Source organism: Streptomyces bicolor, assembly GCF_000719285.1.
GTDB lineage: Bacteria > Actinomycetota > Actinomycetes > Streptomycetales > Streptomycetaceae > Streptomyces > Streptomyces bicolor.
Genome location: NZ_JOFS01000019.1, coordinates 57672 through 115342, shown reverse-complemented (window position 1 = coordinate 115342; position 57671 = coordinate 57672). Strand labels below are relative to the sequence as shown.

The 57671-nt window shown below is 68.0% G+C and carries 50 protein-coding genes and 2 tRNA genes (2 of these 52 cut by a window edge); 33 read left to right on the top strand and 19 right to left on the bottom strand.

Going from position 1 to position 57671, the window contains the following annotated elements:
- On the top strand, positions 1-917 hold the 3' portion of the coding sequence (locus tag IF78_RS0124730; protein ID WP_031484681.1) for an alanine racemase. 115 nt of this gene lie to the left of the window's left edge; only the last 917 of its 1032 coding nucleotides appear in the window; its start codon lies off the left edge, out of view; it ends in the stop codon at positions 915-917.
- 93 nt (positions 918-1010) lie between these two features.
- Here the strand turns inward: IF78_RS0124730 and IF78_RS0124725 are convergent, their stop codons facing one another.
- Together IF78_RS0124725 and IF78_RS0124720 are read right to left on the bottom strand one after the other, a co-directional pair.
- Positions 1011-2510: a glycosyltransferase family 87 protein gene (locus IF78_RS0124725; RefSeq protein WP_199921424.1), complete on the bottom strand. Its 1500-nt coding sequence runs from the start codon at positions 2508-2510 to the stop codon at positions 1011-1013.
- Positions 2511-2753: 243 nt separating this feature from the next.
- Entirely contained in the window at positions 2754-5438 is a 2685-nt protein-coding gene (locus IF78_RS0124720; RefSeq protein ID WP_078662572.1) for a transglycosylase domain-containing protein, read from the bottom strand.
- A gap of 352 nt (positions 5439-5790) precedes the next feature.
- Here IF78_RS0124720 and IF78_RS0124715 point away from each other — a divergent pair, with 352 nt between their 5' ends.
- From IF78_RS0124715 to IF78_RS0124700, 4 genes are all read left to right on the top strand, one after another.
- A complete protein-coding gene (locus IF78_RS0124715) occupies positions 5791-6474 on the top strand; it encodes a PadR family transcriptional regulator (RefSeq protein ID WP_031484675.1) in 684 nt (227 codons plus the stop codon).
- A gap of 44 nt (positions 6475-6518) precedes the next feature.
- The gene (locus tag IF78_RS0124710) at positions 6519-7601 is read left to right on the top strand and encodes an inositol-3-phosphate synthase (RefSeq protein WP_031484673.1); all 1083 of its coding nucleotides are present in this window, start codon (positions 6519-6521) and stop codon (positions 7599-7601) included.
- A gap of 142 nt (positions 7602-7743) precedes the next feature.
- Positions 7744-9021, top strand: a complete 1278-nt coding sequence (locus IF78_RS0124705; RefSeq protein WP_031484670.1) for an MFS transporter — start codon at positions 7744-7746, stop codon at positions 9019-9021.
- Between the two features lie 109 nt (positions 9022-9130).
- Entirely contained in the window at positions 9131-9673 is a 543-nt protein-coding gene (locus IF78_RS0124700) for an LppU/SCO3897 family protein (protein ID WP_031484668.1), read from the top strand.
- Positions 9674-9764: 91 nt separating this feature from the next.
- Here the strand turns inward: IF78_RS0124700 and IF78_RS0124695 are convergent, their stop codons facing one another.
- Entirely contained in the window at positions 9765-11213 is a 1449-nt protein-coding gene (locus IF78_RS0124695; RefSeq protein ID WP_031484666.1) for a CCA tRNA nucleotidyltransferase, read from the bottom strand.
- A 270-nt stretch (positions 11214-11483) separates the two neighbouring features.
- On the opposite strand from IF78_RS0124695, the gene IF78_RS0124690 reads away from it, so the two are divergent.
- From IF78_RS0124690 to trxA, 7 genes are all read left to right on the top strand, one after another.
- Complete coding sequence (locus IF78_RS0124690) at positions 11484-13892, top strand: DUF6049 family protein (RefSeq protein ID WP_031484664.1); 2409 nt, start codon at positions 11484-11486, stop codon at positions 13890-13892.
- Positions 13893-13937: 45 nt separating this feature from the next.
- On the top strand, positions 13938-16193 hold the full coding sequence (gene murJ, locus IF78_RS0124685; RefSeq protein WP_031484661.1) for a murein biosynthesis integral membrane protein MurJ: 2256 nt from the start codon (positions 13938-13940) through the stop codon (positions 16191-16193).
- A 137-nt stretch (positions 16194-16330) separates the two neighbouring features.
- Complete coding sequence (locus IF78_RS0124680; RefSeq protein WP_031484659.1) at positions 16331-18028, top strand: protein kinase family protein; 1698 nt, start codon at positions 16331-16333, stop codon at positions 18026-18028.
- A gap of 21 nt (positions 18029-18049) precedes the next feature.
- Positions 18050-18790 carry an RNA polymerase sigma factor SigM gene (gene sigM / locus IF78_RS0124675; protein WP_031484657.1) on the top strand — a complete coding sequence of 247 codons (741 nt, stop codon included), beginning with the start codon at positions 18050-18052 and terminating at the stop codon, positions 18788-18790.
- Entirely contained in the window at positions 18787-19710 is a 924-nt protein-coding gene (locus IF78_RS0124670) for an anti-sigma factor family protein (RefSeq protein WP_031484655.1), read from the top strand. The genes sigM and IF78_RS0124670 overlap by 4 nt, the downstream gene beginning before the upstream one ends.
- A gap of 170 nt (positions 19711-19880) precedes the next feature.
- Positions 19881-20849 (top strand): thioredoxin-disulfide reductase, encoded by a 969-nt coding sequence (gene trxB / locus IF78_RS0124665; protein ID WP_031484654.1) that lies wholly within the window; start codon positions 19881-19883, stop codon positions 20847-20849.
- A gap of 41 nt (positions 20850-20890) precedes the next feature.
- Positions 20891-21223 carry a thioredoxin gene (gene trxA / locus IF78_RS0124660; RefSeq protein WP_031484651.1) on the top strand — a complete coding sequence of 111 codons (333 nt, stop codon included), beginning with the start codon at positions 20891-20893 and terminating at the stop codon, positions 21221-21223.
- A 71-nt stretch (positions 21224-21294) separates the two neighbouring features.
- Here trxA and IF78_RS0124655 read toward each other — a convergent pair whose 3' ends face one another.
- The 9 genes from IF78_RS0124655 to rpmH form a co-directional block, all read right to left on the bottom strand.
- Positions 21295-21912, bottom strand: a complete 618-nt coding sequence (locus IF78_RS0124655; RefSeq protein WP_031484649.1) for a GNAT family N-acetyltransferase — start codon at positions 21910-21912, stop codon at positions 21295-21297.
- Positions 21913-22233: 321 nt separating this feature from the next.
- A complete protein-coding gene (locus tag IF78_RS0124650; RefSeq protein WP_031484646.1) occupies positions 22234-23331 on the bottom strand; it encodes a ParB/RepB/Spo0J family partition protein in 1098 nt (365 codons plus the stop codon).
- Entirely contained in the window at positions 23328-24401 is a 1074-nt protein-coding gene (locus tag IF78_RS0124645; RefSeq protein ID WP_078662577.1) for a ParA family protein, read from the bottom strand. The genes IF78_RS0124650 and IF78_RS0124645 overlap by 4 nt, the downstream gene beginning before the upstream one ends.
- 298 nt (positions 24402-24699) lie before the next feature.
- Positions 24700-25416, bottom strand: a complete 717-nt coding sequence (rsmG, locus tag IF78_RS0124640) for a 16S rRNA (guanine(527)-N(7))-methyltransferase RsmG (protein WP_031484642.1) — start codon at positions 25414-25416, stop codon at positions 24700-24702.
- Between the two features lie 123 nt (positions 25417-25539).
- Positions 25540-26052: a Jag family protein gene (locus IF78_RS0124635; RefSeq protein ID WP_031484641.1), complete on the bottom strand. Its 513-nt coding sequence runs from the start codon at positions 26050-26052 to the stop codon at positions 25540-25542.
- A gap of 15 nt (positions 26053-26067) precedes the next feature.
- The gene (gene yidC / locus IF78_RS0124630; protein WP_031484639.1) at positions 26068-27330 is read right to left on the bottom strand and encodes a membrane protein insertase YidC; all 1263 of its coding nucleotides are present in this window, start codon (positions 27328-27330) and stop codon (positions 26068-26070) included.
- Between the two features lie 3 nt (positions 27331-27333).
- Entirely contained in the window at positions 27334-27687 is a 354-nt protein-coding gene (gene yidD / locus IF78_RS0124625; protein ID WP_031484638.1) for a membrane protein insertion efficiency factor YidD, read from the bottom strand.
- The gene (gene rnpA, locus IF78_RS46400) at positions 27684-28055 is read right to left on the bottom strand and encodes a ribonuclease P protein component (protein WP_078662570.1); all 372 of its coding nucleotides are present in this window, start codon (positions 28053-28055) and stop codon (positions 27684-27686) included. The genes yidD and rnpA overlap by 4 nt, the downstream gene beginning before the upstream one ends.
- A gap of 21 nt (positions 28056-28076) precedes the next feature.
- Positions 28077-28214 (bottom strand): 50S ribosomal protein L34, encoded by a 138-nt coding sequence (gene rpmH, locus IF78_RS0124615; RefSeq protein WP_003956500.1) that lies wholly within the window; start codon positions 28212-28214, stop codon positions 28077-28079.
- A 376-nt stretch (positions 28215-28590) separates the two neighbouring features.
- On the opposite strand from rpmH, the gene dnaA reads away from it, so the two are divergent.
- The 10 genes from dnaA to IF78_RS0124565 all read left to right on the top strand — a co-directional run bounded on the left by dnaA (position 28591) and on the right by IF78_RS0124565 (position 42466).
- Positions 28591-30465: a chromosomal replication initiator protein DnaA gene (gene dnaA, locus IF78_RS0124610; RefSeq protein WP_078662569.1), complete on the top strand. Its 1875-nt coding sequence runs from the start codon at positions 28591-28593 to the stop codon at positions 30463-30465.
- Between the two features lie 882 nt (positions 30466-31347).
- The gene (dnaN, locus tag IF78_RS0124605; RefSeq protein ID WP_031484630.1) at positions 31348-32478 is read left to right on the top strand and encodes a DNA polymerase III subunit beta; all 1131 of its coding nucleotides are present in this window, start codon (positions 31348-31350) and stop codon (positions 32476-32478) included.
- Between the two features lie 175 nt (positions 32479-32653).
- Positions 32654-33529, top strand: coding sequence for a phosphogluconate dehydrogenase (NAD(+)-dependent, decarboxylating) (gnd, locus tag IF78_RS0124600; RefSeq protein WP_031484629.1), 876 nt, complete (start codon positions 32654-32656; stop codon positions 33527-33529).
- 142 nt (positions 33530-33671) lie between these two features.
- Positions 33672-34793, top strand: coding sequence for a DNA replication/repair protein RecF (gene recF / locus IF78_RS0124595; protein ID WP_031484627.1), 1122 nt, complete (start codon positions 33672-33674; stop codon positions 34791-34793).
- Positions 34790-35341, top strand: coding sequence for a DciA family protein (locus IF78_RS0124590; protein ID WP_031484625.1), 552 nt, complete (start codon positions 34790-34792; stop codon positions 35339-35341). Before recF ends, IF78_RS0124590 begins: the two co-directional genes overlap by 4 nt.
- A 519-nt stretch (positions 35342-35860) precedes the next feature.
- Positions 35861-37921, top strand: a complete 2061-nt coding sequence (gene gyrB, locus IF78_RS0124585; protein WP_199921423.1) for a DNA topoisomerase (ATP-hydrolyzing) subunit B — start codon at positions 35861-35863, stop codon at positions 37919-37921.
- Between the two features lie 42 nt (positions 37922-37963).
- Positions 37964-40555 carry a DNA gyrase subunit A gene (gene gyrA, locus IF78_RS0124580; protein WP_031484622.1) on the top strand — a complete coding sequence of 864 codons (2592 nt, stop codon included), beginning with the start codon at positions 37964-37966 and terminating at the stop codon, positions 40553-40555.
- Positions 40556-40573: 18 nt separating this feature from the next.
- Positions 40574-41374 (top strand): DUF3566 domain-containing protein, encoded by an 801-nt coding sequence (locus IF78_RS0124575; RefSeq protein ID WP_031484619.1) that lies wholly within the window; start codon positions 40574-40576, stop codon positions 41372-41374.
- A gap of 146 nt (positions 41375-41520) precedes the next feature.
- Positions 41521-41597, top strand: a tRNA-Ile gene (locus IF78_RS0124570).
- Between the two features lie 125 nt (positions 41598-41722).
- Positions 41723-42466 (top strand): AAA family ATPase, encoded by a 744-nt coding sequence (locus IF78_RS0124565; protein WP_031484618.1) that lies wholly within the window; start codon positions 41723-41725, stop codon positions 42464-42466.
- A 204-nt stretch (positions 42467-42670) separates the two neighbouring features.
- Here the strand turns inward: IF78_RS0124565 and IF78_RS0124560 are convergent, their stop codons facing one another.
- The gene (locus IF78_RS0124560; protein ID WP_031484616.1) at positions 42671-43051 is read right to left on the bottom strand and encodes a DUF6344 domain-containing protein; all 381 of its coding nucleotides are present in this window, start codon (positions 43049-43051) and stop codon (positions 42671-42673) included.
- A gap of 347 nt (positions 43052-43398) precedes the next feature.
- On the opposite strand from IF78_RS0124560, the gene IF78_RS49180 reads away from it, so the two are divergent.
- Positions 43399-43527, top strand: coding sequence for a DLW-39 family protein (locus IF78_RS49180; RefSeq protein ID WP_003999697.1), 129 nt, complete (start codon positions 43399-43401; stop codon positions 43525-43527).
- Positions 43528-43757: 230 nt separating this feature from the next.
- Here the strand turns inward: IF78_RS49180 and IF78_RS47800 are convergent.
- A protein-coding gene (locus IF78_RS47800; RefSeq protein WP_167348329.1) for an IS5 family transposase occupies positions 43758-44572 on the bottom strand; the annotation gives its coding sequence in 2 pieces (ribosomal slippage) (positions 43758-44230 and positions 44230-44572; 816 coding nt in all).
- 147 nt (positions 44573-44719) lie between these two features.
- On the opposite strand from IF78_RS47800, the gene IF78_RS0124540 reads away from it, so the two are divergent.
- On the top strand, positions 44720-46054 hold the full coding sequence (locus tag IF78_RS0124540) for a hypothetical protein (RefSeq protein WP_031484609.1): 1335 nt from the start codon (positions 44720-44722) through the stop codon (positions 46052-46054).
- Positions 46055-46096: 42 nt separating this feature from the next.
- On the opposite strand, the gene IF78_RS0124535 is transcribed toward IF78_RS0124540, so the two are convergent.
- Positions 46097-47995, bottom strand: coding sequence for a serine/threonine-protein kinase (locus tag IF78_RS0124535; protein WP_031484607.1), 1899 nt, complete (start codon positions 47993-47995; stop codon positions 46097-46099).
- A gap of 331 nt (positions 47996-48326) precedes the next feature.
- Positions 48327-48875 (bottom strand): helix-turn-helix domain-containing protein, encoded by a 549-nt coding sequence (locus IF78_RS0124530; protein WP_031484606.1) that lies wholly within the window; start codon positions 48873-48875, stop codon positions 48327-48329.
- Between the two features lie 184 nt (positions 48876-49059).
- Here IF78_RS0124530 and IF78_RS0124525 point away from each other — a divergent pair.
- Positions 49060-49132, top strand: a tRNA-Ala gene (locus tag IF78_RS0124525).
- Positions 49133-49476: 344 nt separating this feature from the next.
- Here the strand turns inward: IF78_RS0124525 and IF78_RS0124520 are convergent.
- Positions 49477-50190, bottom strand: a complete 714-nt coding sequence (locus IF78_RS0124520) for a DUF5324 family protein (protein WP_031484604.1) — start codon at positions 50188-50190, stop codon at positions 49477-49479.
- A gap of 325 nt (positions 50191-50515) precedes the next feature.
- Here IF78_RS0124520 and IF78_RS0124515 point away from each other — a divergent pair, with 325 nt between their 5' ends.
- Entirely contained in the window at positions 50516-51049 is a 534-nt protein-coding gene (locus IF78_RS0124515) for a peptidylprolyl isomerase (protein ID WP_031484602.1), read from the top strand.
- 126 nt (positions 51050-51175) lie between these two features.
- Complete coding sequence (locus IF78_RS0124510) at positions 51176-52063, top strand: rhomboid family intramembrane serine protease (protein ID WP_031484600.1); 888 nt, start codon at positions 51176-51178, stop codon at positions 52061-52063.
- A 269-nt stretch (positions 52064-52332) separates the two neighbouring features.
- Here IF78_RS0124510 and crgA read toward each other — a convergent pair whose 3' ends face one another.
- Positions 52333-52587, bottom strand: coding sequence for a cell division protein CrgA (crgA, locus tag IF78_RS0124505; protein ID WP_030290322.1), 255 nt, complete (start codon positions 52585-52587; stop codon positions 52333-52335).
- Between the two features lie 142 nt (positions 52588-52729).
- Here crgA and IF78_RS0124500 point away from each other — a divergent pair, with 142 nt between their 5' ends.
- From IF78_RS0124500 to IF78_RS0124475, 6 genes are read left to right on the top strand one after another with little or no spacing between them, the layout of a single operon-like run.
- Entirely contained in the window at positions 52730-53506 is a 777-nt protein-coding gene (locus IF78_RS0124500; protein ID WP_078662566.1) for a DUF881 domain-containing protein, read from the top strand.
- Between the two features lie 19 nt (positions 53507-53525).
- The gene (locus tag IF78_RS0124495) at positions 53526-54233 is read left to right on the top strand and encodes a class E sortase (RefSeq protein ID WP_031484594.1); all 708 of its coding nucleotides are present in this window, start codon (positions 53526-53528) and stop codon (positions 54231-54233) included.
- Positions 54234-54250: 17 nt separating this feature from the next.
- Positions 54251-54448 carry a hypothetical protein gene (locus IF78_RS47795; RefSeq protein ID WP_167348327.1) on the top strand — a complete coding sequence of 66 codons (198 nt, stop codon included), beginning with the start codon at positions 54251-54253 and terminating at the stop codon, positions 54446-54448.
- Entirely contained in the window at positions 54445-55083 is a 639-nt protein-coding gene (locus IF78_RS0124485; RefSeq protein ID WP_031484591.1) for an aminodeoxychorismate/anthranilate synthase component II, read from the top strand. The genes IF78_RS47795 and IF78_RS0124485 overlap by 4 nt, the downstream gene beginning before the upstream one ends.
- Positions 55080-56345, top strand: coding sequence for a class E sortase (locus IF78_RS0124480; RefSeq protein ID WP_031484589.1), 1266 nt, complete (start codon positions 55080-55082; stop codon positions 56343-56345). The genes IF78_RS0124485 and IF78_RS0124480 overlap by 4 nt, the downstream gene beginning before the upstream one ends.
- A 6-nt stretch (positions 56346-56351) precedes the next feature.
- Positions 56352-57131 carry a class E sortase gene (locus IF78_RS0124475; protein WP_425314627.1) on the top strand — a complete coding sequence of 260 codons (780 nt, stop codon included), beginning with the start codon at positions 56352-56354 and terminating at the stop codon, positions 57129-57131.
- An 82-nt stretch (positions 57132-57213) separates the two neighbouring features.
- Here IF78_RS0124475 and IF78_RS0124470 read toward each other — a convergent pair whose 3' ends face one another.
- Positions 57214-57671: the 3' portion of a restriction endonuclease gene (locus tag IF78_RS0124470; protein ID WP_037641126.1), read on the bottom strand. 592 nt of this gene lie beyond the right edge of the window; 458 of the gene's 1050 nt are visible here — the last part of the coding sequence; its start codon lies beyond the right edge, outside the window; it ends in the stop codon at positions 57214-57216.

The following is a 57671-nucleotide window of genomic DNA, read 5'->3' as shown; positions in this document are numbered from 1 at the left end:
ACGAGCGGCTGGCGGAGGAGGCCACACGGCTGGGCTCGGACGTCCTCGCCGTCGGCACGACGTACGAGGCCGCGCGTATCAAGGACTGGTTCGGCGGTGATCTGCTGGTGCTGACGCCGTACCGGCGCGGCGAGGAGCCGGTGCCGCTGCCCGACCGGGTCATCCGCTCGGTGTCGTCCGTGGACGGCGTCTACGGCCTCGTGGGCGCCCGTGTCGTCATCGAGGTGATGTCCTCGATGAAGCGGCACGGCGTGAGCGAGCGCGACCTGCCGCAGCTGCACGCCGCCATCGAGAACGTCCGACTCGAGGGCTTCGCCATCCACCTGCCGCTGGACCGCACCGACGGCTCGGACGCCGTCGAGGAGGTCATCGGCTGGATGGACCGGCTGCGCGCGGCCCGGCTTCCGCTGCACACGATGTTCGTCAGCCACCTCAAGGCCGAGGAACTCGCCCGCCTGCAGCAGCAGTTCCCGCAGACCCGCTTCCGCGCCCGCATCGGCACCCGGCTCTGGCTGGGGGACCACGAGGCCACCGAGTACCGCGGCGCGGTCCTGGACGTCACGCGCGTCTCCAAGGGCGACCGCTTCGGCTACCGGCAGCAGAAGGCGGCCTCTGACGGCTTCCTGGTGGTCGTGGCGGGCGGTACGTCGCACGGGGTGGGCCTGGAGGCTCCCAAGGCCCTGCACGGCGTCATGCCGCGCGCCAAGGGCGTTGCCCGGGCCGGCCTCGCCACGGTCAACCGGAACCTTTCTCCGTTCGTCTGGGGCGGCAAGCAGCGCTGGTTCGCCGAGCCGCCGCACATGCAGGTCTCGATCCTGTTCGTCCCCGCGGACGCTCCTGAGCCGCAGGTGGGCGACGAACTGGTCGCCCATCTCCGGCACACCACCACCCAGTTCGACCGGCTCGTCGACCGCTGAACAACGGCCGCCCGGCAACGCCGTAACAGCAGAAGGCCGTACACGGACTCTCCCGTGTACGGCCTTTTGCGTGCCTTCCTGAACTCTGTTCGCTCAGAGCGAACCGCCGGTCGCCTCTCGGCTTCCCCACTCCACCTGCGGCCCGTCGAAGTGGGCCGCGTGCCGTGGTGGATGGGCCGCGGGACCGAGCACGAAGACGTCCTCCGCCCGGTCGAGCACCCCGCCCGAGGGGTCATCGTCGCCAGCCCTGCGCACCGGGTCCCGCTCAGGCATGAGAATGTCCCGTACGACGAGGGCGCACAGATACAGCGTCCCCAGCAGGTGCGCGCCGATCGCCCAGTGGTAGCCGTCGGGCGGCAGTCCCTTGTGAGCGTCCCCGCTGGTCGTGTACGCGAGGTACATCCAGATCCCCAGGAAGTACGCCACCTCGCACGCCTGCCAGATGAGGAAGTCACGCCACCTCGGCCGGGCCAGCACGGCCAGGGGCACCAGCCACAGGACGTACTGCGGCGAGTAGACCTTGTTGGTGACGATGAACGCCGCGACGATCAGGAAGGCAAGCTGGGCGAAGCGCGGACGGCGCGGCGCGGTGAGCGTGAGCGCGGCGACGCCGGCACAGCACAGGAGCATCAGCAGCGTGGCGAGCGTGTTGACGGTCTCGGTGCTCAGCGGGTCGGTGGAGTTCTGGGCCATGATCAGCCAGAAGGAGCCGAAGTCGACGCCCCGTTCCTGGCTGAACCGGTAGAACTGCGACCACCCGTCCCAGGCGAGGAGCATCACCGGAAGGTTCACGACCAACCAGGCGAAGGCGGTGCCGCCCAGCGCCTTTCCGAAGTCCCGCAACTTGCCGGCGCGCCAGCACAGCACGAACAGCGGGCCGAGCAGGAAGACGGGATAGAGCTTGGCGGCCGTGGCGAGCCCCAACAGGACACCGAAGGCGAGCGAGCGGCCCCGCGACCACATCAGCATCGCCGCGGCCGTCAGAGAGACGGCCAGCAGGTCCCAGTTGATGGTCGCGGTCAACGCGAAGGCAGGGGCCAGGGCGACCAGCAGGCCGTCCCAGGGGCGCCGGGTGTGAGTGCGCGTCACGCAGACGGCGATGACGGCCGCGCACACCATCAGCATCCCGGCGTTGACCATCCAGTACCACTGCTCCTGGTCCTGGATGCTGCCACTGCTCGGCGTGAGCCAGGAGGCGACCTCCATGAACACGCCGGTCAGCACCGGGTATTCGAGGTACTCCATGTCGCCGGGGAGCTTGTCGAAGTACGGCACGAGCCCGTCGGCGAATCCGCGCCCCTGGTAGAGATGCGGGATGTCCGAGTAGCAGGCATGCGTGTACTGCGAGCTGGCGCCGAAGAACCAGGCGCCGTTGTAGCAGGGTGCCTTCTGGACCAGACCGAGGGCGAACATGCCGATCGCCACGAGCGCGATGATCCGCACAGGCGTCCACCAGGACGTCCCGAGCAGGGCGCGCCGTCCGATGGGGCCACCGATCAGCTCACTCCCGCTTGCGGCGACCTCGTCCTCCTTGGTCGGCCGCACCGGGTCCGGCTTGTGCATGCTCGTGGGCGTCGTCTCTGCACTGGACATGAGGCACATCCTGCCGTACGTCCCTGAGACGTCCCCATGCCTCCAGCGAACAACGTTGTGTGCGCCTGCGCCTCGGAGACCGCTACCAAAGGAGTCCTGCGGCTGAGTGTTTCACGTGAAACCGACGTTTCACGTGAAACAGGCCGACGCCCGAGTGCCCCCCAAGAGGCGAAACGGCCGGTGGCCGGCACCCACCAAGCGGGGTGCCGGCCACCGGCCTTCATGCGACGGGTGAGCCATCGGTCAGCCTGACGGTCCGCCGAAGATGCCTCCGTTGCCGTTGGCATTGCCGTTGCCGTCGGTCTCCGTCTCCGTTGGCGTCGGTGTCGAGGTCACGCCTCCGTCAGTGCCGCCGTTGTCCGCACCTCCGACGTCATTGCACTGGAAGCCGAAGCAGGTCTCCGTCGGCGTGGGCGTCGGCGAGGTCAGCGACTCACTGGGCGTCGGACTCGGAGTCGGGCTGGCTTCCTCGGTCTGGCTGGGCGTGGGAGTAGGCGTCGGGGTCGGGATGTCGTTGATGACCTCACCGATGGCCTCCGGCGTCGGGAAGGGCTTCGGCTGCGTGCCCTTCAGCGCCTGCTCCATGTAGTCATGCCAGATCTCGGCCGGGAACGAGGCACCGTGGATCTTCTCCTGGCCACCCGTTCCGAACATCTTCAGGAACTCACGGTTCTGGTTCTTCTCGTTGTCGTCCATCCTGAACATCGAGATCGCCGTCGACAGCTGCGGGGTGTAGCCGACGAACCAGGCGGACCGGTTGCCGTCCGTGGTACCGGTCTTGCCCGCCACCTCACGGCCGGTCAGCTGGGCGTTGGTACCCGTGCCGTCCTCGACCACCGTCTTCAGGACGTCCGTGACGTTGTCAGCGACCGCCGAGGTGAAGGCATCCTTGGTTAGGGTTTCGTGGGTGAAGACATCGCCGTCCTTGCTCGTCACCTTCGTGACGGAGAAGGGAGCACGCTGCTTCCCGCTGGCCGCGAAGGTGGCGTACGCGCCCGCCATGCGGATGGCACTCGGCTGGGAGGTGCCGATGGAGAAGGACGGGTAGTTGGCACCGGCCAGGCTGCTCTCCAGGACGCCGGCGTCCACCGCCGCCTCCTTCACCTTGTCCAGCCCGACATCCATGCCGAGCTGCACGAAAGCGGAGTTCACCGACTCCCGCATCGCCTCACGAAGGTCGATCCGGTAGCTCGGCGGAGTGCCGTACGACTCATCGCCGTCGTTGACCTGGTTCCACTCTTCGCCCTTCTCGTTCCGCCAGATCTGACGGTCGTAGTCCTTGATCTTGAGCTTGTTCTTGCCGCTGTAGAAGCTCTTCGGAGAGACCTTTGTGCGTTCGTCCTGGGCCTGCTCCGCGGGGCCGTCAGGGTTCCGGACGCCCCACTTCATCGCGGCGGCGAGCACGAACGGCTTGAACGTCGAGCCGACCTGGGCACCGGTCACATCGCAGTTGTTGGTGAAGTGCTTGGTCGCGTCCGAGCCTCCGTAGCAGGCCCTGATCGCACCGGTGGACGGATCCACCGAGGCCCCGCCGAACTGGACGTGGGTGTCGGTCTTCGGCCGCTCCTCGGGCTTGATGTTGGCCTTGTAGACCTTCGTCACTGCCTTCTCGAGCTCCTTCACCTTTTTCTTGTCGAAGGTGGTGTAGATCGAGAGGCCGCCCTCCCGCAGCTTCTGTTCGGTGATCCCGGTCGTCTTGCTGTTGTTGACCAGGTAACTGTTGGCCAGATCGACGAGGTAGCCGATCTGGCCGCTCAGGGCGGTGTTGAAGCGCGGGTTCTGCACTTCGGGGAGCTTGGTGTACTTGGCTCGCTCCTCCGCGCTCAGATGCCCGTACTCGACCATCTTGGTGAGGGTGTCCTGCATCTGGATCAAGGCCCGCTTGCTGTTCGCCTCGGGGGTGGCCGCCGGATCGATGGACGTCGCACCTGCGGGGTCGTAGTACGTGGCGCCCTTGAGCATGGCCGCCAGGAATGCGCACTGGCCCGCGTTCAGGTCGATGGCGTTCTTGTTGAAGTAGGCGCGGGCAGCGGCCTGGATCCCGTAGGCATTGCGGCCGTAGTAAGCGGAGTTCAGGTAGCCGGCCATGATGTCGTCCTTCGGCACCGTGGTTCCTACCTTGACCGAAATGAAGATCTCCTTGAACTTGCGAGAGATCGTCTGCGACTGGTCACCGAGCCGCGCGTTCTTCACGTACTGCTGGGTGATGGTGGAACCACCCTGCGTCTCGCCACCGGTCGCCATATTGAACACCGCGCGGGCGATGCCCTTCGGGTCGATGCCGCTGTCATCGTAGAAGGTCTTGTTCTCCTGCGAGATCACAGCGTTCTGCATCGCCTTGGGGATCTGCGACAGGTTGATGATCTGCCGGTTCGTCTCACCGCCCGTGGAGACCATCTCGTCTCCGTTGGACCAGTAGTAGACGTTGTTCTGCGCCTTCGCGGCCAGGTCGACCTTGGGGACGCCCACCATGGCGTAACCGATACCGGCCACGGCAACCAGGCTCCCGAAGAAGGCCAGGAAGAGGCCCGACACGAGCTTCCACGAAGGCACCCAGCGCCCGACGCCGTACTTACCCGCCCGCGGATAGTCGATGAACCGCTTCTTTCCGGGGGGAGCGGCCCTGCCGCGGCCCCGCCCGGGACCGGTCGGCCCGCCCGGAGCGGCCCGGCGGCCACCCCGGCCAGGCTCGGCCGCTCTACGGCGGCCGCCACTTCTCTGGGCCGCGCGGCGTGCCTCGGCTCGGCCGCCGTACTGGCGTTCCTCGCCTCCCGAACCGCTGGGACCCGACCCGTACGAGTCGGAGGGAGACCCGGTGGCGCCTCGCGGTGCCGCGCGGCGGCCGGAGGACGAGCCGGACTGGCCGCGTCGGGCCGCGGCACGTCCGCCTCCCTGCGGCTGCGGCGGTTTGCGACGGTGCTCGCTCATCGAACGACTACTCCTCGGGCAGGCGCACCCCTGCGCGCCTGGCAACGGCGGCGATTTTCCGGTCCCCCCGGAGTACGGATGTGGTCGGTCCCGCATTCACCCGTACTGCACCAAGGACAACGACGCCCACGGACGTCGCTCGGTTCCCGGTGGTGTGCATGGCGCACAGACTACGCACCGGCAAAGCCCGCCTTGCACCGAACTTCACCCCAAATCAGGCAACTCGCTCCCCATGAATCGTTGATGTGATCCCGTTCACCGTTCCCCCACTTGTCGCGTCCGGAAGGCCGTTCTATCGTCTTGATGTATCGAGTCGATACATCAGCGCGAGATAAGCCGAGGAGGCGAGGGGATGAGCCGACGTTCCGGGATCCTCGAGTTCGCCGTACTCGGACTGCTCCGCGAGTCCCCGATGCACGGCTACGAGCTGCGCAAACGACTCAATACATCGCTGGGCGTGTTCCGTGCCTTCAGCTACGGCACGCTCTATCCCTGCCTCAAGACGCTGGTCGCCAACGGCTGGTTGATCGAGGAAACGGGGAACACCGCCGAGGACGCGGTCGCAGCGCCCCTCGCGGGCCGTCGCGCCAAGATCGTCTACCGGTTGACGGCGGAAGGTAAGGAACACTTCGAGGAGCTGCTCTCGCAGACCGGCCCTGACGCGTACGAGGACGAGCACTTCGCTGCCCGATTTGCCTTCTTCGGACGCACACCGCAGGACGTGCGCATGCGCGTGCTGGAGGGCCGCCGCAGCCGGCTGGAGGAGCGCCTGGAGAAGATGCGCGCCTCTCTGGCACGCACTCGGGAGCGCCTCGACGACTACACGCTTGAGCTCCAGCGCCACGGGATGGAGTCCGTGGAGCGCGAAGTGCGCTGGCTGAACGAGCTCATCGAGAGCGAGCGGGCCGGGCGGGACCTGAAAGGTTCCGCTTCCGGGGGGTCCGCTCAGCAGGACACCACATCTGGAGAGCCGGGCGATCTGCCCCGTCCCGGGGACGCCCCCAAGACGGATTCGCCCGGCGACACCGCCACGTGAGCGCCCAGTCAGGGCCTCACTCGTACACACAGGGAGCAACCGGAATGGGTTCGGTTCGCGTAGCCGTCGTCGGCGTGGGCAACTGCGCCGCGTCGCTGGTTCAGGGAGTCGAGTACTACAAGGACGCCGACCCGGCGTCCAAGGTCCCCGGCCTGATGCACGTGCAGTTCGGCGACTACCACGTCCGGGACGTCGAGTTCGTCGCCGCCTTCGATGTCGACGCGAAGAAGGTCGGCCTCGACCTCGCGGACGCCATCGGCGCCAGCGAGAACAACACCATCAAGATCTGCGACGTGCCCCGCACCGGCGTGACCGTCCAGCGCGGCCACACCCTCGACGGCCTCGGCAAGTACTACCGCGAGACCATCGAGGAGTCCGCCGAGGCCCCGGTCGACGTCGTCCAGGTCCTCAAGGACAAGCAGGTCGACGTCCTCGTCTGCTACCTGCCCGTGGGCTCCGAGGACGCGGCGAAGTTCTACGCCCAGTGCGCCATCGACGCCAAGGTCGCCTTCGTCAACGCCCTGCCGGTCTTCATCGCAGGTACGAAGGAGTGGGCGGACAAGTTCACGGAGGCGGGCGTCCCGATCGTCGGTGACGACATCAAGTCCCAGGTCGGCGCGACCATCACGCACCGCGTCATGGCGAAGCTGTTCGAGGACCGCGGCGTCATCCTGGACCGCACGATGCAGCTGAACGTCGGCGGCAACATGGACTTCAAGAACATGCTCGAGCGCGAGCGCCTGGAGTCCAAGAAGATCTCCAAGACGCAGGCCGTCACCTCCCAGATCCCCGACCGGGAGCTCGGCGAGAAGAACGTCCACATCGGCCCGTCCGACTACGTCGCCTGGCTCGACGACCGCAAGTGGGCGTACGTCCGCCTCGAGGGCCGCGCCTTCGGTGACGTCCCGCTGAACCTGGAGTACAAGCTCGAGGTCTGGGACTCCCCGAACTCCGCCGGCGTCATCATCGACGCCCTGCGCGCCGCGAAGATCGCCAAGGACCGCGGCATCGGCGGCCCGATCCTGTCGGCCTCGAGCTACTTCATGAAGTCCCCGCCGGTCCAGTACTTCGACGACGTGGCCCGCGAGAACGTGGAGAAGTTCATCAAGGGCGAAGTCGAGCGCTAGCGAGACACGGCACTGTGCTGGCGAGACGCAGCACTGCGCGCCAAAGCACCGCAGCGCCGCACCAGAACGCTCCTGCCAGAGCTGCCGAGGGTCCCCGGGTTGTACCGCCCGGGGACCCTTCCCGTATGTGAGGCTGGGCCCCATGTCCGTCGTACGCGACCTGCGGGTCCTGCTGCGCTTCCGGAACTTCCGGCGCCTGCTCACCGTACGCCTGCTCTCGCAGGGCGCCGACGGCGTCTACCAGACCGCGCTCGCCACGTACGTCGTCTTCTCGCCGGAGAAACAGACCTCCGCCGCCGCGATCGCCTCCGCGATGGCGGTGCTGCTCCTGCCGTACTCCCTGGTGGGGCCGTTCTCCGGTGTCCTGCTGGACCGCTGGCGCCGCCGCCAGGTTCTCCTGTACGGCGGCCTGCTGCGCACCGTGCTGGCCTCGGCGACGGCTGTCCTGATCCTCACCCAGGTCCCGGACTGGCTCTTCTACGTCTCCGCCCTGTGCGTCACCGCCGTCAACCGCTTCGTTCTGTCCGGCCTGTCCGCCGCGCTGCCACGCGTGGTCGACGAAGAGCGCCTCGTGATCGCCAACTCCGTTTCCCCGACTGCCGGAACGCTCGCCGCGTTCGCAGGTGGCGGTCTGGCCTTCGTAGTACGGCTGGTGATCTCGGACTCCGACGCCGCCGTGGTGCTCCTGGCAGCCGTGCTGTACCTGTGCGCGGGGCTGGCGTCGCTGCGCATGTCACGAGAACTGCTGGGACCTGACCTCGAGTTGGTGCAGCCAGGTCTCGCAGCCGCCCTCTCCGGAACCGCACGCGACCTGGCGGCAGGCGTACGCCATCTCGCCACTCCGCCACGCCGGGAGGCCGCCTGGGCGCTGTTCACGATGACCCTGATGCGCTTCTGCTACGGCGCCCTGCTGGTCATGCTGCTGATGCTCTGCCGGTACGCCTTCTCCTCGAACACCGATGACGGACTCGCCCTGCTGGGGCTGGCCTTGGCCATCTCCGGCGCGGGATTCTTCGCCGCCGCCGTGGCAACCCCCTGGGCTGCGGGGCGACTTGGCCCGGGCCGCTGGATCGTGGTGTGTGGGGCGACAGCGGCGATCCTGGTCCCCGCGCTCGGCCTACCACTCGCCACAACTCCCATGCTGGCGGCGGCATTCGTCCTGGGTCTGACGACACAGGGTGCGAAGATCGCTACGGACACGATCGTGCAGACCTCGGTCGAGGACGGCTTCCGGGGCCGGATCTTCTCCGTCTACGACGTGCTGTTCAACGTCGCATTCGTCGGAGCCGCCGGCGTGGCCGCCCTGATCCTGCCGCCCGACGGCCGCTCGACACCTCTCCTGGTCACAGTCGCCGTTGTCTACGCGGCAGTTGCTGCGGCTATGGCCCGCTTTGAACACCGCTCCGTGTCACATCAATGACACGGAGTCCCCCTCGATTGAGGGGCTGTCAGTGGTGGCCGGTAACTTACGTCCGTCTTATAACGCGCATTGCTCGCGTCACACACCCATGTTCCAGGGGGAACCTCAAGTGACAACTCCGCCGCCCCAGGGCAACCCGTACGCCCAGGGCCAGAACCCGTACGCCCAGGCTCAGCAGCCCTACGGTCAGCCTCAGGGTCAGGCCCCGTACCCGCCCCAGGGCGGCTACCCGCAGCAGCCGGGCCAGCCGGGATTCCCCCCGCAGGGGGCGGCGCCGTATGCGCCGGTTCCGCCGCAGCAGCCGGGCCGCAGGTTCAGCTTCAAGACGATCAAGAACGTTCTTGCCGTCACGGCCTTCGGCATCATGCTCATTGTCGCCTACGTACTCAGCCAGGACGATCCCAAGAACGCCGCGGAGGGCGACTGCCTGAAGGCCCCGTCTTCGTCGGTCTCGGATGACACCCTCGAGATTGTGGACTGCTCCTCCTCCGAGGCCGAGGTGAAGATACTCAAGAAGATCAAGGGGCACTACACGTCTCTTACCGCCCAGACCGAGTGCAGCAAGGTCGAGGGGGCCACCAGCGTCTACACCGAGACGATGAAGACGGGCACCAGCGACGAGGAGTTCCTGCTGTGCCTCAAGACCCTCTGATCTGACCCTGTTGTTTCACGTGAAACATCGAAGAGGCGGGGCCATGTTTCACGTGAAACATGGCCCCGCCTCTTCGTCTGCCCGGGTCCACTCAGGCCTCTGACTCCTGGGCCCACCACTCCTTGAGCGCACCCACCGCCTCGTCGTACCCCATCGGCCCGTTCTCCAGCCGCAGCTCCAGCATGTGCTTGTACGCGCGGCCGATGACCGGCCCCGGACCGACGCCGAGGATCTCCATGATCTGGTTGCCGTCGAGGTCGGGGCGGATCGCGTCCAGTTCCTCCTGCTCCTGGAGCTGGGCGATCCGATCCTCCAGACCGTCGTAGGCGCGGGACAGTGCGGCCGCCTTGCGCCTGTTCCGCGTGGTGCAGTCCGAGCGGGTCAGCTTGTGGAGGCGGTCCAGGAGCGGGCCCGCGTCACGGACGTAGCGGCGGACGGCGGAGTCCGTCCACTCTCCGGTGCCGTAGCCATGGAAGCGCAGGTGGAGCTCGACCAGACGTGAGACATCCTTCACCAGCTCGTTGGAGTACTTGAGCGCGGTCATGCGCTTCTTGGTCATCTTCGCGCCGACCACCTCGTGGTGGTGGAAGGAGACCCTGCCATCCTTTTCGAAGCGGCGCGTGCGCGGCTTGCCGATGTCGTGCAGCAGCGCGGCCAGCCGGAGGGTCAGGTCGGGCCCGTTCTCCTCCAGCGCCATCGCCTGCTCCAGGACGATCAGCGTGTGCTCGTAGACGTCCTTGTGCCGGTGGTGCTCGTCGCTCTCCAGCCGCAGGGCCGGCAGCTCCGGCAGCACATGCCCGGCGAGCCCGGTGTCGACCAGCAGCGCCAGGCCCTTGCGCGGGTGAGCAGAGAGGATCAGCTTGTTCAGCTCGTCCCGCACTCGCTCCGCCGAGACGATCTCGATGCGCCCGGCCATCTCCTTCATGGCCGTCACGACCTCAGGAGCCACCTCGAAATCGAGCTGCGCCGCGAAGCGCGCCGCCCGCATCATGCGCAGCGGGTCGTCCGAGAATGACTCCTCGGGCGTGCCCGGAGTGCGCAGCACATGCTCCGCGAGATCCTCCAGCCCACCGTGCGGATCGATGAACTCCTTCTCCGGCAGCGCGACGGCCATCGCGTTCACGGTGAAATCGCGCCGGACGAGGTCCTGCTCGATGGAGTCGCCGTATGACACATCGGGCTTGCGGGAGGTCCGGTCGTAGGCCTCCGACCGGTAGGTCGTCACCTCGACCTGGAAGCCGTCCTTCTGTGCCCCGACCGTTCCGAAGGAGATCCCGACATCCCATACGGCGTCGGCCCATGGGCGCACGATCTTCAGCACGTCCTCGGGGCGGGCGTCGGTCGTGAAGTCCAGGTCGTTGCCGAGCCGGCCGAGCAGCGCATCCCGGACCGATCCACCGACCAGGGCGAGTGAGAACCCGGCATCCTGGAATCGGCGGGCGAGGTCGTCGGCGACAGGGGCGACCCGCAGCAGCTCGCTCACCGCGCGGTGCTGCACCTGGCTCAGGACACTGGGCTTGTCTTCGTTGGCGTTCGGCACAACAGAAGAGGGTACGTGGCCCTGGCGGCCGCGAGCTCCTCCATTAAACGTGCACACTGCGTGCACGGACACCTCTGTCCATACGGGCGCAAGGACTGCTCTTGAGGCGCAGAGAAACGCTCCTCTTTATACCTGTACATAGAGGGACAGGACGACGGCCCGGACCGATCTTGCGGAGCACTCCGCGGCACTTCCCCTCAGCGCGCATCGTTACCATGCGTGGACGAGCATTCCGACGACCACTGACGACGACGAGGGACGGGCGAGCGCGTGGCCGAGGCGGCAGACTTCCAGGGGACGAGTCCCTCACCTGCCCGCCGGTGGCTGCGGCGGACAGGAGCACTGTTCGCCGGAGCACCTCTGCTGGCCGGCCTGCTCCAGCTGCCCGCTGCCGCGCCGACGCACGCCGCCGAGCAGGACTCCCTGAAAGCGGCCTCCGGCTCGGGCACGGTGTCCGTCGCCGTGGATTCGCTCACTCCGACTGTTCCCGGTGAGGGCGACACACTGACCGTGTCCGGCACGGTGACCAACCAGGGCAAGCAGGCGGTCACCGACGCGCAAGTGGACCTGCTCCTGGGACCCGCCCTGAACACGCGCTCCGAGATCGACACGGTCGCCGAGCGCGCCGGCTACCAGGCGGGCCTCGACGGCGCCCCGGTGGGCGGGAAGTACGTCAAGGAGTTCTCCAAGCTCACCCCGGGCGTCGCCCAGCGCTTCAGCATCTCCGTGCCGGTCGACAAGCTGGACCTCGGCGGGGACGGGGTCTACCAGTTCTCCGTCTCCCTGTCCGGCGAGACGTCCGCGCAGCCCTGGGACCACGTGCTCGGCATCGAGCGGACGTTCCTGCCGTGGCAGCCCGACGGGGCCGACACGAAGACCCGGACGACGGTTCTGTGGCCGCTCGTCTCCACCGCGCACATGACGGCGCAGACGGGGTCGAACGAGTCGCAGACGCCGGTCTTCAGCGACGACGAGCTCGCCGAGGAGCTCTCCGCGGGCGGCCGTCTGCAGCAGCTCGTGTCGCTGGGCAAGCAGCTCGATGTCACGTGGGTGATCGACCCCGACCTGCTGGCCTCCGTGGATGCGATGACGGAGAGCTATCGCGTCGAGGGCGAGGGCGACACGACCACGGCGGGCGCCCATCGCGAGGTCGCCCGGCAGTGGCTCGCCGAGATGCAGAAGGCGGTGCAGGGCAAGGAGGTCGTCGCCCTGCCCTTCGCCGACCCGGATGTGGCGTCCCTGGCACACAACGGCACGAACGTCACCGGCTCGCTGAGCCACCTCAAGGAGGCCACCGACGTCGCCGCCGACACCGTCGAGTCGATCCTCCATGTGGAACCGACCACAGACTTCGCCTGGCCCGTGAACGGCGCTGTCGACCCGTCCATCGTCAAGGTCGCCACATCCGCCGGCGCGGACAAGGTGATCGCCCGCAGCGACAGCCTGGTGGAGACCGGCGGCCTGCCCTACACGCCCTCCGCCGCCCGCCCCATCGGCGGCGGCACGACAGCGGTCGTCGCGGACGCACGGATGTCGACGGCCTTCCAGGGGAACCTGACAAGGGCGTCGAGCTCGACACTCGCGGTGCAGCGGTTCCTCGCCCAGAGCCTGGCCCTCAACCTCCAGACGGACAAGCAGCGCAGCATCGTCGTCACCCCGCAGCGGATGCCGACGGCGAGCCAGGCCCGGGCTATGGCCGAGGCGGTGACGGCGCTCCAGGGCAGCACATGGTCCGAGTCCCAGGAACTCACGGCCGCGGCCACGGCAAAGCCCGACTCCGGTGCCACCACGAAGGTGCCGGCGGCATCCCAGTACTCCTCCTCCCTGCGTAAGCAGGAGCTACCGCGCGCGGCCTTCGAGCAGATCGCGACCACGAAGGACAAGCTCGACAACTTCAAGGTGATCCTCAGCAGGGAGTCCCGCGTGGTGACCCCCTTCGGCCGGGCCATGAACCGCGAGATGTCCACGTCGTGGCGCGGCCGCTCCGGCGAGGCAGCCGACTACCGCAACGGCATCGAGGCCTACATCGACTCACTGGCCGGCCAGGTCACGCTGATCGAGAAGTCCGAGACAAAGCTCTCCGGGCGCAGCGCCACGATCCCCGTGACCGTGCAGAACAACCTGGTGCAGGGCGTCGAGCACCTGGTGCTGCGGCTCACCTCCAAGAGCCCCAGGCGCCTCGAGATCGGCGGCGATACCTTCTACGAACAGCGCGTCACGGTCTCCGGCGGGCACAGCCAGACGGTGAAGTTCCCCACGTCGGCTCAGGCCAACGGCCAGGCCACAGTGGTCGCCCAGCTGTTCACGGAGGACGGTCAGCCGTACGGCTCACCCGTCACCTTCGAAGTCAAGGTCACCGAGTTCACGGCCACCGTGATGCTGGTCATCGGCGGCGGCTTCCTCCTCCTCGTCCTCGCCGGCTTCCGTATGTACACGCAGCGCAAGCGCGCCGCTGCCCGAGAGGCCGAGCAGGACTCCGCCCAGGAGGCGAGCGAGACCGACGGCGACCCGGAGAATCCGGAAGGCGCCGAAGACCGTCTCACGCCCGAGGACCTCCTCAAGGAGGAATCCGTCACCGGAACCCGGGCAGACGCCCCGGGGCAGCCGAGTGACCCGACACCGGACACCCCAGCGGAAAACGCAGACCCGTCCGGCACGGGTGAGAGAGTGGACCGTTGAGCGATGTCGTGGCCGGTCGGCCCGGGACGATGAGGTGGGGTAACCATGAACGCGCCGTACGACGGTGACCGCGGCCAGGCCGCGGGCGGCTCGGGCCACCCCGAGGGCCCGCCGCCCGAGCCGGGCCAGGTACCGCCGCAGCACCCCGCGGACATGTACCTCCAGGACGCCTACGACCAGGACCCCTACCGGGCCCAGGACCTCTCAGCCCAGGACCCCGTCGCCGAGGCGCTCTACGACCGTGCCGCCCACCCGCCGCCCCCGCCGGGCACCTACCCGCCGCCGGAGCAGCTGTACGCCCAGCCGCCCCAGTCGCCGTACGCCCCCGACCCGCACGTGTGGGCCCAGACCCCGGCTCCCGAGCCGGAGGGTCCGAGCCAGTACCTGCCGTACGGCGACGACCACCGCACGACCCAGTACGTCGGCGTCGACGACCTCGTCACGCACTCCACCCAGGCGAGCCAGGAACACGACGCCTTCGCTCATCTCTTCCGGGACCAGCAGCAGGGCGGACATCCGCACTACCAGCCACCGGGGGTTCCGGGACCTTCACCGGCGCCCGCCGAGGGCTCGTACCAAGGCTCTGCCACGCCGCCTGCCGCAGCCGAGTCCCCCGCGTCGGCTCCGGCACCCGCGGCGCCGCCCGCGCCGGCGCCTGTCGCCAAGAAGGGCGGGCGGGTCGGCGGTCTGCTGAAGTCGAGCGCGGTGATGGCGGCGGGCACGCTGGTCTCGCGGCTCACTGGATTCGTCCGCTCCATGATGATCGTCTCGGCCCTGGGCCTCGGCCTGCTCGGCGACTCCTTCCAGGTCGCCTACACGCTGCCGACGATGATCTACATCCTGACCGTCGGCGGCGGCCTCAACTCCGTCTTCGTGCCCCAGCTCGTGCGCGCCATGAAGGACGACGAGGACGGCGGCGAGGCCTACGCGAACCGTCTGCTGACCCTCGTGATGGTGGCGCTCGCCGCACTCACCGCCCTCGCGATGGTCGGCGCGCCGTACCTGGTCCGCGCACTGTCCAACCCTGTGGCCGGCAACCCCGCGGCCAACGACGTCGCGGTCACCTTCACCCGCTACTTCCTGCCCTCGATCTTCTTCATGGGCGTCCACGTGGTGATGGGGCAGATCCTGAACGCCCGCGGCCGCTTCGGCGCGATGATGTGGACACCGGTCCTGAACAACATCGTCATCATCGTGACCCTCGGCGCGTTCCTGTGGGTGTACGGCACCGCCGAGCACTCCGGCATGCAGGTCACGAACATCCCGCCGGAGGGCCAGCGGCTCCTCGGCGTCGGCGTACTCCTCGGTCTGGTCGTCCAGGCCCTGGCGATGATCCCCTACCTGCGTGAAACCGGCTTCCGGCTGCGGTTGCGCTTCGACTGGAAGGGTCATGGCCTTGGCAAGGCCGCCATGCTGGCCAAGTGGACGATCCTGTTCGTCCTGGCCAACCAGGCGGGTGCGCTCGTGGTCACCCAGCTGTCCACCTCCGCCGGCATCGCCTCCGGCGTGGACGGCACCGGCTACGCCGCCTATGCCAACGCGCAGCTCATCTGGGGCCTCCCGCAGGCCATCATCACCGTCTCTCTGATGGCCGCCCTGCTGCCCCGTATCTCGCGTTCGGCCGCCGAGGACGACTCGGGCGCCGTACGCGACGACATCTCCCAGGGCCTGCGCACGACAGCGGTGGCGATCGTGCCGCTCGCCTTCGGCTTCGTGTCGCTGGGTATCCCGATGTGCACGCTCATGTTCGGCACCTCGGGCACGAGTGAGGCCACGAACATGGGCTTCATGCTGATGGCCTTCGGCCTCGGCCTGATCCCCTACTCGGTGCAGTACGTCGTGCTGCGCGCCTTCTACGCGTACGAAGACACCCGCACACCCTTCTACAACACGGTCATCGTGGCCGCGGGCAACGCAGGGGCGTCGGTGCTCTGCTACCTGCTGCTCCCGGCCCGCTGGGCCGTGGTCGGCATGGCCGCCGCGTACGGCCTGGCCTACATGATCGGCGTGGGCGTCGCCTGGAACCGGCTGCGCAAGAAGCTCGGCGGCGACCTGGACGGCGCCCGGGTGATGCGGACCTACGCCAGACTCTGCATCGCGTCGGTGCCGGCGGCGCTGCTCAGCGGTGCGGCCTGCTACGCCATCGGCCGGACCCTCGGTCAGGGCGTCCTCGGCTCCTTCGCCGCTCTGCTGGCCGGCGGAGCCGTGCTGTTCGCGGTCTTCTTCGTCGCCGCCCGCAAGATGCGCATCGAGGAGCTGAACTCACTGGTCGGCATGGTCCGCGGGCGCCTGGGTCGCTGAAGCGGGGGTATGCGCACAACCATCGTCCGCCACCGTGTGTCGTGCATAGCGGCGGACTGTGGGCACAATTGGTTTCGGCGTCGGACGGCGCGCACGGAGTCGGACGGCGCGCAACGGATGGGGAGGCAGGAACGACGGTGGCGGAACGGAGCACGGCTGCCGTCGACGTGGCAGACAACAGCGGCGATGAGCCGCTGACCGCACAGGCGGACCAGTCCACGGCCGACGGGGTGGCCAAGAATCGGGAGCGGGACACGGACACCGACGAGGCACAGGGGAGTGGCGGGACCGATGGTCCCGGAAAGGCCTCACCACCCGAACTGCACAGCGGTCACAAACTCGCCAGACGCTACCGCCTCGAGGAGTGCGTCACCCGTCTGGACGGTTTCAGCAGCTGGCGTGCGGTCGACGAGAAGCTCCGTCGCGCCGTCGGCGTCCACGTCCTGCCGGCGGACCATGCGCGAGCCCGTTCCGTACTGGCCGCGGCCCGCTCGTCGGCACTGCTCGGCGACCCCCGCTTCGTCCAGGTCCTCGACGCCGTCGAGGAGAACGACCTGGTCTACGTCGTCCATGAGTGGCTCCCCGACGCCACGGAGCTGAGCACCCTCCTCGCCTCCGGCCCGCTGGAGGTGTACGAGGCCTACCAGATGGTCACCCAGGTGTCCGCGGCCATGGCCGCCGCGCACCGCGAGGGCCTGGCACATCTCCGCCTCAACCCGAACGCCGTGCTGCGCACTTCCTCCGGCCAGTGGCGCATCCGCGGCCTCGCGGTGAACGCCGCGCTGCGCGGCATCAGCTCCGACACCCCGCAGCGCACTGACACGGAGGCCATCGGCGCGCTGCTGTACGCCGCGCTCACCCAGCGCTGGCCCTACGAGAGCGACGCCTACGGCCTGTCCGGGCTGCCCAAGGACGTCGGTCTGATCGCCCCGGACCAGGTGCGCGCCGGCGTTCACCGCGGTCTGTCCGAACTCACCATGCGCGCACTGGCCAACAACGGCGCCACGGCCTCCCGGCACGAGTCCGCGTGCACCACGCCGGAGGAGCTGGTGAAGGCGATCGGCGAGATGCCCCGCATCCGCCCGCCGGAGCCTTCGTTCACGGCTCCGCCTGACTATCAGCGCACGACCTACCAGCAGGGCACATACGGCCGCCAGGCGCAGCATCCTGGCGCCACCCAGCCGGTGCCGACCCCGCCGCCCCCGCTGCAGAGCCGTACCGGCAAGGCCCTGAAGTGGGCCGTGTCGGCCCTCCTGATCGCCGCGCTGGGCCTTGGCAGCTGGCAGCTGGCGGATGCCCTGATGGACCAGGGCAACAAGTCAGAGGACTCCAACCAGACCCAGACGACGGACGGCGGCGACGACAAGAGCCCGACGCAGCCGGCCAGCCGGCCGATCGCCATCGACGGTGTCCGTGACTTCGACCCGCTTGGCTCGGACGGCGAGAATCCGCGCGACATAGACAACATCTACGACAACGATCCGAGCTCGTACTGGCAGACGAGTTGGTACTCGAGCTCCGACTTCGGACGGTTGAAGTCCGGCGTAGGAGTCATCCTTGATCTCGGCAAGGTCCAGGACGTCGGAAAGGTGACCGTCACCTTCGTAGGCGACACCTCCGTCGAACTGCGCGCCGCTTCCGGTGACACGGGTTCCGCACCCACGAACCTCGAGAGCTACGCCCAGGTGGCAGAAGGTGCCGGCACGAGTGTCACGCTCAAGCCCGGCGAGTCCCTCAAGGCCCGCTATCTTCTGGTGTGGCTGACCAACCTGCCGAAGCAGGTGGACGACGGGCAGTTCCGCGGCAGGATTGCGGACGTCAAGGTGAGCAGCTGAGACCGAAGGGGAGGGGGTCCGATGGCGGATGGCACCGCGTTCCGTGACACAAGCGATCAGGACCTTCTCGCCCGCCATGTCGACGGGGACCCCGACGCCTTCGGGGAAATCGTGCGGCGTCACCGCGATCGCCTCTGGGCGGTGGCGCTGCGCACCCTGGGCGACCGTGAGGAAGCCGCTGACGCCGTTCAGGACGCCCTCGTCTCCGCCTACCGGGCCGCCCACACCTTCCGGGGCCAGTCGGCCGTCACGACGTGGCTGCACCGGATCACGGTGAACGCCTGTCTGGACCGCGCCCGCAAGGCGGCTTCCCGGAAGACCTCACCGGTCGACGACACGGAGCGCCTCGAGCAGCTGCTGGAGCCGCACGAGTCCGCCTCGGCGCCCGCTGAGCGCAACGATCTGCATCGCCAGCTCCTGGAAGCGCTCGGCACCCTGCCGCCCGATCAGAAGGCGGCGCTCGTCCTGGTGGACATGCAGGGATACCCCGTCGCCGAAGCGGCCCGCATCCTCGACGTGCCCACGGGCACCGTCAAGAGCCGGTGCGCGCGTGGCAGAGCCAGACTCCTGCCTCTCCTCGCCCATCTCCGGCCGGAAAGTTCCGGTGACGGCAAAGACCCCGGGGTGAGGCGGAACCAGACCCAGGGGGCATCCGTCCCACCGGCAGCGGGTCAAGAGGCCACGGCGCCACACGCCACGGATCCGCGAGATACCGGGCCGAGTGATTCAGCTGCAGTGAAGGGCGGAGGTGGGCGAGCGTGACATCCACGACTGACACGGCCGGGCACCCGGACGTCGCCGAGATCTCCGACCTCACCGAGGGCCTTCTACCCCCGTCCAGGACCGCCGACCTACGACGGCATCTGGACGAGTGCGAACTATGCGCAGACGTTCACGCATCACTGAAGGAGATCCGGGGGCTGCTTGGCACGCTGCCCGGCCCGGCACGCATGCCCAACGACGTCGCCGAACGCATCGACGCCGCCCTCGCGGCAGAGGCTCTGCTGAGCGCCACGGCGCCCGATGACATCGACCAGCCGAAGCTTGCCGCCCCTGTCCCCTCGGTCTCCGATGCGGACGACGGCACCCATGTTTCACGTGAAACGTCGGCAGCAGGCCGTCCGGCGGGGTACGCCCGCTCCTCGACCACCGGTCCCGGCCGCAAGAACCACAAGAAGACCGGGCGGCGGAAGGTAGCCGTACTGAGCGCCGCATTCACCGCCGCCGCTCTGGGGCTTGGTTCCGTACTGCTGACCTCGCTGATGGGCGGATCAGGTTCCGGTCCGTCGGCCGACGGCGGCCAGACCACCGGCGACACATTCTCCGCGGCGAAGCTGGAGAAGCAGGTCTCCAGTCTTCTCGCCAAGAACGAGAGCTCCGTGGGTAGCTCCCGCAAGCCGGAACACAGCTTGGGGATTGAGGGCGGGCCCGAAACCGAGAGCCCTCGAGTCTTCCGCGAGAACACGGTGCCCCAGTGCATCCGCAAGGGCATCGGACGCAACGACGCGGCCCTCGCCACCGAGGAAGGCGTCTACAAGGGCAAGGATGCTCTGCTCGTCGTGCTGCCCGACGCCTCTGATGTCAGCCGGGTCACCGTCTACGTCATGGACGCGACCTGTGTGAAGCATCCTTCGTCGATGACGGCTGAGGTCCTCCTGAAGGACTCTTACGCTCGCCGCTGAGGCTACGAAGGTTCGTCTCCGTTCGAGGCGGCAACCCGCGCGGTAACGCATCACCGTGTGCCCGGACACAGTGGGAATGCGCGCCCCTTAGGATCCGTTGGGTGGGGTGAGAGTTCCGAAAGAGGCTCCCACCGGTCCGACGACGTATTCCAGAGACGAGGAATCAAGCCGTGAGCGACGTCCGTAACGTGATCATCATCGGCTCCGGGCCCGCCGGCTACACGGCGGCGCTCTACACCGCGCGCGCGTCGCTGAAGCCGCTGGTCTTCGAGGGCGCCGTCACCGCCGGTGGTGCGCTCATGAACACCACCGAGGTGGAGAACTTCCCGGGCTTCCAGGACGGCATCATGGGCCCCGAGCTCATGGACAACATGCGCGGCCAGGCCGAGCGCTTCGGAGCCGAGCTCGTCCCGGACGACATCGTCAACGTCGACCTCACCGGTGAAATCAAGACCGTCACCGACACCGCGGGCACGGTCCACCGTGCCAAGGCCGTCATCGTCGCCACCGGCTCGCAGCACCGCAAGCTCGGCCTGCCGAACGAGGACGCCCTCTCCGGCCGCGGTGTCTCCTGGTGCGCCACCTGCGACGGCTTCTTCTTCAAGGACCAGGACATCGCCGTGATCGGTGGCGGCGACACCGCAATGGAAGAGGCCACCTTCCTCTCCCGCTTCGCCAAGTCCGTGACGATCGTCCACCGCCGGGACACTCTCCGCGCTTCCAAGGCGATGCAGGACCGCGCCTTCGCCGACCCGAAGATCAAGTTCGTCTGGGACAGCGAGGTCGCCGAAGTCCAGGGCGACCAGAAGCTCTCCGGCCTGAAGCTGCGCAACGTCAAGACCGGCGAGCTGTCGGACTTGGCGGTCACCGGCCTGTTCATCGCGATCGGCCACGACCCGCGCACCGAGCTGTTCAAGGGCCAGCTGGAGCTGGACGAGGAGGGCTACCTCAAGGTCGACGCCCCCTCCACGCGCACCAACCTGACCGGTGTCTTCGGCGCCGGCGACGTCGTGGACCACACCTACCGCCAGGCGATCACCGCAGCCGGCACCGGCTGCTCCGCCGCCCTCGACGCTGAGCGCTTCCTCGCCGCCCTCGCGGACGAGGAGAACGCCGAGCCCGAGAAGACCGCTGTCTGACCCCCACCCGCCCCACGCACCAAACAGTTAAGGAGCCCGCCGTGGCCGGCACCCTGAAGAATGTGACCGACGACTCCTTCGAGCAGGACGTCCTCAAGAGCGACAAGCCCGTCCTGGTGGACTTCTGGGCCGCCTGGTGCGGACCCTGCCGCCAGATCGCTCCGTCCCTCGAAGCGATTGCCGCCGAGCACGGCGACAAGATCGAGATCGTCAAGCTCAACATCGACGAGAACCCGGGTACGGCCGCCAAGTACGGCGTCATGTCCATCCCGACGCTGAACGTGTACCACAACGGTGAGGTCGCCAAGACCATCGTCGGCGCCAAGCCGAAGGCCGCGATCCTCCGCGACCTCGAGGACTTCATCGCCGAGTGACGTTTCACGTGAAACACGAATGGGCCAACCCGACCAGGTTGGCCCATTCGCTTTACAGGAGGCCGGTCGCTCTAGAGAGGCCGCAGGGCTGGTTCCTTCTGCACGGCACCCAGCAGCCGGTCGATCGCCAGCTCCACGTCTTCCTTCCAGGACAGCGTCGTCCGCAGCTCCAGCCGCATACGCGGGAAGGTGGGGTGCGGGCGGACCGTCTTGAAGCCCACGGCCAGGAGATGGTCTGCGGGCAGAACACATGCCGGCTCTTTCCAGCGCGCGTCGCCAAAGGCCTCGATCGCCTTGAAGCCTCGCCGCAGCAGATCCTTGGCGACCGTCTGGACCATCACCCGGCCCAGCCCCTGGCCCTGGTAGCCCGGCATGATGAACGCGGTCATCAGCTGCACCGCGTCCTGTGAGACAGGGCTCGTGGGGAATGCCGTCGAGCGAGGGACATAAGCCGGGGGCGCGTACAGCACGAAGCCGACAGGTACGTCGTCGACATAGACGACCCGTCCGCAGGAGCCCCAGTCCAACAGGACGGCGGAGATCCAGGCTTCCTTCTCAAGGGCGGGCGTACCCGCCTTTACCGAGGCTTCACCGCTGACCGGGTCCAACTCCCAGAAGACACACGCCCGGCAACGTTTGGGAAGGTCCTGAAGGTTGTCCAGCGTGAGCGGTACGAGCCGACGCCCCATGAAGGCTGTTCCTCGCTTCCTTCGCCCGCAGCGTCGCGAGCGGCTGTCAGGGCGTTACGTTCCCTGAGCAGGCTGCCGACGAACCCGCCGACCGCGCCCAGCCCAAGACCCACGCCCACCAGTCCGGTGCGGCTCACCGTTCGCATGGACCCCGCCTCCCCTAAGAGGTCTGCCAGGTGGTTGCGCCATACCCGAACGCATCGTATCCATGAAGCGATTCCATCGATACCAGCCAGAAAGCAAAGAGCGGGCCGTGTTCCGGTACACACCGGACACGGCCCGCTCGGATAGGCCGGAAGGCAACAGCCGGCCAACTGGGCGTCAGCCCTCGGAGTCCTCCGCGTCATCGTCCAGAAGGCTTCTCTGGAGAGCCAGCTTCTCGCCCGGAGCGAGCGTGCTGAGGATCCGCTCGAGGTCGTCCGGGGAGGCGAACTCGACGGTGATCTTGCCCTTCTTCTGACCCAGCTCGACCTTCACGCGCGTCTCGAAGCGATCCGAGAGCCGGGTCGCGAGATCGGACAGCGCTGGCGAGGGCACAGAGCCGGCCCGCGGCCCCCTGGAACGCTGAGTCTTCTGGGGGCGCGAGCCCATCAGCGTCACGATCTCCTCGACGGACCGAACCGACAGCCCTTCGGCCACGACTCGGTAGGCCAGCCGCTCCTGCTCCTCCGGATCCTCGACGGAGAGGAGCGCCCGCGCATGCCCGGCGGAGAGAACTCCGGCGGCCACCCGGTTCTGGACCTTGGGCGAGAGCTTCAGCAGACGCAGGGTGTTGGAGACCTGCGGCCGGGAACGGCCGATGCGGTCCGCCAACTGGTCGTGCGTGCAGTTGAAGTCCTTCAGCAGCTGATCGTAGGCAGCTGCCTCTTCGATCGGGTTCAGCTGAGCGCGGTGCAGGTTCTCCAGAAGCGCGTCCAGGAGGAGCTTCTCGTCGTCCGTGGCCCGCACGATCGCCGGGATCGCCTCGAGACCAGCCTCACGACAGGCCCGCCAGCGCCGCTCGCCCATGATGAGCTCGTAGCGTGCGGGGCCGATCTGCCGTACGACGATCGGCTGGAGGAGACCGACCTCCTGGATGGAGGTGACGAGCTCCTGCAGAGCGTCCTCGTCGAAGACCTCACGGGGCTGTCGCGGGTTCGGCGTGATCGCATCGAGGGGGATCTCCGCGAAGTGCGCGCCCATGGGAGCTGTGGGCGTCTCCACGGCGCCGCTCAGCGACGGCTCCTCGGTTTCATGTGAAACATGCGGCAGCGTGGCCACCTTGGCCGCGGCCACTCCGCGCTCGGACAGCACCGGGACAGCGGCCGGGGACGTGGGAGCACCGCCCACCACCGGGGCCGGGGCCACCGTCTTCTCCGTCGGTGCTGCAGGGATCAGTGCGCCGAGACCACGGCCCAACCCCCTCCGTCGCTCGCTCACTGGATCCCCTCCACCATGCTCGGGTTGCTCTGAGCGCCGATATGGGCGTGCGTCGGGTCGTAACTGACCCCGACACCCTTCAGCGCGATTTCTCGTGCCGCCTCAAGATAGGACAGGGCACCGCTCGATCCTGGATCGTAGGTCAGCACCGTCTGTCCGTAACTCGGCGCCTCGGAGATACGAACCGAGCGCGGAATGCTCGTCCGCAGCACCTCGTCGCCGAAGTGGTTGCGCACCTCGTCCGCGACCTGTGACGCGAGCCGCGTCCGGCCGTCGTACATGGTGAGCAGAATCGTCGATACATGCAGGGCAGGGTTCAAGTGCCCCCGCACGAGGTCGACGTTGCGCAGCAGCTGGCCCAGTCCCTCCAGCGCGTAATACTCGCACTGGATGGGGATCAGGACCTCCTGCCCAGCCACGAGCGCGTTGACCGTCAGAAGGCCGAGCGAGGGCGGGCAGTCGATCAGGATGTAGTCCAGCGGCTGCTCGTAGGCCTGGATCGCCCTCTGCAGTCGGCTCTCACGTGCCACCAAGGACACCAGCTCGATCTCCGCACCGGCGAGATCGATCGTGGCAGGGGCACAGAAAAGACCCTCGACATCGGGGACCGGCTGGACAACTTCTGCGAGCGGCTTACTCTCGACCAACACGTCGTAGATGGAAGGGACTTCCGCGTGATGATCGATCCCCAGGGCAGTGGACGCGTTGCCCTGCGGGTCGAGATCGATGACCAGCACACGGCCGCCATGCAGAGCAAGCGACGCGGCAAGGTTGACGGTCGTCGTCGTCTTGCCCACGCCCCCCTTCTGGTTGGCGACCACCATGACGCGGGTCTGCTCGGGCCGTGGCAGGCCCTCGCCGGCGCGGCCTAGAGCCTCCACCGCCAGTTGGGCAGCACGACCGATGGGAGTGTCGTCCATCGGGGGCGGTGTTTCACGTGAAACATCCTCCCCCATCGACTCGGTACGGGGACCGGGGACCGGATCGGTCATCGGTCCCGCGATGTTGGCGTCGGACCGCAAGGATTCACTCTCCTCGACTTCAGGCTCGCAATGAACAGAGCCTCCCATGTCTTCGGGGTCGTGAACCAGTGAGGCCTGGTGTTCTGTGGAGAAATCCACCTCTGTGGAAAACTTCGTGCCCCTCAAGAGGGACGGAGCGTCATCAGAAGGGCCGTCTCCGAGAGAACCGAGAGGCTTTCGGTCGCGCGGTTCGGCCGCAGCGCGGCCCCGACTGATGATGCCGTGCAGCAGTGAGCGACGTTTCACGTGAAACACGATGCACAGCGGACGTGGCCGAACTGTCGCGACACTCCGGCATGCATAGGTTTGCCAGCTTGTGTGGAGTACGTCTCGTCGTCAGGACGGATCAGCGGCGCCGACGGGCACGTCCCGTCCTGGCCGCCTTCGCCCGCTTCGCTGCGAACCGCACCCCGCCAGGGCTCTCCCCGACCTCGACACGCACGACCGTGGACATCGGATCCACGACGCCCTCCCCGACATGAAGGATCGACGTCTCGACCGCACCGAGCTTGCTCAGAGCCGTCGACGCGCTCTTCAGCTCCTCCTCCGCGGTGTCGCCCTTGAGCGCCAGCATCTCGCCGTACGGGCGCAGCAGCGGGATCCCCCACGTGGCCAGCCGATCCAGCGGAGCCACCGCACGCGCGGTCACGACATGCACCGGCTGCAGCTTCCCCATGACCTCCTCGGCGCGGCCCCGGACGACCGTCACGTGGTCGAGGCCAAGCAGCTCCACGACCTCCGTCAGGAAGTTCGTACGCCGCAGCAGAGGCTCCAGCAGCGTGATCTTCAGGTCTTCCCGGACAAGCGCCAGGGGAATGCCGGGCAGGCCGGCACCCGAGCCGACGTCGCACACCGTCACGCCCTCGGGAACCACCTCGGAAAGCACCGCACAGTTCAGAAGATGCCGCTCCCACAGCCGGGGCACCTCACGCGGGCCGATCAGGCCACGCTGCACACCCGCCTCGGCGAGCAGTTCGGCGTAGCGGACCGCATCAGCGTAGCGATCGCCGAACACCTCACGTGCCTGCTCGGGCGCAGGGGGAAGCTCCGCTGCCTCCGTCACGGGGGACCGTCCTTCCGTACCGCGCCGACGCACCGAGCGCCGACACCAGAACCAGAACTATCAGGCTGACAAGGTTCGGCCCCGCCTGCGGACAGACGGGGCCGGTGCAAACGTATGGGCCGATCAGGCGGGAAGCACAACGACGAACCGCTGCGGTTCCTCACCCTCGGATTCGCTGCGCAGGCCCGCCGCCTTGACCGCATCGTGCACGACCTTGCGCTCGAACGGCGTCATCGGCTTCAGCTTCACGGGTTCGCCGGTGTTCTTCACATCGGCGGCGGCCTTGGCACCCAGCTCGGAGAGCTCGGCGCGCTTCTTGGCCCGGTAACCCCCGATGTCGAGCATCAGCCGGCTGCGGTCCCCGGTCTCCCGGTGGACGGCCAGGCGCGTGAGCTCCTGAAGCGCCTCCAGCACCTCGCCGTCACGCCCGACCAGCTTCTGCAGGTCTCGGCTGCCCGCGTCGCTGATGATCGAGACAGCGGCGCGGTCGGCCTCGACGTCCATGTCGATGTCGCCGTCGAGATCGGCGATGTCGAGCAGACCCTCGAGGTAGTCCGCCGCGATCTCGCCCTCCTGCTCCAGGCGGGTCAGGGTGTCTGCACCCTCGGCAGCGGCGGAGGTGGTGCCTTCCGTCACGGGATGGGCTCCTTCTTACTTCTTGGACGGGGACTTGGGGCGCTGCGGACCGCCCTTGCGCTGCCCGGACTGGGCCTTGCTGCGGCCGCTGCCGGACTTCGGCGCGGCCTTCTTGGCAGCGTCGGGCTTGGCGTCCTCGGGCTCGTCGGACTTCTGCAGCGACGTCGCTTCGCCGACCGCCTTCGGACCGCCGGACTGACGCTGGGCCTTGGTCTGCCGCTTCGGCTGCTGACGCTTGGCGGCGCCGGTCGTCGGCGTACCGTCCTCGGCCACCGTGGCGACAGCGGTCTCGCTCTTCACCACGGTGCCGTCCGCCTGCGCCGCGAGACCGGCCTTGCTCAGGCCGTTGATGAACTTGCGCTCGTACTCATTGCGGTCACGGCCCTTGGCGACGATGGCCTTGACGATGGCGCGCTCGCCACGGCCGCGGGTCTTGCCGTGGTGCGTGACGTGCTTGGTCAGCCGCTCCAGATACGCGGCCTGGGCCTTGGAACCCGGGGTCGGGTTGTTGTGGATGACGTACATCTGCTGGCCCATGGTCCACACGTTGGTGGTCAGCCAGTAGACGAGGACACCGACCGGGAAGTTGATACCGAAGACGGCGAACATGACCGGGAAGATGTACATCAGCATCTTCTGCTGCTGCATGAACGGCGTCTTCACCGTGGTGTCGACGTTCTTCGTCATCAGCTGGCGCTGCGTGTAGAACTGCGACGCCGACATCAGGACGATCATGACCGCGGTGACGATGCGGACAGTGGTCAGCGACGCGTCGAGCGCGGCGACCTCAGCGGAGCTGTCGGTGAACTTCGCGGCCAGCGGAGCACCAAAGATGTGCGCCTGCTGCGCGCTCTCCAGCAGACGCTCGTTGATGACACCGACGGTGTCGTTGTTCGCGATGCTGTTGAGCACGTGGTACAGGGCGAAGAAGAACGGCGACTGCGCCAGGATGGGAAGGCACGAGGAGAGCGGGTTGGTGCCCGTCTCCTTGTACAGCTTCATCATCTCTTCGGACTGACGCTGCTTGTCGTTCTTGTAGCGCTCCTGGATCTTCTTCATCTCGGGCTGGAGCGTCTGCATGGCCCGGGTCGCCTTGATCTGCTTCACGAAGAGCGGGATCAGGCAGATACGGATCAGAATCACCAGGGACACGATGGACAGGCCCCAGGCCCACCCGGTGTTATCGCCGAAGAGGGCGCCGTACACCTTGTGGAACTGGACGATGACCCAGGAAACAGGTGTCGTGATGAAGCTGAAGAGGCTGGCAATCGTGTCCACTAATCATGCTCCTTGGGCATGGGGCGAGGTCTCTGCGGCCGGGCTCGAAGGAACATTCTCCTCGGTGGCCGTTTCGGCGGCGGAGGGCCCGCCCTTCCGTGCACGCCACGCATTGCGCAGCATCTCGTGCCACCGCGGGCGCTTGCGCGGCGGGACATGGTCCACACCACCCAGCGACCACGGGTTGCACCGCAGGATGCGCCAAGCGGTGAGCGCCGTGCCCTTGATCGCACCGTGCCGGTCGATGGCCGTATACCCATAGTGGGAACACGACGGGTAGTACTTGCACACCGGCCCGAGCAGCGGACTGATCGTCCACTGGTACAGCTTGATCAGAGCCAGCAGTGGGTACTTCATCGCGCGCCCCCTCCCAGCAGCCGCTGCAGAGCGGCATCCAGGTCTTGGGCCAGCTGTGCATGGTCGGCGTCACCCGCACCGGGCAGCGCTCGTACGACTACCAGGCTACCGGGGGGCAGCCGGTCGACTCGGTCGCGCATCAGATGGCGAAGCCTGCGCTTCACCTTGTTCCGCACGACCGCGCCACCCACTGCCTTGCTCACGACGAAACCCGCACGCGTCGGGGGAGCGCTCTCCCCAGGCGCGTGCGGGTCCGTGGCACCGCTACGAAGGTGGACGACGAGATGCTGGCGTCCTGCCCGGCGTCCTCGTCGTACCGCGGTCGCGAAGTCCTCGCGCCGCCTCAGCCGGTTCTCGGTGGGCAGCACGACGTCATGACCTGACCGGGATCAGGCGGACAGACGGGCGCGACCCTTGCTACGGCGGGACGCGAGGATCGCGCGGCCGGCACGGGTGCGCATACGCAGCCGGAAGCCGTGGGTCTTCGCGCGACGACGGTTGTTCGGCTGGAAGGTGCGCTTGCTCACTCGGGGGCTCCAGAAATAAATCGGTAGTTGCGGGGTGCCGTCCTGGCTGTCACCGTGCGCCCACGAGTAGCTCGCAGTAACGCCCGAGTGCACCGCTTCCCGATCACCGAAACGCGATCTGTGCCCATCGGAGGCAGGCGGCAGCAGCCATCGACAACTCGACCTGGTTACGGTACGCGCGGCTGCGCCATCCGGTCAAACCGGAGGCCACGGGGAGACACTATCCACAGGCTGGGGACAACAACTTGAACCGCACCCGCCGCCCTGACTACCGTGACTGAACTCCGATTCGTTCCCTTGATTCTGGCTCCACCCTTTTGAATCCCGACCCGTCCCACAATCACACGTTCGTGGGACCCGTGAGAGAGCGTGCCCTGTGGCTGACGTACCTGCCGATCTTGCCGCAGTGTGGCCACGAGTGCTCGAGCAACTTCTCGGTGAGGGCCGCGGGCAGGGTGTCGAGGCGAAGGACGAGCACTGGATCCGGCGCTGCCAGCCCCTCGCGCTGGTGGCCGACACCGCCCTGCTCGCCGTACCGAACGAGTTCGCGAAGGGCGTACTGGAGGGCCGTCTGGCCCCGATCGTGAGCGACACCCTGAGTCGCGAGTGCGGCCGCCCGATCCGTATCGCGATCACCGTCGACGACTCCGCCGGCGAACCCCCTGCCCCGCCGGTCCCACCGGCCCAGCACCAGTCACGCTACGAGGAGCCCGAGCCCCCCTCCTACGACGGCTACGGCCGCCATCGCGCCGACGACCGCCACTCCGGCGCCGCCGACCCGCTGCCCACCGCACGCCCTGCCTACCCGAGCGAATACCAGCGCCCGGAGCCCACCCCCGGCAGCTGGCCGCGCCCGACGCAGGACGAGTACGGCTGGCAGCAGCCGCGGCTCGGCTTCCCGGAGCGGGACCCGTACGCATCGCCGTCGCAGGACTCCTACCAGCAGGACTCCTACGGCGGCCCCTCCCAGGACTACCGCCCACAGCCGATGGAGCGGCCGTCCTACGACGGACACCGCCCGGACTACGAGCCGCAGCGGCCCGACTACGACCAGCCGCGCTCCGACTACGACCAGGGCGCCCGCCGCGACCTGCCCGAACCGCCCCCCGGCTCCGGCCATGTGCACCGCGGCGGCCCCGTCGGCGCCAACCTGCCCACCACGGGCGCCCCCGGCCCGCTGGCCGCCCAGCCCGCGCCGGCGCCCGGACCCGGTGAGCCCACCGCGCGTCTGAACCCGAAGTACCTCTTCGACACGTTCGTCATCGGCGCCTCCAACCGCTTCGCGCACGCAGCCGCGGTCGCCGTCGCCGAGGCACCGGCGAAGGCCTACAACCCCCTCTTCATCTACGGGGAGTCAGGGCTCGGCAAGACGCACCTGCTGCACGCGATCGGGCACTATGCGCGCAGCCTCTACCCGGGCACGCGCGTGCGCTATGTGAGCTCGGAGGAGTTCACCAACGAGTTCATCAACTCCATCCGCGACGGCAAGGGCGACAGCTTCCGCAAGCGCTACCGCGAGATGGACATCCTGCTCGTCGACGACATCCAGTTCCTGGCGGACAAGGAGTCGACGCAGGAGGAGTTCTTCCACACCTTCAACACGCTCCACAACGCCAACAAGCAGATCGTGCTGTCCAGCGACCGGCCGCCCAAGCAGCTGGTCACGCTGGAGGACCGGCTGCGGAACCGTTTCGAGTGGGGCCTGATCACCGACGTCCAGCCGCCCGAGCTGGAGACGCGTATCGCGATCCTCCGCAAGAAGGCGGTCCAGGAGCAGCTCAACGCCCCGCCGGAGGTGCTGGAGTTCATTGCCTCCCGCATCTCCCGCAACATCCGTGAGCTGGAGGGCGCGCTGATCCGGGTGACGGCGTTCGCCTCGCTCAACCGGCAGCCGGTGGACCTGGGCCTGACGGAGATCGTCCTCAAGGACCTGATCCCCGGTGGCGACGACGCGACGCCGGAGATCACCTCGACGGCCATCATGAGCGCCACGGCCGACTACTTCGGCCTCACCGTCGAGGACCTGTGCGGCAGCTCCCGCGGCCGCCAGCTGGTCACCGCCCGCCAGATCGCCATGTATCTCTGCCGCGAGCTGACGGACCTGTCGCTGCCGAAGATCGGCGCGCTGTTCGGCGGCCGCGACCACACCACGGTGATGCACGCCGACCGCAAGATCCGCAATCTGATGGCCGAGCGACGCTCCATCTACAACCAGGTCACCGAGCTGACCAACCGCATCAAGAACGGCTGACAGAGCCGGCCGACGACGGCCGGAAGAGCCCGCCGTACGACGCCGAGGGCGCCCCCGGAGGAGATCCCGGGGGCGCCCTTCGTCGTGTCACGGCCGTCGGCTGTTCGAATACCTGCCGCGTTACGGCCACTCTCCACAGATTCGGTGAGTTTTTCGCGTCCACACCCTGGGGACTGGGAAGTTGTCCAGATTGTGTCCACAGGGGCCCCTGTTGAAAGACCATCACACCAGGTCACCGGGGTGTGGATTCGTGGACGAACGATCTCCACAGACTGTGGACAGAGCGGAGATCCACAGGCTGTGCATCAAGTTGTCCACGGGCAACCCACAGGCTGGGGCTGGTTGTCCCCAGTGATCCCCAGCTTCTCCACACCGCCGTCCACTGTTCGGCAACGCGACGCGCCTCCTCACCGAGTCGAGTGAAAGCCGTCACACAAAGATGCCGGGTTGGGCTGTGGGAAAGGTGGGTGAAGCTGGGGACGGTGCTGGGGAGAAGTCGCCCGAGGCTGTGCACGGCGTGTGCAGAACTTTCCGTTCTCCACAGAGACGCCCAGTTGTCCACCGCCGCCACCCACAGGGCCCGTGGACAAAATTTCCCCGCTGACCTGCGAAAACAGGGTTATCCACCGTATCCACAGGCCCTACTACTACTCCCAACTAGAGAGAGCTGGGAATCCGTTTCGAAGAGGGCCCTGTGCACAACTCGCTGTCCGGCTCCCGGCTGCCCCTCGTCACGACTTGACCCCGAGAGGCACCTACTGTCAGTGGGGTGCGTCAGACTGGTCCCCGGCGTCCTTCCCCTCCCAGGGGCCGACGACACCGAGAACAGACGACGAAGCCAGGCAGGCCGAGAAGCGCCGGCAACAGCAGGAGGCGGCAACAGTGAAGATCCGGGTGGAACGCGACGTACTCGCGGAGGCAGTGGCCTGGGCGGCGCGCAGCCTCCCGGCCCGTCCGCCGGCGCCTGTCCTCGCCGGCCTCCTGCTCAAGGCGGATGACGGTCAGCTGAGCCTGTCGAGCTTCGACTACGAGGTCTCCGCGCGCGTGAGCGTCGAGGCGGAGGTCGAGGAAGAGGGCACGGTCCTCGTCTCCGGCCGTCTTCTCGCGGACATCTCGCGTGCTCTCCCCAACCGGCCGGTTGAGATTTCCACAGACGGTGTACGGGCGACCGTGGTCTGCGGCTCCTCGCGGTTCACACTCCACACCCTGCCTGTGGAGGAGTACCCGGCGCTCCCGCAGATGCCGAACGCGACCGGCACGGTCCCCGGCGAGGTCTTCGCCGCGGCCGCCGCCCAGGTCGCCATCGCCGCGGGCCGTGACGACACGCTGCCGGTGCTCACCGGTGTGCGCATCGAGATCGAGGGCGACCGGGTCACCCTCGCCTCCACCGACCGCTACCGCTTCGCGGTCCGTGAGTTCCTGTGGAAGCCGGAGAACCCGGAGGCCTCCGCGGTCGCCCTGGTCCCCGCCAAGACGCTCCTGGACACCGCCAAGGCGCTGACCAGCGGTGACAGCGTCACCCTGGCGCTGTCCGGCTCGGGCGCGGGCGAGGGCCTGATCGGTTTCGAGGGCGCCGGGCGTCGTACGACGACCCGTCTGCTGGAGGGCGACCTCCCGAAGTACCGCACGCTGTTCCCGACGGAGTTCAACAGCGTCGCCGTGATCGAGACCGCCCCCTTCGTGGAGGCCGTCAAGCGTGTGGCCCTGGTCGCCGAGCGCAACACCCCGGTGCGCCTCAGCTTCGAGCAGGGCGTGCTGATCCTGGAGGCCGGCTCCAGCGACGACGCACAGGCTGTGGAAAGGGTCGACGCGCAGCTCGAGGGCGACGACATCTCGATCGCCTTCAACCCGACGTTCCTGCTGGACGGCCTGAGCGCCATCGACTCCCCGGCGGCCCAGCTGTCGTTCACGACGTCCACGAAGCCGGCGCTGCTCAGCGGCAAGCCGGCGGTGGACGCGGAGGCGGACGAGGCCTACAAGTACCTGATCATGCCGGTGCGCTTGAGCGGCTGAGCAGCCGGAGTTGTCCACAGGCCGTGGAGAAGATGGCCCGGCCTGTGGGAAACCCGCAGGTGAGGGTGTACGAATGAGCGCGTATGCCCACAGCTGTGCGTGAGCGTCCGGGTTTAGGCTCGTACGCGGGTACGAAGGTGCCCCACACGCCACAGCAACCTAAGGAACACAACTGATGGAGTTCGGTCTCGTCGGCCTCGGCAAGATGGGCGGCAACATGCGCGAGCGGATCCGCCGCGCGGGCCACACCGTCGTCGGATACGACCGCAATCCTGACCTCGCGGATGTCCACAGCCTGGAAGAGCTTGTGGGCGGGCTTTCGGGCCCGCGCGTCGTCTGGGTCATGGTCCCGGCGGGTGCGCCGACCCAGTCGACCATCGACGAGCTGGCCGAGCTGCTGGAGCCCGGTGACGTCGTCGTGGACGGCGGAAACTCGCGCTGGACGGACGACGAGAGGCACGCCGAGGAGCTGGCGGCGAAGGGCATCGGCTTCGTCGACTGCGGTGTCTCGGGCGGCGTCTGGGGCCTGGAGAACGGCTACGCGCTGATGTACGGCGGAGACGCGGAGCACGTCGCCAAGGTGCAGCCGATCTTCGACGCCCTCAAGCCGAAGGGCGATTTCGGTGCCGTGCACGCCGGCAAGGTGGGCGCGGGGCACTTCGCGAAGATGGTCCACAACGGCATCGAGTACGCGATGATGCAGGCCTACGCCGAGGGCTGGGAGCTGCTGGAGAAGGTCGACTCCGTGACCGATGTCCGGGAGGTCTTCCGCTCCTGGCAGGAGGGCACGGTCATCCGCTCCTGGCTGCTGGATCTGGCGGTGAACGCCCTCGACGAGGACGAGCACCTGGACAAGCTGAAGGGTTTTGCACAGGACTCCGGCGAGGGACGCTGGACTGTGGAAGCCGCCATAGACAACGCAGTGCCGCTGCCGGCGATCACCGCGTCGCTCTTCGCGCGGTTCGCGTCCCGCCAGGACGACTCTCCGCAGATGAAGATGATCGCGGCGCTGCGGAACCAGTTCGGCGGCCACGCGGTCGAGACAAAGTGACCGTCGGGGAAGACGCGGCGGTCGGGAACGAGCAGAAGTAATCCACACCCTGGGGATGGCACCCTGGCAACCTCGGGAGTGGCCCGGTTGTCCACAACTGGGGAAAGTACAAGGACACGTTGGGGGAGGTCGGCGAACGACCATGCACGTCACGCACTTGTCGCTGGCCGACTTCCGCTCGTACGCCCGGGTCGAAGTTCCGCTGGATCCGGGCGTCACCGCCTTCGTGGGCCCCAACGGCCAGGGCAAGACGAACCTCGTCGAGGCCGTCGGCTATCTCGCCACCCTCGGCAGCCATCGCGTCGCCTCCGACGCCCCCCTGGTCCGCATGGGCGCCGACCGGGCGATCATCCGGGCGCAGGTGCGGCAGGGCGACCGGCAGCAGCTGGTCGAGCTCGAGCTGAACCCCGGCAAGGCCAACCGGGCCCGCATCAACAGGTCCTCGCAGGTCAGACCCCGTGACGTACTCGGCATCGTGCGGACCGTCCTGTTCGCGCCGGAGGACCTCGCCCTGGTCAAGGGCGACCCCGGGGAGCGGCGCCGCTTCCTCGACGAACTGATCACCGCCCGCTCCCCGCGCATGGCGGGCGTCCGCTCCGACTACGAGCGGGTGCTCAAGCAGCGCAACACCCTCCTGAAGTCGGCCGCGCTCGCGAGAAGGCACGGCGGCCGCTCCATGGACCTGTCCACACTCGACGTCTGGGACCAGCATCTCGCGCACGCGGGCGCCGAGTTGCTCGCCCAGCGCCTCGACCTGATCGCGACGATCCAGCCGCTGGCCGACAAGGCGTACGAGCAACTGGCCCCCGGCGGCGGGCCCGTCGCCCTCGACTACAAGCCGTCGGCCCCCGGTGAGGCGCACACGCGCGAGGATCTCTTCGAGCAACTGATGGCGGCGCTCGCCGAGGCCCGTAAGCAGGAGATCGAGCGGGGCGTCACGCTCGTCGGCCCTCATCGGGACGATGTGCTTCTCAAACTCGGTCAGCTGCCGGCCAAGGGATACGCCTCCCATGGCGAGTCCTGGTCCTACGCGCTGGCGCTGCGGCTGGCGTCGTACGACCTGCTCAGGGCGGAGGGCAACGAACCCGTGCTGGTCCTCGACGACGTCTTCGCCGAGTTGGACGCCCGTCGTCGTGAGCGCCTGGCCGAGCTCGTCGCGCCCGGCGAACAGGTCCTGGTGACCGCCGCGGTCGACGACGACGTACCGCATGTGCTGACCGGGGCGCGGTACACGGTGTCCGAGGGAACGGTGGAGCGCGTATGAGCGACGACCCGTCGCAGAACCCGGCCGAGAACGCGTCGAAGAAGGCTCCCGAACCCTCCGGCGTCGACCTCGCGCGCGTGGCGCTGCGTGCGGCCAAGGAGCAGGCACGCGCGCGTGGGGACGTGGCGCGGCAGAAGAAGCAGGCGCGGCGCGGGGGCCTGCGCTCCGGCGCCCGGGCCGACGGCCGCGACCCCCTGGCGCTCGGCGCTGCCATCAACCGCTTGATCACCGAGCGGGGCTGGGAGACCCCGGCCGCGGTGGGCGGTGTGATGGGCCGCTGGCCGCAGATCGTCGGCGACGACGTCGCCAAGCACTGTGTGCCGGAGAAATACGACGAGGACGAGCGGATCCTGGTCGTGCGCTGCGACTCGACGGCCTGGGCGACGAACCTGCGGCTGCTCGCCCCGACGCTCGTCGCCCGGCTCAACGAGGACCTGGGCCATGGCGCGGTACGGCAGATCAAGGTGAACGGCCCCGGTGGTCCTGCCCGCCGTTACGGCCTTCTGCGCGCGCCCGGCAGCACGGGGCCCGGCGACACCTACGGCTGATCAACCCGGAGCGGGGCGAGCGGACCCCGTAACCACTGGGCGAGGGCCCGGCGACGACAGGTGTACTGCGCCTGCTCAGTCCCGTCACAGTGGTCCCCGCAGTCCCGTCGGCCACAGGTGACCGACATCACATCAGCAGCCGCGCACGGGGCATGAGATACCGCCGGCGACCTCCCTGTCGTACAACCGCACGCGGTTGCGAATCACGACCTGACTCCGAAGTAGCCAAGGGTTGACGGCTCGAAGCGCTGAGTGGCGCTGTGAGCCTCTTGGAGCCCCCATCCGCATATCGGGAGTCGGTCGAGCCGGGTTCAGGGCGGCACATGCGGACTCAGGTACCGGCAAACCCCCATCACTGTCGGCGCTACCGGTAGACTGGAGCCCAATCCCGCCCCCATCGTGGGGACCGTCCGGGAAAAGCTGAGCAACGCTGATCAAGGCTTACCAACGCAACATGCCGCAGCCGCTCCGGCAACCCGCCGACGAGCCTGGCTCGTGCTGTGCCAGAAAGGGCGCTTCGTGGCCGATTCCGGCAACCCCAACGAGAACATCCCGTCCACCGACGCCGGCGCCAACGGCGCGGTGACCCCGTCGAACGGCGAGGTCACCGCCTCGTACGACGCCAGCGCCATCACCGTCCTCGAGGGTCTTGACGCGGTCCGCAAGCGACCCGGCATGTACATCGGCTCGACCGGTGAGCGAGGACTCCACCACCTGGTGCAGGAGGTCGTCGACAACTCAGTCGACGAGGCGCTGGCCGGCCACGCGGACACGATCGACGTCACGATCCTCGCCGACGGTGGCGTCCGGGTCGTCGACAACGGCCGTGGCATCCCGGTGGGCATCGTGCCGTCCGAGGGCAAGCCGGCCGTCGAGGTCGTGCTGACCGTCCTGCACGCGGGCGGCAAGTTCGGCGGCGGCGGCTACGCGGTCTCCGGCGGTCTGCACGGCGTCGGCGTCTCCGTGGTGAACGCCCTGTCGACGAAGGTCGCCGTCGAGGTCAAGACCGACGGCTACCGCTGGACGCAGGACTACAAGCTCGGCGTCCCCACCGCCCCGCTCGCCAAGCACGAGGCCACCGAGGAGCACGGCACCTCGGTCACCTTCTGGGCCGACCCGGACATCTTCGAGACCACCGACTACTCCTTCGAGACGCTCTCGCGGCGCTTCCAGGAGATGGCGTTCCTCAACAAGGGTTTGAGGATCAAACTCACCGACGAGCGTGAGTCGGCCAAGGCGACGTCAGGTGCGGACGAGGCGGGCGCCGACGACAAGGCCGAGGTCAAGTCGGTCGACTACCACTACGAGGGCGGCATCGTCGACTTCGTGAAGTACCTCAACTCCCGCAAGGGAGACGTGGTGCACCCCACCGTCATCGACCTGGAGGCCGAGGACAAGGAGAAGCTCCTGTCCCTCGAGGTGGCGATGCAGTGGAACAGCAGCTACACCGAGGGCGTGTACTCCTTCGCCAACATCATCCACACCCACGAGGGCGGTACGCACGAAGAGGGCTTCCGCGCCGCGCTGACCTCGCTGATCAACAAGTACGCGCGCGACAAGAAGCTGCTGCGTGAAAAGGACGACAACCTCACGGGCGACGACATCCGCGAGGGTCTGACGGCGATCATCTCGGTCAAGCTGAGCGAGCCGCAGTTCGAGGGCCAGACCAAGACCAAGCTGGGCAACACCGAGGTCAAGACCTTCGTGCAGAAGGTCGTCTACGAGCACCTCGCGGACTGGCTGGACCGCAACCCCAACGAGGCGGCGGACATCATCCGCAAGGGCATCCAGGCGGCCACCGCGCGCGTGGCGGCCCGCAAGGCCCGTGACCTGACGCGTCGTAAGGGCCTGCTGGAGACGGCGTCCCTGCCGGGCAAGCTCTCCGACTGCCAGTCGAACGACCCCACCAAGTGCGAGATCTTCATCGTCGAGGGTGACTCCGCCGGCGGCTCGGCCAAGTCCGGCCGCAACCCGCAGTACCAGGCGATCCTCCCGATCCGAGGCAAGATCCTCAACGTCGAGAAGGCGCGGATCGACAAGATCCTGCAGAACCAGGAGATCCAGGCGCTGATCTCCGCCTTCGGCACCGGCGTGCACGAGGACTTCGACATCGAGAAGCTCCGCTACCACAAGATCATCCTGATGGCGGACGCCGACGTCGACGGCCAGCACATCAACACCCTGCTGCTGACCTTCCTGTTCCGCTTCATGCGGCCGCTGGTCGAGGCCGGGCACGTGTTCCTGTCGCGTCCCCCGCTCTACAAGATCAAGTGGGGCCGGGACGAGGTCGAGTACGCGTACTCCGACCGCGAGCGCGACGCACTGCTGGAGATGGGCCGTCAGCGCGGCAAGCGCGTCAAGGAGGACTCGATCCAGCGCTTCAAGGGCCTCGGTGAGATGAACGCCGAGGAGCTGCGCGTGACCACCATGGACCAGGAGCACCGCGTCCTCGGCCAGGTCACCCTCGACGACGCCGCCCAGGCCGACGACCTGTTCTCGGTCCTGATGGGCGAGGACGTCGAGGCCCGCCGCGCGTTCATCCAGCGCAACGCCAAGGACGTCCGCTTCCTCGACATCTGAGTCGGTCTCAGCTGACCGCACCAGGAAGGATCTTCACCAGCAATGACCGACGAGAACACTCCCGTCACGCCTGACGAGGGACAGATCCTGCGCGTCGAGCCCGTCGGGCTCGAGACGGAGATGCAGCGCTCTTACCTCGACTACGCGATGTCCGTCATCGTCTCCCGTGCACTGCCGGACGTCCGGGACGGCCTCAAGCCCGTCCACCGTCGCGTCCTGTACGCCATGTACGACGGCGGCTACCGCCCCGAGCGCGGCTTCTACAAGTGCGCGCGCGTGGTCGGCGACGTCATGGGTAACTACCACCCCCACGGCGACAGTTCGATCTACGACGCCCTGGTCCGCCTGGCCCAGCCGTGGTCGATGCGCATGCCGCTCGTCGACTCCAACGGCAACTTCGGCTCTCCGGGCAACGACCCGGCGGCGGCCATGCGCTACACCGAGTGCAAGATGGCGCCGCTGTCGATGGAGATGGTCCGCGACATCGACGAGGAGACCGTCGACTTCACGGACAACTACGACGGCCGCTCCCAGGAGCCGACCGTCCTGCCCTCCCGCTTCCCGAACCTGCTGATCAACGGCTCGGCCGGTATCGCGGTCGGCATGGCGACCAACATCCCGCCGCACAACCTGCGCGAGGTCGCGGCCGGCGCCCAGTGGTACCTGGAGAACCCGGAGGCCTCCCACGAGGAGCTCCTCGACGCCCTGATCGAGCGCATCAAGGGCCCCGACTTCCCGACCGGCGCCCTGGTGGTCGGCCGTAAGGGCATCGAGGAGGCGTACCGCACGGGCCGTGGCTCGATCACCATGCGCGCGGTCGTCGAGGTCGAGGAGATCCAGAACCGCCAGTGCCTGGTGGTCACGGAGCTGCCCTACCAGGTCAACCCGGACAACCTCGCGCAGAAGATCGCCGACCTGGTGAAGGACGGCAAGATCGGCGGCATCGCGGACGTCCGCGACGAGACGTCGTCCCGCACCGGTCAGCGCCTCGTCATCGTGCTCAAGAGGGACGCGGTCGCCAAGGTCGTACTGAACAACCTCTACAAGCACACGGACCTGCAGACGAACTTCGGCGCCAACATGCTGGCGCTGGTGGACGGTGTGCCGAGGACGTTGTCGCTCGACGCGTTCATCCGCCACTGGGTGACGCACCAGATCGAGGTCATCGTCCGCCGTACGCGCTTCCGGCTGCGCAAGGCGGAGGAGCGGGCGCACATCCTGCGCGGTCTCCTCAAGGCCCTGGACGCCATCGACGAGGTCATCGCGCTGATCCGGCGCAGCGACACTGTCGACATCGCGCGCACGGGCCTGATGGACCTCCTGGAGATCGACGAGATCCAGGCCAACGCCATCCTCGAGATGCAGCTGCGCCGCCTGGCCGCCCTGGAGCGCCAGAAGATCGTCCAGGAGCACGACGAACTCCAGGCGAAGATCACCGAGTACAACGAGATCCTGGCCTCGCCGGTCCGCCAGCGCGGCATTGTCAGCGCGGAACTCGCCGCGATCGTCGAGAAGTACGGCGACGACCGCAAGACCATGCTGGTGCCCTACGACGGCGACATGTCCATCGAGGACCTGATCGCCGAGGAGGACATCGTCGTCACGGTCACGCGCGGCGGTTACGTCAAGCGCACCAAGACCGTCGACTACCGGGCGCAGAAGCGCGGCGGCAAGGGCGTACGCGGCACGAAGCTGAAGGAGGACGACATCGTCGACCACTTCTTCGTGTCGACCACGCACCACTGGCTGCTGTTCTTCACCAACAAGGGCCGCGTCTACCGGGCGAAGGCGTACGAGCTTCCGGACGCCGGACGCGAGGCGCGCGGCCAGCACGTCGCGAACCTGCTGGCCTTCCAGCCGGACGAGGCGATCGCCGAGATCCTCGCGATCCGCGACTACGAGGCGGCGCCGTACCTGGTGCTCGCCACGAAGGCCGGACTTGTGAAGAAGACGCCGCTGAAGGATTACGATTCGCCCCGCTCCGGCGGTGTGATCGCGATCAACCTGCGTGAGCGCGAGGACGGTTCGGACGACGAACTGATCGGCGCCGAACTCGTCTCGCCGGACGACGATCTGCTTCTGATCAGCAAGAAGGCACAGTCGATCAGGTTCACGGCGACGGACGAGTCGCTGCGTCCCATGGGCCGCGCCACCTCCGGTGTCAAGGGCATGAGCTTCCGCGAGGGAGACGAGCTGCTCTCGATGAATGTTGTTCGAACCGGTACGTTCGTGTTCACTGCCACCGACGGCGGGTACGCGAAGCGGACCCCCGTCGACGAGTACCGCGTCCAGGGTCGCGGTGGCCTCGGTATCAAGGCCGCCAAGATCGTGGAGGACCGCGGTTCTCTCGTCGGTGCGCTGGTGGTCGAGGAGACCGACGAGATCCTCGCCATCACGCTGGGCGGCGGTGTGATTCGTACGCGAGTCAACGAGGTCAGGGAGACGGGCCGTGACACCATGGGCGTCCAACTGATCAACCTGGGCAAGCGCGATGCCGTGGTCGGCATCGCTCGTAACGCCGAGGCGGGGCGCGAGGCGGAGGAGGTCGACGGCGACGTGGCCGTCGACGAGACCGTCGAGGGTGCCGCCGCGACCATCGGCACGGACGAGGGCGAGGCGCCCTCGGCCGAGTAGCACGAGGAGAGAGTCATCGTGAGCGGAGCCACAGGCGCCGGATCGTCCGGTACCTCGACCGGTTCTACTGCCGGTAACGAGACGGACGGCGGCGGCCGTGGCTCCGCCGCGCGTGCGGCCGACACGCACACCACCCAGCTGAAGGCGATCAAGGCGCCCGCGAAGAACGCGCCCTCGCCCGACGCATCTGGATCCCAGGGGGGACCCGTGACGGACACCCGAGGTCCGCAGAGCCAGCAGTACGCCGCCGGCGCGGCTCCGGGCGCCCAGCCGCAGCCCGCGCCCACAGGGGCTCAGCAGGCGGCCCAGACGCCGTCGGTATCGCCGCTGCCCGGGGAACGGCAGCCCCAGCAGGCCGCCGGGCCCTACCACCCGCCGCAGGCCTACCAGGCGGCTGCTCCGGCCGGCTCGGTACGCCGGCCGCGCACGGGAGCGAGCACGACGCCGCGCACCCGCAAGGCGCGCCTGCGCGTGGCCAAGGCCGACCCGTGGTCGGTGATGAAGGTCAGCTTCCTGCTCTCCATCGCGCTGGGCATCTGCACGATCGTCGCGGCCGCGGTGCTGTGGATGGTCATGGACGCGATGGGCGTCTTCTCGACGGTCGGCGGCACGATCTCCGAGGCGACCGGCTCGAACGAGTCGAACGGCTTCGACCTGCAGTCCTTCCTGTCGCTGCCGCACGTCCTGATGTTCACGTCGATCATCGCGGTCATCGACGTCGTCCTCGCGACGGCGCTGGCGACGCTCGGCGCCTTCATCTACAACCTCTCCGCCGGCTTCGTGGGCGGCGTCGAGCTGACGCTCGCGGAGGACGAGTGAGGGTGACCGAGGCCGGATGACGGTTGCCGTCGGGAGGCGGTTTCAAACCTCCCCTGACGGTCCTCCGACAACCGATTTTGGGACTGCCCATGTCGTGCGCTAATCTTCAGGAGTCAGCGCGCGGGACACACACCGCAAAGCGCGGCGGGGCTATAGCTCAGTTGGTTAGAGCGCATCCCTGATAAGGATGAGGCCACAGGTTCAAATCCTGTTAGCCCCACCAGTCAGAACCCCCAACCGATAACGGTTGGGGGTTTTTGCGTTCTCAACCGAAGCTGTTGATCGAAGCCGTCGACCGAAGCCGTCGTTGGGAGCTCGATTGTCAGTGCCGGGTGAGAGCCTGGCGGCATGATCGTCGAACGGGCATACGCGCATGTCGCCGAGGGCGAGCTGGGGGAAGGCAGCCAGTGGCCGTGGTCGGTGCCGTGCGTGCGGCAGCTGCTGGAGGACGGCCTGAAGTTCACCGCGCCGGTGACGTTCCTGGTGGGGGAGAACGGTTCGGGCAAGTCGACGCTGGTCGAGGCGCTGGCGGAGGGGTTCGGGCTGGATTCCTGGGGCGGATCCGCGGGCTACAAGTACGCGAGTTGGCGCGAGCCGTCGGCACTGGGCGGGCGGATCCGCTTCGAGGCGACTGTGGCCGGCCGCCGTATGCTTCAAGGGCCTCGTACGCGCCGCAGAGGCTTCTTCCTGCGGGCGGAGACCGCGCTGGACGCGCTGGGCCGGGAGCAGCAGACGGGAAGGCTGTCCGGGGCCGTGGACGAGATGAGCCACGGCGAGGGCTTTCTGATGGCCTTCCGTGAGCGGTTCCGAGAGCGGGGGCTGTACGTCCTGGACGAGCCCGAGGCCGCTCTGTCCTTCGCTTCCTGTCTTCAACTCGTCGGGCTGCTGCATGAACTGGGGCGTTCCGGCGCGCAGATCATCTGCGCCACGCACTCACCTGTGCTGACGGCGCTGCCCGGCGCCGAGATCATCGAGGTGGGCGACCACGGAATGCGTCCCGCCGACTGGCGGGATCTGGAGCTCGTCGACCACTGGCGGCGTTACCTCAACGACCCGCAGGCCTATCTCCGGCACATCGTCGAAGGGGGATGAGGTTCGCCGTAGGGGCCGTCGTCATGGGAGTCACGGCATCAGGGGCGCTGCTTAGTGGTTCTGCTCAGTGGTACTGCGTCAAGGGTGCTTGAGCGTGCCAGGTAAGGCGGCTCGCTGCTTCCGTGCCGTCCGGTTCGGTGCCGGCCGGCAGAAGAGGTGCTGCAGTTCGGGCCTGGCGGTGACGGCTCGGGGCGGACCGCCGGTTCAGCGCTGGTGCGGGACCAGGGGCCGGGCCGGGGCGGCGACGGAGTCGCACCCGCCGGTGGCCGAGGTGGTCGTGGCCGCTTCCGATTCCGTCAGAGGGCGGTGCCGGCAGCCGGGGGTCCTGCCGTGGGCCTCGGCGCGGATGCGCTGCTTCATCGTGGGCGGTAGTGATCTGGCGTAGGACCAGGCCCACTGCGGCATCGCCGGCACCGTGAGCTGCATCGTGTTGCGGTCGCCGTCGTCGCTGCCGCTCTTGCGCGCCGTCTCGGTGTGCGGTACGGCCGCGGCGGCGGTGGTCGTGACGAATCCGAGCGCCGTGAACAGCGCGAGGAAGGCGGTGACGATGCTGGTCCACAGGTTCATGACCTTGTTCCTGGTCATGGCCCCTCACTTTCGGGTTGGGCGATTTGCGTACTTTCCTCATGATGTGTATGGGGGCCGAGAAGTCATGGACCGACGCTCGTGGCGCGTCGATCTTCAGATGAACACCACTCGGATGGGTGTAAGAGACCCGGAAAGTCGGCGAAAGTGCGGTAGGTGGGGGGATGGGGGTGAAAGCTACCGTCTGTCGGGGTGTGATCACCCTCCGATCGGAGCGGTGCAATCCGCTTCTACTGCGCTGTTCCGGACGGCAGTTGAGCTCTGACGCAGGTCACCGATCGATATCGGTCGGTGTGTATAGTCGGGCGCCAGAGGTCCCCTACGTCAAGGAAAGACGAGGTCGCGCGGTGAAGAAGCTTCTCCTGGTCGCACTGGCCGCCATCGGCGGGCTCCTCGTGTACCGCCAGATCCAGGCGGATCGCGCCGAGCAGGATCTGTGGACGGAGGCGACTGACTCCGTGCCCACGGGTTCGTGAGCCATCACATCGGAAACTGAAGCAGACCCCGGCCGCCATCGCGGTCGGGGTTTTGTGCGTCCGGGGGCGTGGAGGGCCGGAGCTCGGGTGCGTGCGGCCCTGTGGCGCGCCGCGGTGCGGGAGTGGCGCGCTGCGGAGAGTCTGAGCAGGGGCTGAGGAGGGTCCCGAGCGGGCCGTGGAGTGCTGTTGCGTCGAGTTGCGCGAGCGGTTCGGATGCCTTAGACCGTGTCCTACATGGTCAGTTTGCCGAGGCGTTTGTAGCAGCAGAGGGCCGCTGCGAGGCCGAGGAAGGCCAGGTAGTTGCGGGGATGTCGCTCGTAACGGGGTGACAGGCGGTGGTAGCCGGTCAGCCAGGAGATCGTGCGCTCGATGACCCACCGGCGGCGGCCCAGTCGTTCGCTTGAGTCGATTCCCTTGCGGGCGATGCGGACGCCGATCCGCTGGCTGTGCAGCCATCGCCGCACGTCAGGAACGTCGTACGCTTTGTCGGCGTGCAGGCGCTGAGGTTTGGAATGGTCGCTGTGCCATTCGTGTCCTACGTGGAAATGCGCGACCATCGGCTTCAGCCCGAGGCTGTCGTGAGTGTTCGCCGCAGAGAGTCCGACGCGTAGGGGCAGTCCGTTCGCGTCGGACAGGATGTGCATCTTGGAACCTGGCTTGCCCCGGTCCACGGGCGATGGACCTGCAAGTTCGCCCCCTTTTTGGCGCGGACGTGAGCGGAGTCGAGCACTGCCCGGGAGAGGTCGACCAGGCCCTGGCTGTCAAGCAGTTCGAGCACCTTCTGGTGCAGCCGGCCCCAGACACCCGCACGCGACCAGATCAGGAACCGGCGGTGCACCGTGGACTTCGACGCCCCGAAGCACGGCGGCAGGGCCCGCCAGGCGCAGCCGCTGACCAGGATGTAGATGATGGCCGCGAACACCGCCTCGTCATCGATGTTGGCCACCCCTCCGCCCTGCGGCCGCACCCGCGCCGGCGGCAGCAAAGGCCTGGCGATCTCCCAGAGTCCGTCCGGAACGATCCATCCCCACCGTCCACTCCCCATGCCCAGCTCAACTGCCAACTGACCATGTAGGACACGGTCTTAGAGCCGGGCGTTTCGGACGGCCGTACGGATTGCGTGGGTGACGCGAGGCCGGGCTGGGCAGGATGGGCGACGTCCATGGTCCGGTGACGACAGGGGTGGCGCGTGATGGGGCGGCGTACGGCGCGGTGGCGTCGCGAGAAGGTGCGGCGCGGTCATTCCTCGCGCTCGGCACGCGCGCGTGCCGCCCTCGCAGGCGGGGCGCTGCTGCTGGGCACGACGGTTGCCCTGCCGGCCCAGCCCGCAGTCGCGGCCGGAACGCCCAGCCCCTACGCCTACGCACCGGACGCCCGCCCCGTCCCCGGCTCGCCGAGCACCACGGACGCCCCGCTCCTCACGCCCGGCGCGACGTACAAGAGCTCCCTGCCGAGCAGCGGCGAGATCCACTACAGCCTCGACCTCGACGCCACCTCTGACGTGTACGTCTCCGTGACCGCCATCCCCCCTCCCGGCAGCACGGTCGACGCGAGCGACGGCATCAAGGTGTCCCTGGAGGACGCCGGCGGCAGTCGCTGCTCGTTCAGAAGCGAGAACTTCGGCGTCGTCCACAGCGCGCGACCGATCGCGGTATGGGGGGTGCGCGAGGCCTCCTCGAACCGGCCTCGCTGCGAGAAGGCGGGCACCTACTACGTGACCGTACAGCGCGTCGGCAGGGCGGACTCCGCGCCGGAAGCCTGGGACCTGGAGCTCTTCGCCACCTCGGAGCCGTCCCTGGAGCAGGTCGGCGCCACCAGCGCCCCCGAGGCCTGGAACTCCGCCTCTCCGGCCCCCCTCACCGACGAGGACGTGCCCCGCGAAGGGGGATCCGGCTTCGCCTCGGCGGTATCCGTCGACCAGGGTGCCTGGCGTTCCGACATCACGCCCGGCCGAACGCTCTTCTACAAGGTGCCGCTCGACTGGGGCCGACAGTTGTACGCCACCGCCGAACTGGGCGGTTCGAGCGGCGGCGGCTCCGCCGGCTACGCCCTGAACCTCGCCCTCTACAACCCCGCGCGCGGCTTCGTCGACGACGTGAGCACCGCCTACAACGGCCGACGGACCGCCGCCGAACTCGACCCTCTCCCACCGGTCGCGTACGAGAACCGGTACGCCCTCCCCAAAAGGTTCAGCGGCATGCGGTTCGCCGGGCCCTACTACCTCGTGGTCCATCTCGCTGCCGAGGTGGCCGAGACGTACGGAGACGGACCGTTCGGGCTGACGCTGCGTGTGCGGGTCGGGGGTGACGAGGCGACCGGTCCCCGTTATGCGGGGCAGTCCGAGCCGGAGGGTGTCTTCCAGGTCGCGGCGAGCGATCGGCAGGTGGTCGCGGGGGACGGTTCCGAGGGCGGCGGTGACCCTGCGATGACCGTACTCGCGGTGAGCGGGATCGGAGGGGGGACCTTGGTGCTGGTGGTGCTGGGGGTGTGGGCTGTGGTGGCTCGGCGGAGGGTTGGGGCCTTGTAGGGCGGGTGGAGGTCCGCGGAGGGCTGGATCACTCCAGCGATGTCAGATCTGGGCAAGTGCCCAGAACCCCACGGCGTAGCAGGCCAGCGCAAGCAGCAGGAGTGGGACCGCCACCTTGGCGGGTGGGCCGGGGCGGCGTGTTCGTTCTTGGGCTGTACGGCGGGCGGCGCGATGGCTGCCGCGGCGGCGGGGCTGCGGATGTGGGGGCGCCGAAGGTGGAACCTGCGGGCTCTGAGCGGTGTACGAAGCAGTAGAGGCATCGACGAGTTGGTCTGATGACGGCGTCGGCGTCGAGGGCTGAGCCGAGTACTGCGGTGCGTGCCGAGGAGGGGAGGACAGGACGTGCGTGGTGTCGTAGGGGGAGATGTGGGGAGCGGAGTGGTGCTGCGCGTCCCCACGTGCCTGGGCCTGGAAGTGATCCTGGCCCTGGCCCTGGCCCTGGCCCTGGCCCTGGGCTCGGGCTTGGCCTTGCGCTTCGTCCTGGTGTCTCGGGCTGTGTGCTTGCGGGTGGAGTGGTGCCTGTACCGGGCGTGGCTGTGGCGAGGGCGTGTGAGTCTGCGGGGAGGAACCGGTGGCCTGTGGCGGTGGCAGAGGGAAGCTGCCGGTGTCCGACATGGCGAGGGGACCGCTGCTGTCACCGAACTGCGAGGGAACGGAGGGCTCCTGGACGGAGGGCGGGTGCCGCGGCGGCTGGGGTTGAGGCCCCGGCAAGGGCATGTGCGGAGCGAGCTCGGACAGGGACCCCGTGAGGTCGGCGGCCGGGATCGGCCCGGCGACACCCTGACGCGGATCGCTCGGTGCGGTGCCTGCGCTCCCGGTGTCTGTCGGCACGGAGCCGGTGCCGGTCTGCCCAGAGCCAGAAGCGCCCGCCCCGGATCCATGGATGCCCGCCCCCGAGCCATGAGCGTTCGCCCCCGAGCCATGAGCGCTCGACACGGAACCATGGGCGCTTGAGAGGGAGCCGGCGGCGCTCGATGCGGACCCGGTGACGTCCGCCCCCACCGAGCCCGCCCCGAACCGCCGGGAGCCACCCCTGCCCCCTTCGACACCTGGAGCCGGTTTGAGCGGCCCGTTGGGTCCGTACCCCGGGGGCAGCGGCCCGAGTTGGTCGAAGATCTCGATCAGCTCGTCGTCGGGGCCCGGTTCCGGCAGGAGTTCGGCGGCCGACGCGAGCGCCTTGCGCGCACCCGTGGCCGTGCGGAACCGCGCCTGCGGATCCGGCTGCAGCAGCGAGGCCACGACCTGCCACAGAGGTTCGGGAATTCCCTTGGGCGCACTGGGAGTTCCATGCTCGGCGAAGTACAGGATGAGCGCCTTGGCGTCAGGCTTGGCGCCCTCCAGCAGATACAGCGCGACCAGTCCTACGGCGAACAGATCGGCCGGGAAGTCCGGCTCCGCGCCCATGAGTTGCTCGGGCGCGAGGTAACCGGGCGTCCCCACCACGAGGTTGGTCTCGGTCAGGCGCGGCTCGCCCAGCCGCATGGCGATGCCGAAGTCGGACAGGCGCAGTCGCGGGCGTGCCGTGCCGGTGGCCTCGAGGAGGAGGTTGGCGGGCTTGATGTCACGGTGAACGACGCCCTCCGCGTGCACCGCGGCCAGTCCCGCGAGGAGCTGGTCGAGGAGCGTGCAGACGAAGGAAGGCGGCAAGGGACCGTAGTCTCCGATGAGATGGACCAGCGAACCACCGGCCACCAGGTCCATGGTGAACAGGACCTTGTCGTCGTCGGCGGCCCAGCTGGCCGGCGCGAGCACATGGGGATGATCGATCCGGAGGGCCTGTTCGCGGACGAACCGCAGCAGCGAGTGCGCGTCGCTCTGCTGCAGCACCTTGGCGGCCACGTACCGGCGCCGGCGGTGGTCCCAGGCACGCCAGACGGCGCCGACGCCTCCGCGTCCGATCGGGTCGACCAGTTCGTACCGGCCGGCGAAGACCTCACCCATGGCTGTGCGTCGCTCCTCCCCCTTTGGTTACCCCCCTTGCTTCCCCCTACGAGCGATACGACTCCCCCTCGCTGCACTCCTTCGCCCCCGACGGACTCCCTCATGGGACTCCCCGTTGCCGGATTCCCCCGTCTCCGACTCCGTTGTCAGGGACTCCCCGACCCGACCCTCCTCGCTGAGCCACACGCCCCCCGTCGTGCAGCTCACCGCGAACGCGTCGGCCGGACGCCCGTGTGACCTCGCCGCTGAACCGCACGACCCCCTCGTGCCGTCCAGGACGCAGTCCGTCGGCCCGGCTGCCGAACCCCCTTCGGCGACCGGGACCTCGGGGTCAGTTCTGGTGAGACTGGTAGTGCGTGACCGCGTCGGAGGTGCGACCGGCGCCGTACACCCGGAGGAACTCTGCCAGTTCCGGGTGGGTGGGGGCGAGAGTGTCAGCGGCCTCGATGATGTCTCCCGCGGCCGCCACCGAGCGCAGCAGCGACTGGATCTCGCGGACCACCCGCTTGACCGTGGGCGCCCCCGAACTGCTCGTCGTCTGCGTGGTGTTGCTGAGCACCGAGCCCCCCTGCGACTTCTTGATCTCCTCCATGCGCTCGGTGGCCTCGGCCGCGCTCACGCTGCCGTCCGCGACCTGCCCCGCCAGGTCCTGCAGCAGCTGCACCCGCTGGACCACGGCGGGATTGCCGATCTTCGCCCGCTGGCCGCTCATCAGCTGCGACAGCATCGGTGCGGACAGTCCCAGTACCCCCGCGAGACGAGCCTGGTTGAGACCAAGATCGTCGATGAGCTTACGGAAGAGCGCCCCCAGTGGCTCCCCGTACCAGTTCCGCTGCAGTTCCCGCGCTCTTGCGGTGGCTTCCTGCTGTGCGGCGTCCATTGCGTCTCCCCATCGCTTCCCCAAAAAAACTTGGGTTCGCTGTAGCGAACCACGCCGAGCATCTTACGGAGAGTGGTCGCTTACCGGGACCCCCAATCCTTTTGCGGGATACGGGGGGCGACCGGGTACTCTGGTCTGGGCGCCCGGCGATGTGTGGTTTCCTTTCGTCGGACGTTCCGTCTTCGGGGCCTTAGCTCAGTTGGTAGAGCGCTGTCTTTGCATGGCAGATGTCAGGGGTTCGACTCCCCTAGGCTCCACTCACCCAGCCCTCTGACCTACGCCGGACGCAGGTCAGAGGGTTTTCTGGTTTCCGTTCGAGCGGGGTCGGCTCGCAGAAGTGGCGGCGATTTCCCGCGCTGGCCTGATAACCGGCGACGCAGAGCTCGTCCAGGGGCGCGGTGCGCCCACCCAACTGCACCCGCCAGCCGCCAGGCCGGCCCTCCCGTGGCCCGAGCACGTTGAAGCGCAGCCCAGGGCGGGCCCTTGCCCCCGCCATTGCCCGAGCGGGCGATGTTCCACGTGAAACATCGCCGTGGGACGGAAGACCTCAAGTCTCCCGTCCCACGGCGGAGTTCACCTACCGGTCGGCGCCGGCCTCACATCACCGGCCCTCGTCGCGACGGGCCGCCTCCTCCTCGGCTTCCTTCGCCTGGACCTCGGGATCAAGGGCGGACTGGCCGCTGCCGTCCACCGAAGCGAGATGGCTCGCCTCGGGTACCTCGGTCGCGGCGGGAGGCTCGACCAGCCAGTCCGGGTTGGCCTGCTTGTCCCACCACTTCCAGGCCGCGAAGGCAGCGCCCGCGAGGACACCGAACACCGCCAGCGCCTTCGTGGCACGACCGGCCTTGGCGCGCCTCTCGTGCCTGCGGACCAGCTTCTGGATCTCCTTCGGCGAGACCTGGCCGCGCAGCGCCGCCAACGCGGCGGCACCGCGCGCGGCGGCCTCGCCCCTGACGGGCCCCGCCACGGCCACTGCCTGTTCGATCCTCGGCCTGGAGTAGTCGGCTGCCTGCCGGGCAGCCTTACGTGTACGTGCGGCGGCCTCATGGGCGGCGTGGTCGACCTTCGGTGGCACATGCGCACGGGCCTGCTCCAGACGCGGCGCGACATGCGTGCCGTACTGCAGAAGTGCCTGCGCGCGGGCCTGCTCGGTGGCCTGCGACACCTTGGGCGCGAGCCGTACGCGTGCCTCGTGCGCGTATTGCGCGGCCCTGTCCTTGGCGGTGTCGGCGTAGGGCGCCACCACTTCCGCGGCGTGCAGCACGCTGTCCTTCGCCGAGCCGGTCGCGGCGCGCACGCTGTCAATGCGGGTCACGGGATCCTCCTCCTCGGTGGCGTACGGTTTTCGACTTTCCACCCTTTTACGGATCATGCCTGTCAGAACGCTCTGCGGCATGTGAGGGCGGGCATATGGGTGCCGATGGAGCTGATCAAGTGCAATAGCGGATTAATGAGGGTCAACGCGGGCTTGTCGTCGACAATGCCACGGTTCGGCGCTTCGCGCCCCCGCCACGGGCCTTCTCGACGGGATTTCTGCAAGCGATCGCCACGGTTGCCTGCCGGTGAACGAGTGCCGGGCGACGTACGCCGCCGTCCATGCGAGGATCAGGGGGTCACAGGAAGACAACGGAAGGCAGATCGTGGCTGAGCAGCTCTACGCCACCCTGAAGACCAACCACGGCGACATCGAGGTCCGGCTCCTCCCGAACCACGCGCCGATCACGGTCAAGAACTTCGTCGAGCTCGCCAAGGGCGAGCGTGAGTGGACGAACCCGGCCACCGGAGAGAAGTCCACGGCCAAGCTCTACGACGGCACGGTCTTCCACCGGGTCATCAGCGGCTTCATGATCCAGGGCGGTGACCCGCTGGGCAACGGCACCGGCGGTCCCGGTTACCAGTTCCAGGACGAGTTCCACCCGGACCTCTCCTTCGACAAGCCGTACCTGCTCGCCATGGCCAACGCCGGGCCGGGCACCAACGGCTCGCAGTTCTTCATCACGGTCTCCCCGACCACCTGGCTGAACCGCAAGCACACCATCTTCGGTGAGGTCACCGACGCGGCCAGCCAGAAGGTCGTGGACGTCATCGCGACCACCCAGACCAACCCGCGCACCGACCGTCCGGTCAAGGACGTCGTCATCGAGTCGGTCGTCGTCGAGACCCGCGAAGGCTGAGTCCGACACCTCCCTCAGGGAACCGTTCGACAACTCCCACAGGGAACAAAACGCCCCGCTCATCCGTAAGGAAGAGCGGGGCGATGCATGTGGACGTGCACCGCGTACGACGAACTAGGGGATCTCATGGACCAGCCGGCCGGCAGCTCGCAGGACGCCCAGAGCCTGCCCGTCTGCTACCGACACCCGGGCCGCGAGACCGGCGTCCGCTGCACTCGCTGCGAACGCCCGATCTGCCCTGACTGCATGGTCAGCGCCTCCGTCGGCTTCCAGTGCCCCGACTGCGTCCGCGGTGGTTCCGGCACCGGACATGCCCCTGACGCCGCCCGTCCCCGCACCATCGCCGGCGGCACCATCACCGCCGACCCCCGTCTGGTCACCAAGATCCTCATCGGGATCAACCTCGCGGTGTTCATCGCCGTGCAGACCAGCACCACCCTGCTGAACGACCTGGTCCTCCTCGGCGCCTGGCCGCCCGCCCCGTTCAACCCGACCGAAGGCGTTGCCGGCGGCGAGTGGTACCGCCTCGTGACCTCGATGTTCACCCACGAGGCCATCTGGCACATCGCCTTCAACATGCTCAGCCTGTGGTGGCTCGGCGGCCCCCTCGAAGCCGCACTAGGCCGTGCCCGCTACCTCGCGCTCTACCTCTGCTCCGGCCTCGCGGGCGGCGTTCTGGCCTACCTGCTGGAGTCCCCGACCACGGCCACGCTCGGTGCCTCCGGCGCCATCTTCGGCCTCTTCGGTGCCACAGCCGTCCTCATGCGCCGCCTCAACTACGACATGCGGCCGATCATCGCGCTGCTGGTGATCAACCTGATCTTCACCTTCAGCCCCGGGTTCAACATCTCCTGGCAGGCCCACATCGGCGGCCTCGTCGCCGGCGTCGTCATCGGCTACGCCATGGTCCACGCACCGCGTCAGCGGCGGGCGCTGATCCAGTACGGCACATGTGCGCTGGTCCTGGCCGTGATTGTCCTGGTGACCGTGCTGAGGACCTTGCAGCTCACCTGAGCGGCACGTTGTCCACAGCGTGTGGCCAATCTTGTGCATAGTGTGCGCGAACAACTGTGCCCCCTGTCACCGACCCGCGTTTTCGCAGGTCAGATAGGGGGCGAACGCTCGTCCGGATCCGTGGTGTGTCAGTCGTATCGGCGTCAACGCCCGAGGGGTTATCCACAGATCGTCGTTCTTTTCCCCAGGTCCTCTGTGGATGCTCTTGCGATCTGTGGATAACTCAGCGGATAGCCGTGGGTAGAACTGAGTTCACCGAGAAGCGGCCGCTACTTCCACTGCGTGGAGACGCCGAATCCGGCGGCGATGAAGCCGAAGCCCACCACGATGTTCCAGTTGCCCAGCGCATCGATGGGCAGCGAACCGTCGGTCACGTAGAAGACGACGATCCATGCCAGGCCGATGACGAACATGGCCAGCATCACGGGCGCGACCCAGGCGCGGCTGTTCAGCTTGATGGTGGCCGCCTGCTTCGACGGCGGCGGCGTGTAGTCGGCCTTCTTGCGGATACGTGACTTCGGCACGAGGGTCTCTCCTGTCGATGCGCTGCGTGGCCGCGCAGGGAACTTTGGCTGGCTCCGGGGCAGCGTACAAGGGGACTCTGATTGCTCCCCCGGGCGTCCGTTAGCGTAGTGCTTCCGCGGCGCCGAAGGAGATAAGGGTACGTTGAGCAATTCTGCCGACTCCCCCGGGACGGGATCCAGTCCTGTCCGTGGCCGCTTCCGGCCGGTGCGGGTGCTCACCGCGGCCGTCTTCGCTCTCGCGGGGCTCATTTTCTTCACGAGTTTCAATACGGCCAAAGGCACCGATATCCGCACGGACGCCTCATTGCTGAAGCTCTCGGACCTGATCCAGGAACGCAGCCACGAGAACGGCCGGCTCAACGAGTCCAACGCCGCCCTGCGTGACGACGTGGAGGCGCTGGCGGAGCGGGACGACGGCAGCACGAAGGCCGAGGACGACAAGCTGGCGGCGCTGGAGCAGAGCGCGGGTACGCAGAAGGTGACCGGCGAGGCGATCACGGTCACGCTCAACGACGCCCCGCCGGATGCCACCGCCAAGCTGCCCGGGTATCCGGAGCCCCAGCCCGACTACCTGGTCATCCATCAACAGGATCTCCAGGCCGTGGTCAATGCCCTGTGGCAGAGCGGCGCCAAGGGCATCAAGGTCATGGACCAGCGGTTGATCTCCACGAGCGCCGTGCGCTGTGTGGGCAACACGCTGATCCTTCAGGGCCGGGTCTACTCACCGCCGTACAAGATCACGGCGGTCGGTGATCCGGAGAAGATGCAGCAGGCGCTCGCGGCCTCGCCGTCGATTCAGAACTACATGGTGTACGTCAATGTCTACGGCCTCGGCTGGAAAGTCACCGAGGACGGGACGGTGACTCTGCCGGGCTACTCGGGCACAGTGGATCTGCAGTACGCCAAGCCCGTGGAGTGAGCCCTCTCTGGAGCTGCCGGTGCGTGTCGTCGTCAGGACCGTCAGCGAGCTCTGCATCACCGTCGGCTCTGTGATCGTCCTTTTCGTCGCCTACGTACTGTTCTGGACCGGCGTGAAGGCCGACAACGTCATGGACGTCCAGATCGATCGGCTGGAGAAGCGGTGGGCGCAGGGGGCGGTGCGCCCGACGGCCGCGGCTCCCGGCGATGCGGCGAGCCCGGGCGCGGCCACGAGTCCCCCTGAGCCCGCCCCGTACAGCGCGGACGAACCCTTCGCGATCATGTACATCCCGCGCCTTGGTTTCACGTGGAACAAGCCGGTTCTCGAAGGCACCGCCACCAACACCCTCAAGAAGGGCCTCGGCCACTACGCGAGCACCGCCCAGCTCGGTCAGAAGGGCAACTTCTCGGTGGCCGGCCATCGGCGTACGTACGGCGATCCCTTCAAGGACTTCCCGAAGCTGCGCCCCGGGGACGCCGTGGTCCTCACCGACGGGACGACCTGGTTCACGTATCGGATCGACAAAGGCCCCTACAAAACCGTTCCTACGGACATTGAGGTGATCGACCCTGTGCCCCGTAAGTCGGGGTACACCCGTGAGGGCCGCTATCTGACCCTGACCACGTGTGATCCGGAGTGGGGACACAGTCACCGGCTGATCGTGTGGGCCCATCTGGACTCCACACAGCCTGTGGAGGCCGGGAAACCGGAGGCGTTGCGCCGTTAGTCTGTTGGCTGTACGGCGTGAGTCTGGTGCCGTGGTGCGACGGAAGGGACGGCATGTACGGCTGGATCTGGCGGCATCTGCCGGGGAACGCTTGGGTGAGGGCGCTGATTTCACTCGCCTTGGTCGTGGCCGTGGTCTACGTCCTTTTCCAGTACGTCTTCCCGTGGGCAGAGCCGCTGCTTCCCTTCGGCGATGTGACGGTGGAGGGCCAGTGAGCGCGCGCATTCTCGTCGTGGACAACTACGACAGCTTCGTCTTCAACCTGGTGCAGTACCTGTACCAGCTGGGCGCCGAGTGCGAGGTGCTGCGCAACGACGAGGTGTCGACGGCACACGCCCAGGACGGCTTCGACGGTGTGCTGCTGTCGCCGGGCCCGGGTACGCCGGAGGAGGCCGGGGTCTGCATCGAGATGGTGCGCCACTGCGCCTCGACCGGGGTGCCGGTCTTCGGTGTCTGTCTCGGCATGCAGTCGATGCAGGTGGCGTATGGCGGTGTCGTCGACCGCGCGCCGGAGCTGCTGCACGGCAAGACCTCGCCGGTCGAGCACGAGGGTAAGGGCGTCTTCGCGGGCCTGCCGTCGCCGTTCACGGCGACCCGCTACCACTCCCTCGCCGCCGAGCCGGAGACGGTGCCGGCCGAGCTGGAGGTCACCGCCCGCACGCACGACGGGATCATCATGGGCCTCAGGCACCGTGAACTCCCGGTCGAGGGAGTGCAGTTCCACCCCGAGTCGGTGCTCACCGAGCACGGTCATCTGATGCTGGCCAACTGGCTGGTGGAGTGCGGTGACCAGGGTGCGGTGGCGAGGTCGGCGGGGCTCGCCCCGGTGGTGGGCAGGGCCACGGCGTGACCGCGCTGCGCCCCGAGCGCGAGTCCGGCGCCGCATACGGGGAGTCCTTCACGGATTCCTACGGCGACGCCGGCGACCAGGGCACCTCGTACGGGCAGCAGCCGTACGAGGCGTCCGGTGCGCTCGGGGACTGGTACGGCGGGGAGGGCCACGTCGCTCAGGGGCAGAGTGCCGGGGGATACGGCGCCGAGGGCTATGGCGCCGCCGACGGTTACGGGAGCGATGGTTACGGCACTGAGGGTTACGGCACCGAGGGTTACGGCTCTGGCGGCCTCGGCGCGGAGGGGGCCGTAAGCGCCCAAGAGCCGTACACGGAGCCGTACATACCGCCACCGGACGACGAGACCGTGGCGCTGCGGATAGCGGATCCGCCCTCAGGAGAGTCCATAGCGGCCTCTGCGGCCTCTTCCGCCACGTCGGCCACGGGAACCCCAATGGGCGGCCGCGCGGCCCGCAGAAAGGCCGCCAAGCGGCGTCATGGGCGTCATGGAGGCGCTCGCCCGGCGTCGGAGGCCGCCGAGAGCGGTTCGGAGGCCGCGCAGGCTCCTCTCTCTCGGGTGGAGGCGCGCAGACAGGCCCGGGCGCGCCGGCCCAGCCCGGGTGTGCTCGCCAGCCGGGCGATCGGTGAGGTGTTCATCACCACCGGCGTGCTGATGCTGCTGTTCGTGAGCTACCAGCTGTGGTGGACGAACGTCCGCGCGCACGCGCAGGCGGACAAGGAGGCGAGCAGCCTCCAGGACGACTGGGCGAGCGGTAAACGCGCTCCGGGGACGTTCGAGCCGGGGCAGGGCTTCGCCATCCTGCATATCCCGAAGCTGGACGTGGTCGTACCGATCGCGGAGGGCGTCAGCAACAAGAAGGTGCTCGACCGGGGCATGGTCGGTCACTACGGCGAGGGCAGGCTGAAGACGGCGATGCCGGGGGACAAGACCGGCAACTTCGGGCTGGCCGGCCATCGCAACACCCATGGCGAACCGTTCCGGTACATCAACCGGCTCGCCCAGGGCGACGCGATCGTCGTCGAGACGCAGGACAAGTACTTCGTGTACAAGATGGCGTCGATCCTGCCGGTGACCTCGCCGGGCAACGTGAGCGTGCTGGACCCCGTTCCGCGGGACGCCGGTTTCACCACACCGGGCCGCTACATCACACTCACCACGTGCACTCCTGAGTTCACCAGCAAGTACCGGTTGATCGTCTGGGGCAAGATGGTCGAGGAACGGCCGCGCAGCAAGGGCAAGCCGGATGCGCTCGTCAGTTAAGGGCAGATGAACGTGGCAGCGACCACCGACGACACCGAGCACGCGCAGCGCACCGTCGCGTCCCAGTCCCCGCGCCGGCCGCCGCGCCGCCGCATGGGCCGGGTCGCGATGGCGGTCAGCGTCTTCGGCGAACTCCTCATCACGGCGGGCCTGGTGCTCGGCCTGTTCGTCGTCTACTCCCTGTGGTGGACGAACGTCGTGGCCGACCGGGAGGCGGCCAAACAGGCCGACAAGGTCCGCGACATCTGGGCCCACGAGGACGGGGATTCCGGCCGTCCCGCCGAGTTCGACTCCAAGAACGGCATCGGCTTCCTGCACGTGCCCGCGATGGGTGACGAGGACATCCTGGTCGAGAAGGGCACGACGTCGAAGATCCTCAACGACGGCGTCGCCGGCTACTACACCGACCCGGTCAAGGCGACCCTGCCGACGTCGGGCAAGAAGGGCAACTTCTCCCTCGCCGCACATCGCGACGGCCATGGCGCCGAGTTCCACAACATCCACAAGATCAAGAAGGGCGACCCGATCGTCTTCGAGACGAAGGACAAGTGGTACGTCTACAAGGTCTACGCCGTCCTTCCCGAGACCTCGAAGTACAACGTCAAGGTCCTCTCCGCCATCCCGAAGGAGTCGGGCAGGACGAAGGCGGGCCACTACATCACGCTGACGACTTGCACGCCGATCTACACGAGCCGGTACCGGTACATCGTGTGGGGCGAGTTGGAGCGGGTGGAGAAGGTGGAGAAGGTGGATGGGGAGCGAACGCCGCCGGAGGAACTGCGTTAGCGTGACGTGTTGTCACGCTTAAGATGAGGGCCCGAAGCCGCAACCTACCTTTGCGGCTTCGGGCCTCTTTCTCTTTACGCTGTTAATGGCCCAGAACCTTCAGCGGTTCCCCGGCGCTCCACTTCTCCAGTAGCGCGCGGTCTACGGCGGTGATGCCGCTGTCGGTGGCGATGCTCAGTGCGTCAGGTGTGAAGGGGCACGTCGCCACGAAGAGAGCTACGTCCGCGCTGTACAGCTTGGCCGAGCCGACGAACTTCTGGACGTCGGAGCTGGTGATGGAGATGTAGGGCGCGAACCTCTTGCACTGGGCGACGAGGCGTCGTCCGTCGGCTGTGAGCGCGATGACGTCGATGCCCCGGTCGCCAGGACCTCCCTGCACGACGACATCCGTGCAGCCGTCGCGGTTCAGCAGTGTGGCGATGTGCTCCTCGAACTTGCGGCTGTTCATGGCGTCCATCGCGGCCATGACACCGGCGAGGGGGCGTTCCTCCAGCGGTGCCTCGAGCCTCTGCAGCCGGGCATGGTGGTGCCGAAGCCGTC

What these genes read in the sequence shown, in the direction of transcription:
- IF78_RS0124710 (WP_031484673.1), top strand. Translation starts at nt 6,519, where the DNA reads ATGGGTTCGGTTCGCGTAGCCGTCGTCGGCGTGGGCAACTGCGCCGCG.
- murJ (WP_031484661.1), top strand. Translation starts at nt 13,938, where the DNA reads ATGAACGCGCCGTACGACGGTGACCGCGGCCAGGCCGCGGGCGGCTCG.
- IF78_RS0124535 (WP_031484607.1), bottom strand. Translation starts at nt 47,995, where the DNA reads ATGGGTGAGGTCTTCGCCGGCCGGTACGAACTGGTCGACCCGATCGGA.
- IF78_RS0124655 (WP_031484649.1), bottom strand. Translation starts at nt 21,912, where the DNA reads ATGGGGCGTCGGCTCGTACCGCTCACGCTGGACAACCTTCAGGACCTT.
- yidD (WP_031484638.1), bottom strand. Translation starts at nt 27,687, where the DNA reads ATGAAGTACCCACTGCTGGCTCTGATCAAGCTGTACCAGTGGACGATC.
- IF78_RS0124565 (WP_031484618.1), top strand. Translation starts at nt 41,723, where the DNA reads ATGATCGTCGAACGGGCATACGCGCATGTCGCCGAGGGCGAGCTGGGG.
- IF78_RS0124560 (WP_031484616.1), bottom strand. Translation starts at nt 43,051, where the DNA reads ATGACCAGGAACAAGGTCATGAACCTGTGGACCAGCATCGTCACCGCC.
- IF78_RS0124530 (WP_031484606.1), bottom strand. Translation starts at nt 48,875, where the DNA reads ATGGACGCCGCACAGCAGGAAGCCACCGCAAGAGCGCGGGAACTGCAG.
- IF78_RS0124725 (WP_199921424.1), bottom strand. Translation starts at nt 2,510, where the DNA reads ATGTCCAGTGCAGAGACGACGCCCACGAGCATGCACAAGCCGGACCCG.
- gyrA (WP_031484622.1), top strand. Translation starts at nt 37,964, where the DNA reads ATGACCGACGAGAACACTCCCGTCACGCCTGACGAGGGACAGATCCTG.
- gnd (WP_031484629.1), top strand. Translation starts at nt 32,654, where the DNA reads ATGGAGTTCGGTCTCGTCGGCCTCGGCAAGATGGGCGGCAACATGCGC.
- recF (WP_031484627.1), top strand. Translation starts at nt 33,672, where the DNA reads ATGCACGTCACGCACTTGTCGCTGGCCGACTTCCGCTCGTACGCCCGG.
- IF78_RS0124475 (WP_425314627.1), top strand. Translation starts at nt 56,352, where the DNA reads ATGAACGTGGCAGCGACCACCGACGACACCGAGCACGCGCAGCGCACC.
- IF78_RS0124705 (WP_031484670.1), top strand. Translation starts at nt 7,744, where the DNA reads ATGTCCGTCGTACGCGACCTGCGGGTCCTGCTGCGCTTCCGGAACTTC.
- IF78_RS0124715 (WP_031484675.1), top strand. Translation starts at nt 5,791, where the DNA reads ATGAGCCGACGTTCCGGGATCCTCGAGTTCGCCGTACTCGGACTGCTC.
- IF78_RS0124720 (WP_078662572.1), bottom strand. Translation starts at nt 5,438, where the DNA reads ATGAGCGAGCACCGTCGCAAACCGCCGCAGCCGCAGGGAGGCGGACGT.
- IF78_RS0124540 (WP_031484609.1), top strand. Translation starts at nt 44,720, where the DNA reads ATGGGGCGGCGTACGGCGCGGTGGCGTCGCGAGAAGGTGCGGCGCGGT.
- IF78_RS0124590 (WP_031484625.1), top strand. Translation starts at nt 34,790, where the DNA reads ATGAGCGACGACCCGTCGCAGAACCCGGCCGAGAACGCGTCGAAGAAG.
- IF78_RS0124510 (WP_031484600.1), top strand. Translation starts at nt 51,176, where the DNA reads ATGGACCAGCCGGCCGGCAGCTCGCAGGACGCCCAGAGCCTGCCCGTC.
- IF78_RS0124645 (WP_078662577.1), bottom strand. Translation starts at nt 24,401, where the DNA reads ATGGGAGGCTCTGTTCATTGCGAGCCTGAAGTCGAGGAGAGTGAATCC.
- sigM (WP_031484657.1), top strand. Translation starts at nt 18,050, where the DNA reads ATGGCGGATGGCACCGCGTTCCGTGACACAAGCGATCAGGACCTTCTC.